This window comes from Mycolicibacterium sp. HS_4_1 (assembly GCF_054515875.1).
In genome coordinates this window covers 4,389,432-4,445,426 of record NZ_CM137261.1, presented here as the reverse complement: position 1 = coordinate 4,445,426, position 55,995 = coordinate 4,389,432, and the positions used below count along the sequence as shown (strand labels likewise).

Sequence of the window (55,995 nt, the reverse complement as noted above, 5' to 3'; positions counted from 1 at the left end):
CCAATCCGGATTCGAGCGCCTTCGAGATGCCCGCGCCCGAAACAGGTTTGGCGGCACCGAGTGCGTCGCCGGTGAAGACCACGCCCGGACGCCACGGCGGCCACGCGGTGAAACCCATCGGCAGTCGCCACGCCCGCACGCTCTTGCTCTTCTTCAGGTCCGCAATCGGCGGCAGGTTCCACTCGCGCGGCAGCGACCCCAGGAATTCGCTGAGTAACTGCGTGGCGTTGATCGCCTGCCAGTTCCGGTAGCAGTTGACATAGCCGACACCGACGTTGAACCTGCCGTTGCCCATCGGGAACACCCAGCCGTAGCCGGGCAACTGATCGCCCTGGAACTGCAGCTTGAGGTAGATGTCGAACGAATCGGTGTCCGGCCGGTTCACGTGCATCTCCGAACGGATCGCGATGGCCGAGTAGCCGTTGTACTCCGAACGGATGTTCAGTGCACGCTTGACGGGTGAGTACGCGCCGTCAGCCGCGATGACTGCGTCCGCCGAGATCTTTTCCCCGGTCTTGAGGCCCACACCGACCACCCGACCCTCTCGGTCAAGTTCCGGTCCTGCCACTTCGGCGCCCTCGCGAACTTCCGCCCCGGCCTTCTCGGCGTGCCTGAGCAACACGGTGTCCAAATGGGTACGGCTGACGGTGTGTCCGTGGTCGGGCATGCCGGGCCGCCTCGGAAAGGACATCTCCCACCGACTCGGGCTGAACACCGTGACGCGATTGATCCGGTGGAACGTGGCCACTTCGTCTGCCAGGCCCATCCTCTGCAGGTAGCTCACGGCCCGCGCGGTCAGTCCGTCACCACACGGTTTGTCCCGGGGGAACTCTGCCTTGTCCACGACCAGCACCTTGGCGCCTGCCTGCGCCGCCTGCCATGCCGCGGCGGAACCCGACGGGCCACCACCGGCAACGACGACGTCATAACGTTCTGTCACGTATCCGCCACTCCGTCCCGAATTTGGTCCAGTTCATCAGCTTTCAGGCGATGCCGCCAGGCGACGACGGCGGGGTCGACGTTCAGTCCGGCCGCATCCCAGTGATCCCGGCGTTGCGGGGTTACGGTGGAAACCGTGGCTTCGATCTTCGGCGACTCCCACCTGAAAAATGTCCGCCTGGTCACCCCGCAGACCACTAAGGGCTGCCAGGACTGCATCGCGGCCGGTACCCGCTGGGTCCATCTACGACTGTGCCTGATGTGTGGGCACGTCGGCTGCTGCGATTCGTCACCGATGAAACACGCCAGTGCGCACGCGCAGACGCCGGGACACGAGATCGTGCAGTCCTTCGAGCCGGGTGAGAACTGGCGGTGGTGCTACGTGCACGAGAAGTACGTCTGAGTCATGTCCCAATTTGTGGACTGCGTGGCAGCTTGCGCCCTGTAGGTGCGGTGCGTCCGCGGGCAAAATGGAATGTATCCAATCAAGTCCGACGGAAGGTTGTCGACCATGACCGAAGTTATTGCAGGAGTGACGATTCCGGATACCGAGCTGGCCCGAGAGGCCACCTCGATCGTTCGGAAGGCGACCGACGACACCTTGTTCAACCACTCCCGCCGGGTGTTCCTGTGGGGGTCGTTGAAGGCGGCCGCGCGGGGCCTCGATGTCGACCCGGAACTCGCCTACGTGGGCGGGATGTTCCACGATCTGGGGCTGACCACGGAGCACGGCACCAAGTATCAGCGGTTCGAGATCGACGGTGCCGACATGGCTCGAAAGCTGTTGCTGGACTTCGGCCGTAGCGAGCAGGAAGTGACGGATGTGTGGCTGGCGATCGCGCTGCACACCACACCGGAGGTCCCGCACCACCTGGCGCCCGAGGTCGCGGTGGTGACTCTGGGCGTCGAAACCGACGTCATCGGCCTGGGTCTCGACGAGATCAGCGACCAACAGCGTGCCGAGGTGATCGCCGCCCATCCGCGTCCCGACTTCAAGAACCGCATTCTGCGGGCGTTCCACGACGGCATGGTCGATCGTCCGGACACGACGTTCGGGACCATGAACGACGACGTGCTGGCGCACTTCGATTCGTCGTTCAAACGGACGAATTTCGTCGACCTCATTCAGAACAACGCCTGGCCGGAGTGAATGCGTGAACCCGGCCCGGCGTCGTTCCTGGATCAGGCTTGCTTGACGGCTTCGATGTCCAGGGTGATGGTGACCTTGTCGCCGACGACGGCGCCACCGGTCTCCATCGGCAGGTCGAGGTCGACGCCGAAGTCCTTGCGGTTGATGACAACTGACGCTTCGTAACCGGAGACCTCGCCTTGGCCCATGCCGGGGCTCACGCCGTTGAATTCGAGGCCAAGGGTGACCGGTCGCGTGTTGCCCTTGATGGTCAGGTCGCCGTCCAGCAGGTAGGACGCACCGTTGGGGCGCACGGCGGTCGAGGCGAAGGTCGCCACCGGGTGGTTCTCGGCGTCGAAGAAGTCGGCCGACTTGACGTGGCCGTCGCGCTGCTCGTTGCCGGTGTTGAGGGATGTCACGTCGATCTCGGCGGTGACTGACGGCGTGCCGTCTTCGGCAACGGTGATGACGCCACTGAAGTTCTCGAACTTGCCGCGGACCTTGCTGACCATCAGATGGCGTACCGAGAATTCGACGGTCGAGTGGGCGGTGTCGATTGCCCAGGTGCCGGCGCTGATGGGAGTGGTTGCGGTGGTCATATGCCTGTCCTTCGTTGGTGGGAGTGCCGGCTCGTCCGGACTCTGAATGGCCAACCGGACTGCGGTCCGAATTATTCCGGCGCTCGACTCGCGCTCCTTAATGAAAATGATTATCGTTAGTGAATGCCTACGACGACCGCTGATCTCATCCCGGTGACCGTGCTTTCGGGTTTTCTGGGGGCCGGTAAGACCACGCTGCTCAATCACATCCTGGCCAACCGGGACGGTCGCCGGGTGGCGGTGATCGTCAACGACATGAGCGAGGTGAACATCGACGCGGCGCTCGTCGCCGGCCAAGGGCACCTCGACCGGACCGAAGAAAAGCTGGTCGAACTCACCAACGGATGTATCTGCTGCACCCTGCGTGAAGACCTCATCACCGCGGTGGCCGAGCTGGCTCGCCAGAAACGATTCGATCAGATCGTGATCGAATCGACGGGCATCTCCGAGCCCATGCCGGTGGCGGCCACCTTCAGCTGGGAATTCGAGGACGGGTTCGTTCTCTCCGAGCTCGCCCGCCTGGACACGATGGTCACCGTCATCGATGCGTGCACGTTCCTGCCGGAGTTGGCGCGCGGGGAGGCGCTCACTGACCGCAAGCTCGCGGTGTCCGACGGCGACGGCCGCAACATCGCCGAATTGTTGGTCGACCAGGTCGAGTTCGCCGACGTGATCCTGATCAACAAGACCGATCTGGTCAGTGCCAAAACGGTTGCGACCGTGGAGGCGCTCGCCCGGCGCCTCAATCCCAGGGCGCGGATCGAGCGCACCGAGCGCGGGATCGTACCGCTGGCAACCGTTTTGGACACGGGGCTGTTCGACCCGGAACTCGCCGCGGAGGCACCCGGATGGGATGAGGAGATCGCGAACGGACACGCTCCGGAAACGGAGGAATACGGCATCAGCAGCATGACATTCCGCGCCGATCGCCCGTTCCATCCCCAGCGCCTTGCCGATGTCCTCGACCAGGTCCGGGGCCTGCTGCGCAGTAAAGGCTTCTGCTGGATCGCCACCCGGCCGAACATCGCCGCCATCTGGTCACAGGCCGGGCCCAACCTCACCATCGAACCCGCCCAGTACTGGACGAGTACCGACCTCGAGCCCAGTCAGGAGATCGTCTTCATCGGCATCAGGCTCGAAACCGACAAGGTACGAGCGCTTCTCGACTCGGCGCTCCTCACGAACGACGAAATGGCTGCCGGCACCAACGCCTGGCTGCGTTATGCAGATCCCCTGCCGGCCTGGACCGCGGCGCACAGCCACGTCTGACGGGGTCTACTGCGCGCTGGGTGCGAGATCGCCGAGTAGGTAGCGCTGCAGCGTGACCCCGAGATCGGCGGCGAGTTGTTCGTTCGAGCGCTTGGCCAGTGGCTCGAGTCCGATGACGTACCGCGCCAACGCGAAACCGTTGACCTGTGACATGACCAGGGCGGCGCGGTAGTCGGCATCGGCGGAGCCCAGTCCTTCCGCGATGGGTGCAATGATCTTGCGCGCCAGGAAGTCCCGCACCAGTCTCGCCGCCTCGGGTTCGGCGGTGGCCGCGCGCACCATGCCGATCATGGGCCGCCGCCGAACCTCGTCATCGAGCACCTCGAGGATGAGCGTTGCCAGGCGTAGGCCGGCAGAGTCTTTGTCGCCGTCGAGCACCCGGCCGATGACCGAGGCGGGCTCGACCGGAAGTTCCACCACGGCAAGGAACAGATCCCGCTTCTTGCCGTAGAAGTGGCTGACCAACGCGGGGTCGACACCGGCTTGCAACGCGATCTGGCGTAGAGACGTTCGCTCGTACCCCAACTCCGCGAACAGCTTCCGTGCAGTCTCCTCGATGGCCTCGCGGGTGCCGTTGGGTCCCGGACGGCGTCCACCGCGGGCGGGTCGCTGGGCCATTCGACTCCCTGGTTCGAAGAATTCTTTACGTGTTGAATTATAGCCCCGGCGGGTTTAATGTCATACCGTCAACCTTCTTGATTAGCCACGCTAGAGAGACGTTCCGCGCAGTCCACGCATGCCGGTGCGAAAGGGTAACGGATGCAGCGGTTTCCGATCAGGCGCCAGCTGGGCCGCCACTGGATGTATGTGGTGGCGGTGGTGGTGGTTGTGATCGCCGGGTTCGCGGTGTTCCGGCTGCACGGCGTTTTCGCCTCGCATGACGTCACGTCCACCCCGAGCGGAGCGGTGAATGACATCGTGCCGTTCAACCCCAAGCATGTGGTGATGGAGGTCTTCGGACCGCCGGGTGCCGTCGCCACCGTCACCTACCTGGACGTCAACGCTCAACCGCAGCGCGCCGACGCCGTCAGGTTGCCGTGGGCCTACGACGCGACCACCACTCAGCCGGCGGTGTTCGTCAACGTCCAGGCCCAGGGTGACAGTGACTCGATCGGCTGCCGCATCACGATCGACGACGCCGTCAAAGACGAGAGAACGGTCAATACCGTGCACGCCTTCACCTACTGTCTGGACAAATCCGGATGAGCACCAACCGCGTTCCGGACTTCATCCGCCGATACTCGGTGCTCATCGCCTTCTTCTGGCTGGCGCTGGCCGTGGTGACGAATGTCTTTGTGCCGCAGTTGGAGACGGTGGCCGAATCGCATAACGTCTCGCTGAGCCCGACAGACGCGCCGTCGCTACAGGCGGCGAAGCAGATCGGCAAGGTGTTCCACGAGTTCGATTCCGACAGTTCGGCGATGATTGTCCTCGAGGGCGACCAGCCGCTGGGGGCTGCCCCGCACCACTACTACGACGGCCTGATCGACAAACTCACCGCCGACACCAAACACGTCCAGCACGTGCAGAACTTCTGGGGCGACCCGCTGACGGCAGCCGGATCGCAGAGCGCCGATGGCAAGGCCGCACTGGTGCAGGTCTACCTCGCCGGCAACCAGGGGGAGTCGCTGGCCAACGAGTCCGTCGACTCTGTCCGCAGGATCATCGAGAACACGCCGCCGCCACCGGGTCTCAAGGTGTACCTCACGGGCGCCGCGCCCCTGATCACCGACCAGTTCGAGGTCGGCCGCCACGGCACCCTCAAGACCACGCTGATCACCATCGGCGTGATCATGGTGATGCTGTTCTCGCTCTACCGCAGATTCACCACGGTGATCATGGTGATCTTCACGGTGATGATGGAATTGACGGCATCGCGCGGCGTCGTCGCCTCGCTGGCCAACGCCGGCATCATCGAGTTGTCGACGTACTCGACAAACCTGTTGACGCTCTTGGTCATTGCCGCCGGCACCGATTATGCGATCTTCATCCTCGGCCGGTTCCACGAAGCCCGCTACGCCGGGCAGGACCGGGTCACCGCGTACAACACGATGTATCACGGGACGTCGCACATCATCCTGGGATCGGGGCTGACCATCGCCGGTGCGGTGTTCTGTCTGACGTTCACCCGGCTCCCGTACTTCCAGAGCCTCGGAATCCCCGCCGGGACCGGCGTTCTCGTCGCCGTGGTCGCCGCGTTGACGCTCGCACCCGCGCTGCTGGGTATCGGCAGGCACTTCGGCCTCTTCGAACCCGTGCGTCAGCTGCAGACCCAAGGCTGGCGGCGCATCGGCACCGCCATCGTGCGGTGGCCCGGCCCCATCCTGGTCGTCACCGTCGCGGTGGCCCTGATTGGCCTGATCGCCCTGCCTGGATACAAGACCAGCTACGACACCCGTCCCTACATGCCGGCTGGCGCTCCGGCCAACATCGGTTACGCTGCCGCCGAACGCCACTTCTCGCAGGCCCGGCTCAATCCCGAACTGCTGATGATCCAAGCCGACCATGATCTGCGTAACTCCACAGACATGATCCTGCTGGAGCGCGTCGCGAAGGCGGTTTTCCACACCGACGGCATCGCGCAGGTGCAGTCGATCACCCGACCGCTGGGCACACCTCTGGACCACTCGTCCATACCATTCTTGATCAGTGCCGGAAATTCCGGGCAGATCAACAACCTGCCCTTCCAGCAGGCGCGTAGCGCTGACCTGCTCAAGCAGGTGGATGTGATCAACAAGTCGATCGACATTCTGCGGCAACAGTATTCGCTGCAACAGCAATCCGGCGCCCTCACCCATGAGCAGGCCAAGGCGTTTCAGGACACCGTCGCCACCGCCAAGGACCTGCGGGACAAGATCGCCAATTTCGACGATTTCTTCCGGCCGTTGCGCAATTACTTCTATTGGGAGCCGCATTGTTTCGATATCCCGATCTGTGCCGCGCTGAGGTCGGTCTTCGACGCACTCGACGGCATCGATGATCTGACCGATCAGCTGGGTGATGTCGCCAGCAGTATCGGGAAACTCGATGCGCTGCAGCCGAAACTGCTCGCGCTGATCCCGCCGCAGATCGCCAGTCAGCAGACGAACCGCGAGCTGACGATGACGAATTACGCCACCAACTCGGGCCTCAACGATCAGGCCGCCGCGTCGCTGCAGAACGCCACCGCATTGGGGCAGGCGTACGACGCGTCGAAAACCGACGACTCGTTCTATCTGCCGCCGGAAGCGTTCACCAACCCCGAGTTCCAGCGCGGCATGAAGCTGTTCATGTCACCGGATGGCAAGGCCGCGCGGATGATCATCACGCACGACGGCGATCCCGCTACGCCGGAAGGTATTTCGCACATCGCCGCCATCAGGCACGCGGCGCAGCAGGCCGTCAAGGGCACTCCGCTGGGTGGATCGAGGATCTATCTTGCCGGCACGGCCGCCACCTACAAGGACATCCAGGAGGGCGCCAAGTACGACCTCATGATCGCCGGTATCGCCGCGCTGAGCCTGATTCTGCTGGTGATGATGTTCATCACCCGAAGTATTGTCGCGGCCTTGGTCATCGTCGGCACCGTGGCACTGTCGCTGGGCGCCTCATTCGGTCTGTCCGTCCTGATCTGGCAGGACATCTTCGGCATCGACCTGTACTGGATCGTGTTGGCGCTGGCCGTGATCCTGTTGCTGGCGGTGGGGTCGGACTACAACCTGCTGCTCATCTCGCGGTTCAAAGAAGAGATCCACGCCGGCATCAATACCGGCATCATCCGCGCGATGGCCGGCTCCGGCGCGGTGGTGACCTCGGCCGGGCTGGTGTTCGCCGCGACCATGGCGTCCTTCGTGTTCGCCGACCTGAGGGTGCTCGGCCAGATCGGGACGACAATCGCCCTCGGTCTGCTGTTCGACACATTGATCGTCCGGTCGTTCATGACGCCGGCCATCGCCGTGCTGCTCGGGCGGTGGTTCTGGTGGCCGCTCAAGGTGCGGCCGCGCCCGGCCAGCCAGATGCTGCAGCCCTACGGATCCCGGCAGTCGGTGCGTCAGCTGCTGCTGTGGGAGGACGGCGATCCCGCGGTCAGTGGATCGGGTGCAGGTGCGCGAAGCCACGGCGGAGACGCATGACGGGCATGGAGCTGTGGGGCGGCCTGACAATCGTCGCCGGGCTGATGGCACTGACCTTCCTCGCGTGCGTCTTCGTGTACGTGCGGGGGCTGGAGCGGCGCCCACCCGCTGTATTGGGCGAACAGGTTGGTGCCCACAAAGCGGTACTGGCCAAAGTACGTAAAGGCCAGCCGATGTCGCAGGACGAGATCGACTACGCCAACGAACTGGTCTCCGACGCCGGCTCACCGCTCGCCTATGCGATACCCGCCGTCCTTTTCACCATGGGCTTCTTCTACGTCGTCGGCTGCCTCTACGAGCTGCAGGTGCACGGCGGCCATCCCTCGTTTCGCACTTTCATCGGCGGCATCCCGATGCTCACGTCGATGAACATCTTCGGCCAGCTGCACCGGGTGGCACGACTGAAGAAGCGGGTGCCCGCGGACCCGGTGCTCGTGGCGTAATCCGGGGCGCTCCGCGCCTGACGTCAGCTGCTGTGCCACCCGGCCACACCGACCGCGATCATGCGGAGCTGCTTACGTGCGGTTCGCTTGACGTCGTCCAGTGCCTTGGCGTCGTTCGCATCATCGATGGATTCGGCGGTGGTCATCATCGTGTTGACGAACAGGCCGGCCACGATGTTCAGGTCTTCGGCGCTCCAGGTGGTGAGCCCGGGCAGTCGGCCCAGGTCGATCGCGAGCTCCGAGGTGATCAGCCGGATTTCCGTGCGGATCGCATAGCGCAGCGCGGTGACGCCGCTGTTGCGCTCGCGGCTGATGAAGCGCCAGTGCTCGGGGCGTTCGGCGACGCTGTTGAACAGGATGTCGACGGAGGACTCGATGATGCGTTTGGGGTCGAGTTGGCCGGCGCGGGCACCGCGGAGCATCTCGCGCAGGGCGCGGAACGACTCATCGATCAGCACCAGGCCGAGGGCGTCCATGCTTTCGAAGTGCCGATAGAAGGCAGCAGGCACGATGCCGGCCTCGCGGGTGACCTCACGCAGGCTGAGCGCGCTGAAACTGTCCTCGTCGAGCAGCTTGAGGGCGGCCGCGATGATCGCGCGGCGGGTGGCTTCCTTGCGCTCTTCGCGCGAGAGGTTGTCCTGGACGCGGGAGCTTGATGAGCGGCTGGACCTCCGGTCGCGTGAACCAGGGGTACGACTGTTCACCGAACAAAGTTTACACAGGGTGACGAAACCGCAGATCGGTACGAATGTGTATGAGTTATGGGTACGTATGTTCACCGTGTGATCCCAGCAACAACCAGCGATTTAAGTCTTGACGCGAACGGTTGAAGTCCGTCACTGTGTACACATGTTCACCGAAACTTTGAGCCGCCGGGTACGGCGCTCCGCCCTGGTTGGAATCCTCACCGGCCCGCACGGCGTGGACCGGTACACCGAGGTTTTCGATCGCACCTGGACTGTCAACGACGCGCGCGCCAAAGTCGTCGCCGTCCGTCGACAGACGCCGCGCAGCGTCACCCTGACCCTGCAGCCCAATGCGGCATGGCTGGCAGGCCGGGGCGAGCGCAGCGACGGGAAGTGTTTCCGCGCCGGCCAGCACATCAACCTGACCGTCGAGATCGACGGCCGTCGCCGTACGCGGTGCTACTCGCCGGCCAACTCCGAGGGCAGCCCGGTCATCGAGCTGACCGTCGGCCTGCACGACGGCGGCCAGGTCTCCACCCACCTGTTCGAGCACGCGGAGCCCGGCATGGTCGTCCACCTCGACTCCGTCGGCGGCGACTTCGTCCTCCCGGCGGTTCGTCCGCGCCGCATCCTGCTGGTGTCCGGCGGCAGCGGCATCACCCCGGTGCTGTCGATGCTGCGCACCTTGCGCGAGGAGAACTTCGACGGCGAGGTCGCGTTCCTCCACTACGCCCGCAACCCAGAAGAGGCTGCCTACGCCACCGAGCTGGCCGCCACCCCGGGCGTCAAGGTGCTGCACAGCTACACCCGCTCCAACCGCGGCGACCTGAGCGGCCACTTCGGTCCCGACCACCTGGCCGCCGCCATGCCCAACCCCGACGCGGTGTTCGTCTGCGGGCCGCCCGCACTGGTCGACGCGGTCAAGGACCTGCTTCCGGGCGCCCAATCGGAGAGCTTCGTGCCCCCGGTTATCGCCGTCCCGACCGAGGCCTCCGGCGGCAACGTCGCCTTCACCGAGAGCAAGGTCGACGTGGTCGACGACGGCCGCTCCATCCTCGAGCAGGCCGAGGCCGCCGGGCTCAACCCGACCAACGGCTGCCGCATGGGCATCTGCCACACCTGCACCCGCAAGAAGATCAGCGGCCCGGTGAAGAACCTGATCACCGGCGCGGTCTCGTCCGCCCCTGACGAAAACGTCCAAATCTGCGTGACCGCGCCCTGCGGCGACGTCCAGATCGACCTCTAGACCCCCACCACCAGCCCACACACAAAGGAGACGAATCATGGCTCAACGTCCCGCCCCCCTGACCCCCGAGCAGTTCGACGAGTTCGGCCGCGCGCTCGACACCATTCGTGAACGCCACCTCGCCGACCTGGGCGACCGCGACTCCGACTACATCCGCAACATCATCGCCATGCAGCGCAAGCTGGAGATCGGTGGCCGCGCCCTCCTGTTCCTGCCCCCGGCCTGGCCCGTCGGCACCGTGATGCTCGGCCTGTCGAAAATCCTGGACAACATGGAGATCGGCCACAACGTCATGCACGGCCAGTACGACTGGATGGGCGACCCGGCGCTGCGCGGCCAGAACTTCGAATGGGATTCGGCCTGCCCGTCCAACCAGTGGCGGCACTCGCACAACTACATGCACCACACCTACACCAACATCGTCGACATGGACCGCGACATCGGCTACGGCGTCCTGCGGATGAGCGAGGATCAGAAGTGGAGCCCGTACTACCTGGGCAACCCGGTGTACGCCTTCCTGCTGATGGTGTTCTTCCAGTACGGCGTCGCACTGCATGAGCTCGAGGCCGAGCGCATCCGCATCGGTGAAATCCGCCTGCGGGACAAGAAGGACATGCTGCGCGAGATGTGGGCCAAGGTCCGCAAGCAGACCGTCAAGGACTACGTGGCGTTCCCGCTGCTGGCCGGGCCCTTCCTGCCGTTCGTGTTCGCCGGCAACATGACCGCCAACCTGATGCGCAACGTCTGGTCCTACACCATCATCTTCTGCGGACACTTCCCCGAGGGCACCCACGAATTCACCGTCGAAGAGACCAAGAGCGAGACCCGCGGGCAGTGGTACTACCGCCAGCTCCTGGGTTCGGCAAACCTGACCGGCGGCAAGTGGTTCCACATCTTCAGCGGCAACCTGTCGTTCCAGATCGAGCACCACCTGTTCCCCGACATCCCGGCGCACCGCTACGCGGAAATCTCGCCGGAGGTCAAGGCGCTATGCGAGAAGTACGACCTGCCCTACAACTCCGGGCCGATCCACAAGCAGTTCTACTCGGTGGTCAAGAAGATCTGCCGGCTGGCTCTGCCGGACTCATGGCTGACAAAGCCGGCACCAGAAGGTGATCCGGTCAGTGAGGTTGTCGAGGTCGCCGACGACGTCGAGGTCCTCGTGCCGGTGTCGGCCGGCTGATTCGATCAGCGTCCCGCACCTGCGACACGCCTGCCCGGCCCGGCCGTACACCCAGAGCCCGCGGCCGGGTCGGGTGTCGCCCGTGGTAGTCCTGCTCCACCTGTTTCTGTTCAGCCACAACATGTCCCGGGCCCGCTGCGCCAGCCGCAGCGGGTCTTTCACTGTGCTGACCGGGGCAGTCGGACGGCGGCCGACGATGAAGCACAACTCGTTGGCATAGACGTTGCCGACGCCGGCGAGGTTGCGTTGGTCGAGCAGTGCCTCGTGCAGCGGCCTGTCGGGGTCCTGGGTGAGATTGGCTGCTGCTCTTTGTGGATCCCAGTCCGGGCCAAGGAGATCGGGGCCGAGGTGTTTGACGGGCTCCTCGTCGTGGTCTCGTCGGAGGATCTCCAGCGTGCCGAGCTCGGTGCCCACCGCTTGAATGTCCTTGGTTTCCAGGATGATTCTGGTTCGGTGATCGGGCCGTCTCGGTTTGGTGCTGACTTGCCACTTGCCCTCCATCTTGAGGTGCGAGTGGATGCTGGCCTCGGCGGTGCGGATGAACAGGTGCTTGCCGCGGCTGATCACCTCATCGACCGTCTGGCCGGTGAGGTCGACGGTCGCGAACTTCGGAACGCGAATATCGCAGCGCGTCAGCGTCTTTCCCTGCAGCGCCTCGCGGAGGATCGCTGCCGTGTGCCAGACGGTGTCGCCTTCGGGCATCAGCGGATGTATCTGTGGGCGCGAGTGAGGGCCTGCTCGGCGTCGTGCGCGACCTTCTGGACCAGGGGCGCGGCCAGTTCGAGCTCGTCGATCAGGTCCAGGGCCTCGCCGGCCCAGATCGGCACGTAGTCCATGTCCAGCTCGGCGACCTTGGTGCGGAACTCCTGTTGCGCCTTTGGATCCGCGTCCAGCTCGGCATCGCGGTCCTGCCACTCTTCGGTGAAGACGCTGCGCAATGTCCGCGCGGGATACTGTGCCGGCCAGCGCGTTTCGAGCGGCCGGGCGGCGATGTCGATGGCGCGGCCGGTAGTGGTGTCTGCCGCCTTCGCCTTGAGCATGACCTTCGACTCGGCGGCGCTGAGCCGGGATTCGTGGGTGGCTTCGAAACGGGTGCCGATCATGGCGCCCGCGGCGCCGAGGGTCAGGGCCGCGGCGAGACCGCGGCCGTCACCGATACCGCCTGCCGCGAGTACTGGCGTGCCATGCGCCACGTCGACGACTGCAGGAACGAACGGCAGTGTCGACCGGCCGCCATGGTGACCGCCGGCCTCTCGGCCCTGCGCAACCAGCGCCTGCACCCCGGCATCGAGCGCCTGCCTGGCCTCATCGAGGTTGTGGACCTGGCACAGCAGCGGGATGTTGGCGTCATGGATGGCCTTGGCGAACGGAGCCGGGTCGCCAAAAGACAAGATGATGGCGGCCGGCTGCTGGGCGATGACCCAGTCGACGATCTCCTGATTCACCGCCCAGGTGAGCAGGCCGACGCCCCAGGGCTTTTCGGTGCCTTGCCTGGCCAACTGGCATTCGGTGGCCAGCATCGTCAGGTCACCGCGGCCGCCGCCGATCAGGCCAAGCCCACCGCCCTCAGACACCGCGGCCGCCAGCCGGCCACCGGATACGTCACCCATCGGCGCCAAAACGATCGGGTGGTCGATGCCGAACAACTCGGTGAGCGGGGTGTGCAGGGCCATGACTTCACTCTATGACTCGGTCGGGGCCGCTCTGGTTTGCATGTGTCCCGGCGGCCCCTACGGCGAGTGTGCAGCTTCCGGAGCCACATCGTCGCCGACGCGTAAGAATGCTGCACACTCGACATAGGGCCGGAAAAGTTGACCTTGCCCCTGGCGGCAGTGTTTACCCTCTGGCTGAGGACATTGACCATGCAGATTTCTGAGCTGGCCCGGCGAACGGGCGCGTCGACCAAGGCCGTGCGGTACTACGAGGACCTCGGCCTGCTGGAGCCGCTGCGCCTGCCCAACGGGTACCGGGACTACTCCGAAGACGATGTGCAGATTGTGAGCGAAGTGCGTGCGCTGGCCGCCGTCGGCATCTCCCCGTCGAAGGCCCGGCCGTTCATCGATTGCCTGCGCCACGGCCACGAGCACAGTGACGAGTGTCCCGAGTCGCTGGCGGCCTATCGGGACGGCATCGCGGTTCTCGACGAGACCATCGCGGCGCTGACGCAGCGACGACAGGCCCTCACGGCGCGGCTCAACGCTGCCGCGTGCCGCGAGTTCGATAAGGATTATGAGCAGGTGACGGACTACACGACACTTCCCGCGGGCCTTCCGGTCCCCGAAAACGACGGCGCGGCAGACCATCTGGTGGGACTGCGGGTCCCCGACATCACGCTGAAGTCGAGCGGCGGTGGCCCCGTCCGGCTAGGGAGCCTGCCGGCGGGACGGACGATTCTGTATCTGTACCCGCTCACCGGTCGTCCCGGCGCCGACATCCCCGAGGGGTGGGACGCGATTCCAGGAGCGCGTGGCTGCTCGACCGAGGCATGCGATTTCCGTGACCACTTCTCCGAGTTGAAAGACGCGGGCGTCGAGGAGGTCTGGGGCTTGTCGAGCCAGGACGTCGACTATCAGGCGGAAGTGGTGCGGCGGCTGCGATTGCCATTCCACATGCTGTCGGATGAATCGTTCGCCCTGGCAGAGGCTTTGCAGCTACCGACGTTCGCTGCCGGCGGCTACCCGCGGCTCTACACACGGCTCACGCTGGTCGTCCGGGACGGCCGCATCGAGCACGTCTTCTATCCGATTTTCCCGCCGAACACGCACGCGCAGCAGGTCCTCGACTGGCTGCGCCGCGGGTAGGTCACGGCGCCGGGATCATCAGCGGCTGGCCCTTTTCGACGACGTACGTGGCCAGTTCCGGCAGGCACGAACAGGGCCACGGAGCCGCTTGAGTCGTTGACGCGCCGCCGGCGGCGAAGACGGCCAGGGCTGTGCACGTGGTGGTGACGATGTTGCGATCGGCTTTCATGAGCACCTCGGAAGTAGTTGGAGCACTTGACCGCTCACGTTCCAGTCTAGAAGTCAGGGGAGCAGTGGCAGCCGCCACAAGGGTGCGCCGGGTTCGAGGAACCACAGCCGCGTCGCGGTCAGACGGAGAATCCGAACTGCACCGGAGATCATGAGTACAGCCAGGGGCAGCTCGATCAACGCCGCAGTCATCAATGGCACGGTCGCGTCGTGCCCGAAGTCTGAGGTCATGACGTCGAACCAGGCATCGCACACCAGCAGCACCCCGGTCGTGAACGCGGTGAGTAGAACCAGTTGTCGACGCAACCAGCCCAACACGGCCGTCGCTGTCATGAATGCGACCAGCAGAACGTCGAAGCCGATCCACGTCGCCGGCCAGTTGTGCGCCGTGTAGTTATCGGGAAGCGCGAAACCGAGGTAGATGACCCACGGGATCAACACGATGCTGCTGCCGGTCATCAACGTCAGCCGGATGCGCCGCATCCTCGTGGCCATCGCCGGTGGGAACACTTCATCCCGCGGCCGTTGCAGTCGCGTGATGAGATCCTGCCGCTCGGCCGGCGTCATCGCTGCGATGTCGGCGTCGGACAAACCGATATCCATGGTCTCGATACTGCCGAACGTGAAGCCAGACGCCTAGCGGAGCCGCAGCCCCCGTGGCGTCCGCGAGAACCCGGCGTCGGTCAGCGCGGTGTGGACCTGTGCCTGCTCGGCGTCGGGTGCCGGCGCCAGCACGGGCTCCCCGTTGACCTTTTCGATCAACAGCGAATGCAAGCGCCCCGCACTCACCAGGTCCGCCAGCGCGCCGGCGGCCGCACGTTGTTGTTCCGGGGTGGCGTCGAAAGACAACAGCGACTTGCCGCCGCGCTCCAGGAACCACACCAACTCGCCGTCGACCAACGCCACCAGCGCGCCCGCCTTGCGGCCGGGCCGGTGGCCCGCGACCTCGGGCCACGGCAGCGCGGCGCCGTAGGGATTGCCGGGGTCGGTAGCGGCCAAGACGATGGCGTTGTAGTCGGGGTTGCTCTGGTCGACGCCGTCGAGATAATTGCGCAGCCGGTCCACCGTCGAGGCCACCGCGAACTGTGCGCCACCAAGTGATTCGATGAAATACCCGCGCTGGCAGCGGCCGGCTTCCTCGAACGCGGTCAGGACTTTGTACAACGAGGCGAATCCGCCGGGTAGGCCGTCGGCCGCGCCGCGGGTGACGACACCATAGCGGTTCAGCAGCAGCTCGGCCTGGAAGTGGGCGCGCACAGTCGATTCGGGTTCGGCCGTCGGCAGCGCTGACCAGCGCCCGGCGACGGTCGGGTCCACGGTGCGGGCCTGAGGCCGGGCCACGCTGTAGCGGCTGAGCCGGGGCGGGCGCTGCCGCTGCCGGTGGGCACCCCCCGGCTTTCGCCCGGCATTGCCGAGCATCGCCCGTACCGGGGCAAAGGTGTCGCCCGTAACCCAGCCGGCCCAGATCAATTCCCACAGCGCCTGTTTGGCGTCGGGGGTGTCGCTGGCTGCCAGCTGCCGGAAGAAGTAAGCGCCGCCGTTGGCCAAGGTATCCAGCAGCTCGCGGTGCGTGTCGGTGAACTCGATCTCAGTCCCAGCGGCAAGTGACAGCGGCGCGGTGTCGGCCCGGTGGAACACGATCCAGCCGTCGTTTCCGCCGATCTGGCCGGCCCCCGACCAGGTGACTTCACCCGAGGCCAGCAGTTCGTCGAGCATGGCTGGTTGGTAGTCCGACACCCGTTGGCCGAAGACGAGCGGTTCGACCGCAGACGCCGGAATCGGCACGCCGGCAAGCTGTTCGATGACCGACGCCAGCCCGTCAATGCCGCGGGCATCGCCGAACTGCTGCCACGCGGGCAGGAAGCGGGCGTATGCGGTGGTGCTGACGGGTTCGATCTGGGCCCGCAGCGCGGCCAGTGACCGGCGGCGCAGAATCTTCAGAACCGTTGCATCACACCACTGTTGGTCGACGCTGTCGGGAATGTCGGTGAACTCGCCGCGGATGAGCTTGCCGTCCAACACCATCCGGCTCAGGACATCGGCGGTCACGCGATGTCCCAGGCCGAATCGGGCGGCCGCCTGGGTGGTCGTGAACGGCCCGTTGGTCCTGGCGTAACGGCCGAGCAGTTCGCCCAGCGGGTCGGACACCGTCGCGGTGAAACTGGCCGGCACGCCGACGGGTACTGCGACGCCGAGACCGTCGCGCAGCAGCCCCATATCTTCGACTGCGGCCCACCAGCTTTGCCCTGCGAACGTCACCGATACCGCGCGTTTGGCGGCTTGCAGGGTGGCGCACCACGCCTCGACATCGCTTGCGGTGCACCGCTGCCGCAGTTCCTCGGTGCTCAGGGGTCCGAGTAGTCGCAGGAGGTCGGCGATGCCCTCGGCGTCGCGGGCGGCCCGGTCCTCGGTCAGGTGCTGCAGCTGCCGACTGGTCGACGCCACCACGTCGGGATCGAGTAGTTCGCGCAGTTCGACCCGGCCCAGCAGCTCGGCGAGCAGGGTGGCGTCCAACGACAGTGCGGCAGCGCGCCGTTCCGCCAGCGGGCTGTCACCCTCGTACATGAACGCGCCGACGTAACCGAACAGCAGCGATGCGGCGAACGGGGACGGCGTGGCGGTCTGCACGTCGAGAACCCGGATCCGTCGTTGCGCGACGCGCCGCATCAACTCGGTGAGCATCGGGACGTCGTAGACGTCCTGCAGGCACTCCCGCACGGTCTCCAGCACGATCGGGAAATCCGGGTACTTACGGGCGATGTCCAGCAGCTGGGCGGCTCGCTGCCGCTGGTGCCACAACGGCGACCGTTTACCGGGGTGGCGCCGCGGCAACAGCAGCGCCCGTGCCGCACATTCGCGGAATCGCGACGCGAACAGCGCCGACCCGCCGACCTCGGCCGTCACGATGGTCTCGATCTCGTCGGCGTCGAAGACGAAAATGTCTGCGCCGGGCGGGTTTTCACCGGTGTCGGGCAGCCGCAGCACGATACCGTCGTCAGATGCCGTCGGCTTCTCGTCGATGCCGTACCGCTCCATGATCCGCCGGCCCACAGCCAGCGCCAGCGGTCCGTGTACCCGCAGCCCGTAGGGGGAGTGCAAGATGATTCGCCAGTCGCCGAGCTCGTCGCGGAACCGTTCCACCACGAAGGTGGTGTCGGTGGGCACCGTGCCGGTGGCCTGCCGCTGCTCGTCCAGCAGCTGCCACAGGTTGTCGGTGGCGTAAGCGTTGAAACCCATTGTGCTGCAATACTCGTCGAACTCGGCACGAGGCAGTCCGGCGAGCTTTCCGGTGAAGGCGCCGATGGCCGCACCCAGTTCGGCCGGACGGCCGACCGCGTCGCCCCGCCAGAACGGCAACCGGGCGGGCTGGCCCGGAGCGGGCAGGACCAACACGCGATCATGGGTGATCTCGGTGATCCGCCAGCTGGTGGCGCCCAGGGAGATGACGTCGCCGGGACGCGACTCGTACACCATCTCCTCGTCGAGTTCGCCTACCCGCGAGGGCTTTTCGTCACCAGTGGCCAGATAGACGGTGAACATGCCGCGGTCCGGGATGGCACCGCCGGAGGTCACGGCCAGTCGTTGCGCGCCGGGCCGGGCGGTCAGAGATCCGGTGTCGCGGTCGTAGACCAGCCGCGGCCGCAACTCGGCGAATTCGGTGGACGGGTACTTGCCGGCCAGCAGGTCCAGCGTCGCTTCGAACGCACTGCGCGGTAGCGCGGCGAACGGCGCGCTGCGCCGGACGGCGTCGAACCAACGGTCGGCATCGAGCGGCTCGAGAGCGGCGGCGGCGACGGTGTGCTGGGCCAGCACGTCGAGCGGGTTGGCCGGCACCTGCAGGGTTTCGATCTCGCCGGCGCGCATGCGCTGCACCGTGACGGCGCAGTCGATGAGGTCGGTGCGGTGTTTGGGCAGCAGCACACCCTCGGAGATCTCGCCGACCTGGTGGCCGGCCCGGCCGATGCGCTGCAGGCCGCTGGCGACCGACGGCGGCGCCTCGACCTGGATGACCAGATCGACGGCGCCCATGTCGATGCCGAGTTCGAGGCTGGACGTGGCGACCACGGCTTTGAGCCGTCCGCTCTTGAGGTCGTCTTCGACCTGGGCGCGGGCCTCTTTGCTGACCGAACCGTGATGGGCCTTGGCGAGCAGGCTCGGCGCGCCGAAGGTCTGGCCGCTGGCCATGATCGTGGCCGGAGCGCCGCCACCGATCTGTGCGTTGCGCTCGTTGGGTAGCTCGATGCCCGAGCGGGCGGCGTGAATCTCGTTGAGCCGGGCCGTGAGTCGTTCGGCGAGCCGCCGGGAATTGGCGAACACCAGCGACGAATTGTGCGATTCGATCAGGTCGACGATGCGTTCCTCGACATCGGGCCAGATGGTGCCGCCGTCGAGATTGGCCATGTCCGGCACCGGTACCTCGACGCTCAGGTCGAAGGTTTTGGCGGCGGGTGGTTTGACGATAGTGGTGGGGGCGGCCCCGGACAGGAAGCGGGCCACCTCTTCGGGTGGTTTGACGGTCGCGGACAGGCCGATGCGTTGCGCCGGCTTGTCGAGCAACTGATCGAGCCGTTCCAGCGAAAGCGCCAGGTGCGCACCGCGTTTGGTGGCCGCTACCGCGTGCACCTCGTCGACGATCACGGTCCGTACCGTCGCGAGCGTCTCCCGGGCGGCCGATGTCAACATGAGGAACAGCGACTCGGGTGTGGTGATCAGGATGTCCGGCGGCGTGGCGATCAATTGACGGCGCTGTGCCGGTGACGTGTCACCCGACCGCACCCCGACGGTGATCTTGGGCGCCGCCTCACCCCGGCGTTCGGCCACCCGCGTGATGCCGGTCAGTGGCGTGGACAGGTTGCGCTCGACGTCGACCGCGAGGGCCTTCAACGGCGAGACGTAGAGGACTTTTGTGCCCTTGGCGCCGTTGGCGTTGGCGGGCTCCTGGGCCAACTGATCGATGGCCCACAGGAACGCCGCCAGCGTCTTGCCGGACCCCGTGGGGGCGATGACCAGTGTGTTGTGCCCGTCGGCAATAGCCTGCCAGGCCTGCGCCTGAGCCGGGGTGGGGGTGCTGAAGGCAGCCGCGAACCACTCCCGGGTCAGGTCACTGAACCTGTCGAGTGAATTCACGTGTCCATACTGCCCGGTGGGTCCGACATTGACGCGCCGCGCCGGCTGCCTGTGGCTCGCGTCGAGTCACAGGAGCCACTGTGGTCACCGGGCTGGGTGCGAGCGTAACGCCAGGGCGGCGTCGGGGCAGTTTTTCCGCCGTGACGTTACGTTGGCGGCGGGTCCGCTGACCGACCCGAAGTTGTCCCACGGTTGGGGGTTTGGGGAGCGGGCTGAGCCGGTGGGCGCCACATCACTGGTTGAGGGTGCGTTGATACCGCCGCATGCCGGCGATCCAGCGGTCGTAGTCGGCGCCTTTGTGCCGGTACATCTCCAGAACCTCGGGATGGGGCAGTACCAGGAACGTGCCGTCCTCGATGGCCTGGACCACGAGCGCGGCGACCTCGTCCGGCCCGACCACGTTGCCCGCGTGCGTCACGGCGTTGCCTGCTACTCGGATCGCGGCGTCGGGGGAGTCGGTCATGCCGCGGAGCAGGGGTGTGTCCACGCCCATCGGGCAGACACAGCTGACGCCGATGCCGTTGTCGCCGTAGGTGATGGTGAGCCACTCCGCGAAGCCGACGGCGGCGTGCTTGGTGACGCTGTACCCGGCCGCACCGAGTTGGGTGAGCAGGCCGGCCGCCGAGGCGACGGCGACGAAGTGCCCGGCACCGCGCCCTAGCCATTCGGGCACAAGAGCTTTGGTGGCACGGATGTGCGCGCGCAGGTTGATGTCGATGATGCGATCCCACGCGGCTTCGTCGTCGCCGAGTCCGGGCTCCCCGGTGATGCCGGCGTTCGCCACGTAGATGTCCACCGGCCCGTACACCTCCCGGGCAGCGTCGAGCAGCGTCGCGATGCCGTCGACCGACGAGGCGTCGGCACCGACGCCGACTCCGCCGAAGCCCGCGGCCGTCTCCGCGGCGGCTTCAGCGTTGATGTCACCGGCGACGACCGATGCACCGCCGGCGGCCAGCGCCGTCGCAATGGATCTGCCGATACCCGAACCCGCTCCGGTGACGACCGCCACCGCACCTTCGATCTTCACGGGCTCATGTCTACCGCATCACGGGCTCAACCGAACTGGACTCCTTGCGCCAACGGCAGATCGGACGAGTAGTTGACGGTGTTGGTGGCTCGCCGCATGTAAGCCTTCCAGGAATCGGAGCCCGATTCGCGCCCGCCACCGGTCTGCTTCTCGCCGCCGAACGCCCCGCCGATCTCCGCGCCGGAGGTACCGATGTTGACGTTGGCGATGCCGCAGTCCGACCCGTCGGCGGCCATGAAGCGCTCGGCCTCCCGGATGTCGGTGGTGAAGATCGCCGACGAAAGTCCCTGTGGCACGGCATTGTTGAGGGCGATGGCCTCGTCGAGGGTGTCGTAGGTGAGCACGTACAGAATCGGCGCGAACGTCTCCTGGTGCACGATGGCCGTCTGTCCGGGCATCCGGACCACCGCCGGCGTGACGTAGTACGAGCTGGGGTGCAGTTGGACGCGCTCGCCGCCGGTGACCTCGCCGCCTTCGGCGCGGGCCTGTTCCAGCGCGCCCACCATGTCGCGGTAGGACCGCTCGTGGATCAGCGGCCCGATCAAGGTCCCTTCGGCGGCGGGATCGCCCACCGGCAGGCTCTGGTAGGCGGTGACGATGCGCTGCACCAACGTATCGACCACGCTGCGGTGCGCGATGACGCGGCGCAGCGTCGTGCAGCGCTGCCCGGCGGTGCCGGCGGCGGCGAACACGATGCCGCGCACCGCGAGATCGAGATCGGCCGACGGGGTGACGATGGTCGCGTTGTTGCCGCCGAGTTCCAGCAGTACCTTGCCGAACCGCTGGGCCACGCGCGGGCCGATCTGCCGGCCCATCCGCACCGATCCCGTCGCGCTCAGCAGCGCCACGCGGGGATCGTCGACCAGCTGCTCGCCGATCTCGCGGCCGCCCAACACCAGGCGACCGACATGCTCGGACGCACCGACTTCTAAGGCGGCGCGCTCCAGCAGCGCCTGGCAGGCGACGGCGGTCAGCGGGGTGAGCTCGGAGGGCTTCCACACCACGGTGTCGCCACACACCAACGCGATGGCGGTGTTCCAGGCCCAGACGGCGACGGGGAAGTTGAACGCCGTGATGACGCCGACCACCCCGAGCGGATGCCAGGTCTCCATGAGCCGGTGCCCGGGCCGTTCGGACGCGATGGTGCGTCCGTACAGCTGCCGCGAGAGGCCGACGGCGAACTGGCAGATGTCGATCATCTCCTGCACCTCGCCGAGTGCCTCGGAGGTGATCTTGCCGGCCTCGATGGTCACCAGCGTGCCGAGATCGGCCTTGTGCTCGACGAGCAGCTCACCCAGCCGGGCCACGAGCGCACCGCGCACAGGGGCCGGGGTGGTGCGCCAGGTGGAAAACGCCTGCGCCGCCTCGGCGATCGCGACAGCTGTCTCGTCGGCAGTGGTCTCGGGAAGCGTGAAGAGGACCTCGCCGGTGATGGGTGTGCTGGCGTGCAGGCCGTGAGCGCCGGGCTCGCCCAGCGTGACGTGGGCACCGACGGCCTGCAGCGCGGTACGCACGCGGTCGCGGAGCTGGTCGGCGGTGGGCAAGAGATGATTCTGCACAGAGGTCATGATGCCGCTTTCTCGTAGAGGTCGTAAGGGTCATGGATGTGATGGCCGATGACACCGGCCATCCAGTCGAGGCTGTAGTCGGAGCGGTCGTCGGTGGCTTCGAGTCGTGCATCCCGGTCCAGGTTCGACCGGAAGATGCCGGCCGCGGACGCTGGGAGGAAATCCTCGTAGACAACGGGTTTCGTGGGGTCGCCGCCGCGGTAGTAGGCCAGGCCCTGTGCGGCCATCTCGGTGTCGGTGGCGGGGAAGTACCGATCCCAGTGCCGCTGGTCGGCCATCGCGGCGTCGTAGCGTTCCCGGCCCGTCGGGGTCAACGCCACTCCGCGCGCCTCGACCTCGCCGAAGCGCACCCGCAGGCTCCCCTCGGACACATTGCCGTCCGGGTTGCGGAAGGTACGTGGTTCGGCCAGGGCCCGGAACGAGGTCTGCCGTAACAGGACCGGCGGTCCGTCGGTACGGGGCGGGCCTTGGATGGCATCGATCATGGTGATGCCGCGGGCCGTCATCCGCCGGTACAGCTCGTCGATGTCGAGCACGCGAGGGGTCAGGTGATTGATGTGGGTGGTGCTGACACCGGCGATATCCGCGGCGACGGCGGAGACGGCGCTGAGCTCGTCGTACCAGGCCTTGTCGATCGGGCTGCGCGACAACGCGAACGCCGCGACGGCGCGCCGCACGAACTCGTCGGCATCGGCTGCCGGGCAGCCGTCGGCGGCGATCCGGCGGGCCTGGGCGATCAATGCCGGGTCGAACAGTTGGCGCCGCCCGACGAAGCGTTGCACTCGGGTGCGCAGGTCGGGGGAGAAGAAGCGGGCGTCCTCGGTGGCCAGCATCGAGGTGAAAACGCGAAACGGGTTGCGGTCCAGCTCTTCTGCCTCGATCGGGCGGAAGGCGGTGGAGACCACGGGGACTGGTGAGCCGGCTTCGCGCAGGTCATAGAACCCGACCGGGTGCATGCCGAAGGCCGCGAAAAGGCTTGCGACGTGTGCGAGTTCGGCTGGGCTGCCGACCCTGATGGCGCCGTGCCGCTCGGCGGTCACCCGGTCGATGGATCCGAGCCGGCCGTCGGTGGCGCAGTCGCGGTTCACGGCCGTGCTGACGTCCACGAGTGTGGTGTAGGCCGGTACCTCGGCGCCGTACATCTGGGACAGGGCGGCGGCGAACGCGGCGCGCAGCTCCCACGTCGGGACCGTCACTGTGCTGATCCCCGAGTCGCTCCGCTCCTGCCCGCCGATAAGGCCTGGGGGTAGTCTCCGGCCATGGCCGAAGTGCTTGACGATGTCGATCGAATCCTGGTGCGGGAGCTCATAGCCGACGGCCGGGCGACGCTGGCGCACCTGGCGACGGCGGCAGGGTTGTCGGTGTCGGCAGTGCAATCGCGGGTGCGCCGACTGGAATCCCGCGGCGTCATCACCGGATACACCGCACGGATCAGCCCCGAGGCCGTTGGCCACATGCTGTCGGCGTTCGTTGCGATCACCCCGCTCGATCCTTCCCAACCTGATGATGCCCCGGCGCGGCTGCAGCACTTCCCCGAAATCGAGTCCTGCCACTCGGTGGCCGGCGATGAAAGCTACGTCCTGCTGGTGCGCGTTGCCTCGGCGCGGGCGCTGGAAGGCCTGCTGCAGCGGATCCGGACCGTTGCCAACGTACGCACGCGAAGCACCATCATCTTACAGACTTTTTACGATGATCAGGTCTCGCTACCGGAATAGTTCCTGCCTTAGATCGTGCGAGATGTAAATATTACGTTAGGATGGCGGTATGACCGCTGTTCTGACTTCTGGCGACGGCCTCTCGGCGGGTAATGCGCGCGACGTCCGTGACGTATTGGGGCGCAGCATCCTGACCGACGGATTGGATCTGGTTCTCGATCTGGACCGGTCCGCGGGGTCGTATCTCATCGACGCGCGCGACGGCAGCCGGTACCTGGACATGTTCACGTTCTTCGCGTCGTCGGCGTTGGGGATGAACCACCCGGCGCTGACCGAGCCGGCATTCCGCGCCGAACTCGCGCAGGCGGCGGTGAACAAACCGAGCAACTCCGACGTCTACACCGTGCCGATGGCGCGCTTCGTCCAGACGTTCGCGCGCGTGCTGGGTGACCCGGCGCTGCCGCACCTGTTCTTCGTCGACGGCGGCGCGCTGGCCGTGGAGAACGCGCTGAAGGTGGCATTCGACTGGAAGAGCCGCCTGAACGAGTCCCGTGGCATCGACCCGGCGCTGGGCACCCGGGTGCTGCATCTGCGCGGTGCCTTCCATGGCCGCAGCGGCTACACCATGTCGCTGACCAACACCGACCCGAACAAGGTGGCCCGATTCCCGAAATTCGACTGGCCACGGATCGACGCCCCGGTGGTGGCGCCCGGTGTGGATATCGTTGCGCTGGAACGTGAATCGCTACGCCAAGCGCGGGCGGCCTTCGACGCGCATCCGCGCGACATCGCCTGTTTCATCGCCGAGCCGATCCAGGGTGAGGGCGGGGACCGGCACATGCGGCCCGAGTTCTTCGCCGCGATGCGGGATTTGTGCCTCGAGTACGACGCGCTGCTGATCTTCGACGAGGTGCAGACCGGCGTCGGCATGACCGGGACCCCATGGGCCTACCAGCAATTGGGGGTGACGCCCGACGTGGTGGCCTTCGGGAAGAAAGCCCAGGTGTGCGGGGTGATGGCGGGTGGCCGCGCACGCGAGGAGCGATTCGGGACCAGAGTTGACGAAGTCCCCGACAACGTCTTCCATGTCAGCTCACGGATCAACTCCACCTGGGGTGGCAACCTCACCGACATGGTGCGGTCCCGGCGCATCCTCGAGGTCATCGAAGCTGATGGGCTGATCGACAACGCCGGGCGGATGGGCTGGTATCTGGTGGGCCAGTTGCGTTGCCTGGCAAGCGAATTTCCGGCGCTGGTACTCGACCCGCGCGGGCGCGGACTGATGTGTGCGTTCAGCATGCCGTCGGGTGCGCAGCGGGACGAGGTGCTCCGGCGACTCTGGCAGCGCCGCGTCATCCTCCTGGCCAGCGGCATGGACTCCGTGCGGTTCCGGCCGGCGCTGACGGTGTCGCGGACCGAGATCGACGAAGCCGTGCAGGCGGTACGGGACGTGCTAACGACGCTCTAGTACGTGCTGGCGGATCAGTCCGCGCAGTCGGGTCAGCTCGCTGCCGCTGACCAGCGTGCAGTCGTGCAGCTCGGCCAATTTCCGTGCGGCCGCGGTGAAGTCGTTGTTGGTGACCACCATGGTGTGGGTGCAGTCCTGCATGGGAGCGCCGGCGACCACTTCCTGCACGGCGCCCGGGCCGACGGGCCGGGACAGCCTTTTGCATTGAATGGCAAGCCGATTCGGCCGGGTACCGACGATCAGGTCGACACCCCAGTCCCCGGACAGTTCGGTCATGATGACCGGGACGCCACAGGACCGGGCGATCCGGGCGACGTAGTCCTCGAATTCCGTGCCGGACATGTCGTGGACGGGATCCTCGCGGCGGCTGGGCGTACGCATCCCGGTGACCACGTGCGGGACGGCCGCGAGCAGTAAGGGCACGCCGACGGCCACGGCGAGCGCTGATTGCCACGTCCAGCCGTGCAGATATGCGGTGCCGCCGGCGAGCAGCCCTGCCGCGGCCAGGAGTTTCATCTGCACGCCAGGCATCGTAGAGCCAGCCTCTGACAGCTCTTTACAGGATGCCGACGAGCTACTACCTTCCGTAGTAGAGGTGATTCGGATGACTGGTGAATCCAGGAATTGGCAACGAAACTTCGATTGGGCCGCAGGCTTTTTGGCGGTGGCGCTCCTCTTACACGGCGCTGACCACATGCGGCGGGGAATGAACGTCATCCCGCCGGCAGTGATGATCGGTGGCACGCTGCAGCTGATCCTCGCGGCTGTGACCATCACGCTGGTGGTCAGGCGGAACAGGTGGGCGCCGCTCGCGGCCGTCGGGATCGGCTTCGCGGGCGCGGTGGGATTCACTGCGGCGCATCTGCTTCCGACATGGGGATTCTTCAGCGACAGCTTCATCAATGCGCCGCCGTGGGCGCGGGTGACGGCGTTCTCGTGGGTGACCGCGATATTGGAGATCGCCGCCAATCTGATATTCGGTGCGATCGGGCTGATGATCCTGAAGGAGGGCGGCGCCGCACACGGTGCAATCTGAGTGTTGCCGGGCTGGCTGCGGCCTGGTTGGCTGGAAATCATTGGCCGACAATGGGATCGGCGACTGGCCGCGATCAAGCGGATCGCCGAGGGAGAAGTGGCGCCCTAGCGTCGATCAGGCGCATACTGGGGTTTGGCGGTGATAACGATGCTCAGCCCCACAACTGATCGATTCCGTGACGACGATCCCGGCGTGCATCAGGCCGCGCGATTCGGTCTGGTGATGGGAAGCCTCGGCGTCGGATTCATGGTGTTGGCCGCGGTGTGGGTCCGGCACTGTCACGGGTTCGACACCGCGGCGTGCAGCATGCCGTACCGCACCGTGCTGGCCTTGGCCGGCCCGCTGTTCCTGTTCGGCAGCGGCGTGTGGGCGTTTGTGCGGACCTATCGCGCCTGGCGGAATGACCAGGTGTGGTGGGCCTGGCAGGGCGCCGGCTGGTTCCTGCTGCTGCTGATGTCCGTCGTGCTGACGATGAGCCTGCCGGTGCTGTTGTTCTGATCGCGCCCGAATGTGAAGAAGATGGCGAAAAATCTGCCTGCGAAAACTCGCTATCAAGTTCACGTTCGGCGTGACTTGTCAGCCCAGCATCGCGGCGGCGAAGCGGCGCACGGACTCGACTCCGGTCGCGGCGGCTTCGTCGAATCCGGCCCGGGTCCGCACGAGGATCTCGCGCGTGACGGGGTCCAGCGTGATCTCGGCGAGCAGTTCACCCGTCGTCGGCTCGCACACCGCCCACGAATACAGCGTGTCGGAATCCCATTGCGCGGCACGGGTTTCCACGTGCCCGGGGGAGCGCTCACCCAATTCGGCGAGCGACGGCCGGTCGTCCATCCGGTCGTCGGCACGCAGGGCACGCAGATACCAGGCGCCGGCGTTGATCTCGATGGGTTCCATGGCGCTCCTCCTCGAAGACAACTCAGGGCTGCGATCCGTGGTGGATCGCAGCCCTGAGTCAAAACAGCAGACTAGAACTAGTCCTTCAGCTCGGCGATGACGGTGCCCTGCGTGATGGCGGCGCCGGCCTCGACCGACAGGCCCGTCACGGTGCCATCCTTGTGCGCGGTCACCGGGTTCTCCATCTTCATGGCCTCGAGCACCACGATCAGGTCACCCGCGGAGACCTGCTGGCCCTCCTCGACGGCGACCTTCACGACGGTGCCCTGCATCGGCGCGGTGACGGAGTCACCCGAGGCGGCCTTGCCGCCAGCGGCGCCACGCTTGCGCGGCTTCGGCTTCTTCTTGATGACACCGGTGGCTGCGCCACCGCCGCCACCGCCGATGGCCAGATCGCCGGGCAGCGACACCTCGACGCGACGGCCACCGACCTCGACGACGACCTTCTGACGCGGCGCGGCCTCTTCGTCGTCCAGCGCCTCACCACCGGTGAACGGCTCGACCGTGTTGTTCCACTCGGTCTCGATCCAGCGGGTGTGCACGTCGAACTTCTCGCCGTCACCGATGAAGGCGGGGTCGGAGACCACGGCGCGGTGGAACGGGATGACCGTGGCCAGGCCCTCGACGTTGAACTCCGCCAGCGCGCGGCGCGAGCGGGCCAGGGCCTCGTCGCGGGTTGCACCGGTGACGATCAGCTTGGCCAGCATCGAGTCGAACTGACCGCCGATGACCGAACCGGTCTCGACACCCGAGTCCATGCGGACGCCGGGGCCGGTCGGGGCCTCGAACTTCGAGACAGGGCCCGGGGCCGGCAGGAAGCCGCGACCGGCGTCCTCGCCGTTGATCCGGAACTCGAACGAGTGGCCGCGCGGGGTGGGGTCCTCGGTGATGTCCAAGGCCTCGCCGTTGGCGATCTTGAACTGCTGCAGCACGAGGTCGACGCCCGCGGTCTCCTCGGTGACCGGGTGTTCCACCTGCAGACGGGTGTTGACCTCAAGGAAGCTGATCAGGCCGTCCTGGCCGACCAGGTACTCGACGGTGCCCGCGCCGTAGTAGCCGGCTTCCTTGCAGATGCGCTTGGCGGACTCGTGGATTTCCTTGCGCTGCGCGTCGGTCAGGAAGGGGGCCGGGGCCTCCTCGACCAGCTTCTGGAAGCGGCGCTGCAGCGAGCAGTCGCGGGTACCGGCGACGACGACGTTGCCGTGGGTGTCGGCGATGACCTGAGCCTCGACGTGGCGCGGCTTGTCCAGGTAGCGCTCGACGAAGCACTCGCCGCGGCCGAAGGCGGCGACGGCCTCACGGGTGGCCGAGTCGAACAGCTCGGGGATCTCTTCGATGGTGCGGGCGACCTTCATGCCACGGCCGCCACCGCCGAAGGCGGCCTTGATGGCGATCGGCAGGCCGAACTCCTTGGCGAAGGCCAGGATTTCGTCGGCATCCTTGACCGGGTCCGGGGTACCCGGCACCAGCGGAGCGTTGGCCTTCGCGGCGATGTGGCGCGCGGTGACCTTGTCGCCGAGGTCGCGGATGGACTGCGGGCTGGGCCCGATCCAGATCAGGCCTGCGTCGATGACGGCCTGGGCGAAGTCCGCGTTCTCGGACAGGAAGCCGTAACCCGGGTGGATCGCGTTGGCGCCCGACTTGGCAGCGGCGTCCAGGATCTTGTCGAAGACGAGGTAGGACTCGGCCGAGGTCTGGCCGCCCAGGGCGAAGGCCTCGTCGGCAAGCCGCACGTGCGGCGCATCGGCGTCCGGCTCGGCGTAGACGGCGACGCTGGCCAGTCCGGCGTCCTTGGCAGCCCGGATGACCCGGACGGCAATCTCTCCACGGTTGGCGACTAGCACCTTGGAGATCTTGGAACTGGCGTGGTTGGCCACAGTGCCTCCTGACGGCGGTTCTCTAAGAAATGTCTTTAAGAATGTATCGGGTGCAGTGTAAGGCCAATACAGGTGGATCCCCGATTCGGGTAGCGGGTCGTTGGGAGATTTTCTTAGAAATCGCCGAATCTGCCGGTTTCACCGGCACTTTCTCCCTTGTCCATCGGCTTGAGCGATACTGATGCGGCACCGGTCCCGCCAGGGATCCGCGAGTTAGGGGACACCGTTGTTCGTCGAGCCGCAGGCATCAGACCCGGAATTGATCGCACGCAAGCGGGCGGTCAACCCGAACGTGCGCATCCCACCGAAGATGCAGTGGGTGACCGACGAGGACGGCAACATCCTCAAGCACGAGCTGCCGGGGGAGACCCTGTGGCACCGGATCCGGGACACCTACGCCGCGCTGTTCTACAGCTCGGTCGTCACCCACATCCCGTTTCACTTCATCCGGCTCGGCTACCTCCGGCTGTTCGGCGCCAAGATCGGCAAGGGCACCGCGATCAACCGCGGCACCAGCGTCTGGTCCATTCCCTACCTGGTGATCGGTGACCGCGTCTCGATCGGCTTCAGGTGTGTTCTGGACGCGCGAGCGGGCATCGCGATCGGCAACGACGTCGTCATCGCCAGCGACACGCACATCATCGCCGGCGGGCACGACATCAACCACCCGAACTTCGTGCCGGCGCCCAACCCGCCGGACCCCATCGTGATCGACGACCACGTGTGGATCGCGACCCGCGCGATCGTCCTGCCATCGCTGCTCGGTCGCGGCGCCGTCGTCGCCGCGCACACCGTCGTCAATAAGGAAGTGCCGCCGTTCGGCATCGTCGGCGGTGTACCCGGCAAGATCATCGGTCAGCGCAACCCGGACGCCCTGCACTACAGCGGCAAGTTCAAACTGCCGTTCTTCTGAGCCGTAACCCGATCAAGCGTCACGCAGGCGGTATCTAATTTGCCGCGTTCCTCAACGCGGCTCGTACCTCGCCGCTTGATCGTCACGCAGGCGGCGCTTGATGCGCGTCAGCATCGCCGACATGCCCCGCAGGCGCAGCGGGCTGATCAGCTTCGCCAGCCCCAGGTCCGCGTAGAAATCGTCGGGGACGGCCAGGATGTCGGACGCCGGCAGGCCGTCCAGGCCGGCCGCGAGGATCGCCGCGAAGCCCCTGGTGGTCGGTGCCTCGGCCGGCGCACTGAAGTACAGCCGTACGTGCTCGCGGTCCTGCGCGTCGACGTGGAGGAACAGTGGCGACTGGCACTCCGGCACCGGCTCCATCGACGCCTCTTCGAGGAACGCCGGGAGTGCCGGCAATTCACCGGCGAACTCCAGCAGCAGTGCCAGCTTGTCCTGCCCCTGGACGTCGGCGAAATCCGACACCACCTCGGCCAGGGCAGCGGGGAGGGTCACGAAGGTGCTTGGGCCGGAGCTGGGCCCGGCTCTTCACCAACGGCCACGGGCACCCGCACCGCGTTGCCCCACTCGGTCCAGGAACCGTCGTAGTTCCGGACGGCCGGCAGGCCCAGCAGGTGGGTCAGCACGAACCAGGTGTGGCTGGAGCGCTCGCCGATGCGGCAGTAGGCGATGGCCTTGTCTTCGGGTGAGATGAAGCCGTAGAGCTCGTCGAGCTCGGCACGGCTGCGGAACCGGCCGCTGTCGTCGACGGCCTTTGCCCACGGGATGGACCGCGCGGTGGGGATGTGGCCGCCGCGCAGCGCACCCTCCTCCGGGTAGTCGGGCATGTGGGTGCGCTCGCCGGTGTACTCCTGCGGCGAGCGGACGTCGATCAGCGGCTCTTTGCCAAGGATGGCGAGGACGTCGTCCTTGTAGGCACGGATCGGAGCGTCGTTGCGCTCCACGACCGGGTACCCCGTGGTCTGCTTGCTCGGGACGTCCAGGGTGGTGTCGCGGCCGTTGGTGATCCACAGATCGCGACCACCGTCGAGCAGCCGGACATCCGGATGGCCGAACAGGGTGAAGACCCACAGCGCGTAGGCCGCCCACCAGTTGCTCTTGTCGCCGTAGATCACCACGGTGTCGTCCCGGCTGATGCCCTTGCGATCCATCAGCGCGGCGAACTGGGCACCGTCGATGTAATCCCGGACATGCGGGTCATTGAGGTCGGTATGCCAATCGATCTTCACCGCGCCGGGGATGTGGCCGGTGTCGTAAAGCAGGACGTCTTCGTCGGATTCGACGATGGCCAGACCGGCGCGTCCGATGTTGCCTGACAGCCAGTCGGCGGTCACCAAACGATCGGGATGCGCATAGGTGGCGAAAGCGGGATGTGGGTCTGCGGGCAGCGGCACACTGTGAGCCTACCTAGGCCCGAAATGCGCCGACGACCCGTAAGGTCGAAACTTGTTTGCGCGATAACCGCTGCGGTATGACATCAGGCGTCTCCCACAGGGCTGACCGGAGGGATTGAGGATTTGCCAGAGAAATACGACGTCGGAATCATCGGCCTGGGATATGTGGGGCTGACGCTGGCCACCGTGCTGGCCGAAGCCGGAAACTCCGTCATCGGAATAGAGACCCGCCAGGAATTGGTCGATATGACCAATCAGGGTTTGCCGCACTTCACCGAGACCGGCCTGCCCGACGCCCTCGAGGGCGTCACCCGATTCGGAAAACTGAAGGCCGTCACCGCGTTTGACGACAGCTTCTCCTGCGACACCTACATCATCACCGTCGGCACGCCATTGTCGGCCGACGGCGTGGCCCGCGTCGACATGATCGAGGCCGCGGCCCGCGACATCGCCGGAAACATGGAGGACGGCGCGCTGGTCATCCTGCGTTCGACGGTGAAGGTCGGCACCACGCGCGACGTGGTGGCGCCGATGCTGGCCGCCAGCGGCAAGACCTTCGACATCGCGATGTGCCCCGAGCGCACGCTGGAAGGCAAGGCGCTGCAGGAACTGCGCGAATTGCCGCAGATCGTCGGCGCCGACGATCCGGCGGTCGCCGACCGCGCCGCCGCGGTCTTCCGCAAGCTCACCAGCTCGATCGTGCTGGTCTCCGATATCGAGACCGCGGAGATCATCAAATTGGTGAGCAACACGTTCCGCGACGTTCAGTTCGCCTTCGCCAACGAAGTCGCCCGGATTTGCGACGCCTTCGGCGTCAGCGCCTACGAGGTGATCTCGGCGGGCAAGCTCGGCTACAACCGCACCAATATCCCGCTGCCGGGTCTGGTGGGCGGGCCGTGCCTGGAGAAGGACCCGCACATCCTGATGGAGAGCGTGCGCGAACGCGGCGTCACCCTCGACATCACCGCCGCCGGCCGCCTGGTCAACGAACGCCAGCCCGCCGAGACGGTGCGCTTCATCAGCAGCGAGATCGCTCGCCGGAAGCTGGGCGCCGACGGCCCGCTGCGGATCAACCTGCTGGGCATGGCATTCAAGGGCCAGCCAGAGACCAGCGACCTGCGCGGGTCGATGTCCATCAAGGTCTTCAATGAGTTGAAGGCCGCGCACCCGGACGCCGAGATCGGGGTCTACGACCCCGTCACGCCGAATGACGTGCTGGCCGAAGCGTTCCCGGGACACAAGGTCTACAACCGGTTCGGTGACGCGGTGAGCGGCGCGGACGTCGTGGTCCTCGGTAACAACCACCCGTCGCTGGGCACCATCTCGCCGCGCACCATCAGCGAGTTCATCAGCCCCGGCGGTTTCGTCTTCGACTACTGGAACCACTACAGCCATCTGCCTTCCACCGAACTGGGCGACAGCTACTTCGCCGTGGGCCGCAGCGGAAAGGTCGCCGAGCGTGTCTAAGCGGGTTGTTGTCACCGGAGGCGGCGGATTCATCGGCGCCTACCTGGTCAAGCGACTGGTCCGGGAGGGCTGGCAGGTCGCGGTCGTGGACTCCATGGTCCGCGGCGATGCCAGCCGGTTCGCCGAAGTCGCCTCGGACGTCGAACTCTTCACGTGCGACGTCCGCGATCAGGACGCCCTCGAGAAGGCATTCGCCGGCGCCGAGGTCGTCATGCATCTGGCGGCCATCAACGGCACCGAGAACTTCTACAAGCAACCGGAACTGGTGCTCGACGTCGGTCTGCGCGGTGCCCTCGCGGTGACCAACGCCGGCCGCGCCGCGGGGGTGCCCGACCTGATCGTCGCCTCGACCGCCGAGGTCTACCAGACGCCCGCGATCATCCCCACACCAGAGACCATCCCGTTGATGCTGCCCGACAGCCTCAACCCGCGGTACTCCTACGGCGGCGGCAAGATCGTCAGCGAGCTGATCGCCTTCAACTACGGGCAGGACCACTACCGGCAGGTGCAGGTCTTCCGGCCGCACAACGTCTTCGGGCCCAACATGGGGTGGAAGCACGTCGAGCCGCAGTTCATCCTGCGGGCGCTGGGCTGTCAGGAGGCCGGTGACCCGGTGTTCCCGATCCAGGGCGACGGCAGCGAGACGCGCTCGTTCTGCTACGTCGACGACATCGTCCAGGGCATCCTGACGATGTACGAAAAGGGCGGGCACCGCGAGGTTTACCACATCGGCAGCGACGAGGAACTGAGCGTCCGGGAGCTGGCGCTGCGGATCGGCCGTGCCGTCGGGGTCGAGCTCGAGATCAAGCCCGGCGAGTTGCAGGCCGGTGGCACGCCGCGCCGGTGCCCGGACATCTCGAAGATGCGGGCACTGGGCTGGTCGCCGCAGGTGGGGCTGGACGAGGGGCTGGCGCGCACCGTCGCGTGGTACCGCGAGCACCGAAATGACGTGCCCGCAAATGACTTGATGTAGCCAGGCACAATAGCGGCTATGAGGGCGCGCATCCTGGCACTGGTCGTCATCGCTGGACTGCTGGTGACCGGGCTCGCGGCGCTGGTCTACAGCCTCACCCGCCCGGACTCCGGGCCCGCCTCGGCCAAGTCGTCGGCGCAGCTGCCGATGGTGGACAAGGCATCTCTGGAGCGCACCATCCACGATGCCTTCACCAGCCAGCCGCCGCAGGCGGTGATCTGCGAGCGCGGCCTCATCGCCCGGGTCGGGCAGAGCACGCGCTGCGACGTCACCATGTCACCCGCCTACGGGATCCAGCCGACCATCACCGTGTCGGCGGTCGACGGCGGCAAGGTCAGTTATTCGATGACGCCGGCCGTCTCCAAGACCCAGCTGGAGGTGGCGGTGGCGGACATGGTGACCCGGGCACGCAAGTCCGCTCCCGACTCCGTGGTGTGCCTGTCGGGGCTCGAGGGCAAGCAGGGTGCGGTGGCACTGTGCGACATCACCGACGACGGGTTCACCAGCCGCCGAACCGCTCTGGTGAGCGAAGTGTCCGGGCTCGCAATGAATTACGGCCTGACACCCGTACTGGAGAAGTCTGTTGCCGAGAGCTCACTCGCGGCGCAACTGGGCCAGAGCGCGGGCGCCGTCAAGTGCGCCGGAGACGTGGACAGCAAGGTCGGGGCGACCCAGAAGTGCACTGCGGTTGTCGGCGGTCGCAGCCGCGACTACACGCTGACGGTCACGGCCGTCGCCGACGGCAAGGTGTCGTTCAGCTACAAGCCGGTGACCTGACCCATCCGCCGGCCGGTTGGCTCCGAATCCCACCTGAGGCCGATTCGACTCGGAGGTTGCATGGGAATCGAATACAGCAGTGTGGTCGACGCGCCGCGCGACGACGTGTTCGCCTGGCATGCGCGGCCGGGGGCCATCCACCGGTTGCTGCCGCCATGGCAGCCGATGACCGTGGTCGCCGAAGCGGCATCGCTGGCTGACGGGCGCGCGATCCTCGGGCTGCCCGGCGGGTTGCGCTGGAGCGCGCAACACAATCCCGCCGACTACGCGCCGCCCGCCCGCTTCGTCGACGAACTGGGCCGGGACGGGTTGCGTTCGCTGCCAACAGCTTTGGTCGGCCATTGGCGGCACGAACACTGCTTCGACGCCGTCGGCGACGGGCGCACCCGAGTCACCGATCGCGTCGATACGCCGGTGCCCGGGCAGCTGCTGGAGCCGACCTTCCGGTACCGGCATCGTCAGCTGAGCGACGATCTGGCCGCTCATCGGTGGGCGCGCGAACACGGCGGGGGACCCGGCTCTGTGGCGGTGAGCGGGGCATCGGGACTGATCGGCACCGCCCTCACCGCCTTCCTGTCCACCGGCGGCTACCGGGTGATCCGGCTGGTGCGCCGCGAACCACGCGACGGCACCGAACGCCGTTGGGACCCCGAGTCACCCGCCGACGACCTGCTCGACGGGATCGACGCCGTGGTGCACCTGGCAGGGGCGTCGATCGCGGGGCGGTTCACCGACGCGCACAAGAAAGCGGTGCGCGACAGCAGGATCGAGCCGACCCGACGGCTGGCCGAGTGCGCCGTACGAGCGGCGGGCGGACCGTCGGTCTTCGTCAGCGCCTCGGCGATCGGCTGGTACGGAGATGACCGGGCCGACGAGCACCTCGACGAATCGGCGCAACCGGGCGACGGGTTCCTCGCCGATGTCGTCGCCGATTGGGAGGCGGCGACGGCGCCGGCAGCCGCCGCCGGACTGCGAGTGGTCAACGTACGCACCGGGATCGTGCAGACCCCGGGCGGCGGCACGCTACAACTGATGCGGCCGCTGTTCGCCGCCGGTCTGGGTGGTCCCCTGGGCAGCGGGCAGCAGTGGCTATCCTGGATCGACATCGACGATCTGGTCGATGTGTATCACCGCGCGCTGGTCGACACGGCGCTGTCCGGTCCTGTCAATGCGGTTGCGCCACACCCGGTCCGCAACGCCGACTACACGCGAACCCTGGCCGCAGTGCTGCACCGTCCGACCGTGCTCCCCGTGCCCGCAGCGGGCCCCGCACTGCTGCTCGGCCGGCAGGGCGCCCGCGAACTGGCCATGGCCAGCCAGCGGGTGGTGCCCGGCCGGCTCATCGCGGCCGGCCATCGGTTCCGGCGACCGGATCTCGAACAGTGCCTGCGCCATCAGTTGGGGAAGACAGTCCGATGATCGATGCGCAGCGACAGGTGGTGGTCGACGCGCCGGCGGCCGCCGCGTTCGCGTACCTGGCGGACTTCACCACCACGACGCAGTGGGACCCCGGCACAGTGCGCACCGAACGCATCGCCGGTGACGGCGGCGTGGGCACCCGCTACCTGAACACGTCCCGATTCGCCGGCCGCACGTCGGAGATCACCTACGAAGTGACCAGCGTGACGCCCGGACAGTCGATCGAACTGTGCGGGGTCAATCAGTATCTGGTGGCGCGCGACACCATCACCGTGGCTCCACACGCAGACGGCACCCAGGTCACCTATCGCATCCGGTTCGCGTTCCAGGGCTGGCTACGGTGGATCGAACCGCTGCTGCAACTCGCGGTGGCGCACCTTCTCGACAACGGGGCGCGCGGACTTCGCCGCGAACTCTCACGAATCTGATTCGGCGACAGGTCCGCCCAACCCGATAGCGGCAGCGCAGTACTGCCATACCCGCTGTACGTCGGCGTCGTCGTCATGGGCGGTGGGCAGATAATGCGTGGGACGGATCCGGCGGTCGTGCCAGAACTGTCCTGACTTCGGCGGAGGCTCCGTCGCCGTCAGCCAGACCGCGGTGTCCGCGGCCTGCTCGGATGTCCGCAGGATCGGGCGCGTCACGCGACGGAACCCGGGCAGCGACTGAGCGACGCCGGGGGTGTCGGCCCAGCCGGGATGCATGGCGGCCACCATCAGAGCGGGCCAGCGCTGCGCCAGCACCGGGGTCAACGCGACCTGGATGCGCTTGCTGCGCGCGTAGGCCGTGGCACCGCGGTACTGCCCGTGCCGGTATTCGATGTCATCGACCGGAAGCGCCTGGGTGTACATGCCGCCGGAGGACATCAGAACGACCCGAGGGTGCGACGCGGCGGTGAGCGCCGGCAGCAGGAGCTCGGTCAGCAACACCGGCCCCAGGACGTGCGTGGCCAGCGAAAGCTCGTGTCCTTCAGCGCTTTCCGTACGGTGCTCGGGCATGACTCCGGCGTTGTGGATGACGGCGTCCAGCCGCGGACGCCGGGTCAGCAGATCCGCGGCGAACGACCGGACCGCGGCCAGGTGCGACACGTCGCACACCTCCACCGCGACGTCGGCGGCCGGCGCGACGGTGAGCACATGGTGCCGGGCGGCCTCGCCGCGGGCACGGTCGCGCACGGTCATCAGCACCGTCGCGCCGAGCACCGCCAGTTCGGTGGCAATGGCCTTGCCGATACCCGAATTCGCCCCGGTGACCATGACCGTCTGCCCGGCGAGCGCGCCGGCCGGCAGCTCGGGCACCCGCCAGAACCGTTGCCGCACAGCCAGGCCCAGGCGGGAGTACCCGAGTACCACGGTGCGGTCGAGGAGTTCGTCGAAGAAGTCGTCGATCATCATCGTCAGGTCAGGGAGACGACCACGACGGGCGTGCTGGTCGGCTGGGCGGATCCGGATCCCGGCTCGATCGTCACGGCCACCTTGGCGGCCGAGTTCAGCGCCGGCACCACCTCGCCGCCGGGCGGTGGCATGGTGTCCGCGCTCATCGTGCCGGCGGACCGCGGTGCTCCCGATGCCGGGATGAACCACATCTGGTAGACGTGGCCTGCCGGTGGTGCCGGCACATTCGCCATCGCGACCACTACGGCGTTCGCTTGTTGTGACGCGCTGAGGGTGATGGTGCCGCCGGCGACGTCCGCGGAGAAGGTCCGGGTGTCGGGTTTGGCCAGCACCTGCGAGACCGTCGGCTGCGCCGGCTGATTCGTGAAGCGCTCGACGACCACGGTCGAGCCGATGACGATCGCGCAGACCGCCGCGGCGGCCCCTGCGATCCGGACGATCATCCGGCGTCGCCGGCTGCGCCTGAGCGCCAGTTCATCTGAACCGCGCTCCGGCGACGGGATGCCGATGCCCTGCAGGATGCGCGCGCGCAGTTCGGTCGGCGGCGTCATGGCGTCACCCGCGGTGAGCAACGCCATGGTCTCCTGGGTGTCGCCGACGATCCGCGCGAACGCCTGCGCGGTGTGCGGCGCGGCGACGCCCAGGCGGCCGGCGATGTCCGAGCGTTCGGCTTCGGACACCGCGTCGAGCGCATATACATACGCCAGATCGAGCAATTGCTGTTCGTCCTCGGTGTAGCTGTCAGGCATCGGTGCCCACCCCCAAGCAGTTCTTCAGGCGGATCAGGCCGTCCCGGATACGGGCCTTGATGGTGGGGAGCGTGACGTCGAGGTGCTCGGCGACCTCCCGGTAGGTGTGGCCGCTGTAGTACGCCAGGCCGATGGCTTCACGCTGGACGGCGGTCAAGCCGCCGAGGCAGTCGGTGACCTCTTGTTCGTCGAGTCGCTGCCCCACCTCGTCGGCGACGGTGTCGTGTTCGCGGCCCAGGCTCGAGGCGCCGTAGGCATGGTTGCGGTCGGCGGCCGACTGTTCGGAGCGGACCCGATCGATGCTGCGGCGATGCGTCAAGGTCATCAGCCAGCCGACCGGACTGGCCAGCGCCGGGTCGTATTGCCGCGCCGCCGAGGACCACACCTGGAGGAACACCTCCTGCACCACGTCCTCGGCCAGGGTCTTGTTACGCACGACGCGATAGGCCAGCCCGAACACCCGTGCCGACGTCAGGTCGTAGAACTCAGCGAAGGCCGTGCGGTCGCCATCGGCGATCGCCGTCAGCAGCGCTGCGCGGTCCGGCTCCCCCTCCATCCGGGAATCGTCGCATGACTGCGCGGGAATCGGGTCCATCTGACGCAACCCGTCGGATCCGGACGGCGTGCTCAAGATTGTGCCTTCGGCTGCAGGACGAGCTGGTGCAGGTCCAGATAACCCGAGGCGAAACCGGCCTCGGAGTAGGCGAGGTAGAAGCGCCACATCCGACGGAAGATGCGGTCGAAGCCCAGTGCGTCGGCGCCCGCGCTGTTCGCGGTGAATCGCTGCAGCCACAGTCTCAGGGTGTGGGCGTAATGCGGTCCGAACGAATGGCGGTCGGTGATGTGCAGTGTGGTGTGCGCCGCGACCGAGCGTTCGATGAGCTTGACCGACGGCAGGAACCCGCCCGGGAAGATGTATTTGTGCACCCAGGTGTAGGTGTCGCGGGAAGCCAGCATGCGCTTGTGCGGCATGGTGATCAGCTGCAGGCCGACCCGCCCGTCGGCCTCGAGGAGCCGGTCGAGCGTTTGCAGATAGGCGGGTAGGTAGCGATACCCGACGGCCTCGATCATCTCGACGGAGATGATCGCGTCGTACCGGCCGGTGATGTCGCGGTAATCGCACAGCTCGACGGTGACCCGGTCCGACAGCCCGGCCGCGGCGATCCGCTCCCGAGCCAGCAGCTGCTGCTCGCGCGACAGGGTGACGGTGTGTACGTGCGCGCCGCGCCGCGCGGCGCGGATCGCCAATTCGCCCCAGCCGGTACCGATTTCGAGCAGGCGCGTGCCGACGCCGACGCCGGTGGCATCGAGCAGCCGGTCGATCTTGCGGTGCTGGGCGGCCGCGAGGTCACGCCAGGACGGTGGGTCGAGCGTGTCGAACAGCGCGCACGAGTAGGTCATTGTGGGGTCGAGGAACATGCTGAAGAACTCGTTGGACAGGTCGTAGTGATGCGCGATGTTCGCGCGGGTATCCGCGCGTGCCCCGCGGTGGTTGCGTGGCGTCTTTGGCAGCAGAACCGAGCGCAGTCCCTGGAACATGGCCGGCACGACGGTGTCGATGCGGGACGCCAGCGCGGTGAGTACGGCGGTGAGTTCTGGTGCGGACCAGTCACCCACCATGTACGCCTCGCCGAAGCCGATCAGGCCACTGTTCGCGATCCGGCCGAAGAAATCATCGGGTCGGTGCAACAACATTCGCGGTGCGGCCGGGTCGGCCGCACCGGCGGCGCCCTGCACGGTGCCGTCCGGGTATTCCACCCGCACCGGTAGGTCCCGTACGGCGGCCCGGAACAGCGCCCGGGTAATGGGTGCGCCCAGCCTGGTGCGCAATCCGCTTGGCACGTGGGCGATATCGGTCCACCGGGCCGGCAGGAACGGATCGTACGCGGCACCGTCGTGCAGTTGATTCGTCATAGCGCGGCCTCCTGGGGGCGGGGGTGCAGTGGCAGTCCGCGCGCCCACAGGCGCACGCCTTGCCAGCGGATGCGTGCTGAGACCAGCAACGGCGCCAGCGGCGCTGCCAGTGCGGTGGTCAGAACGGTTGCGGGGCGCGCCGGGTGGATCGACCCGGTCCAGGTGGCGGTCAGCACGACCGCACCAGACGCGTCGAGCAGGGTGACCGCCACGCCGAGCCGGTCCCGCGTCGGCTCGGGAACACGCAGGACGTATCGGCCACCTACCGGGTTGAAGGGGGAAACGTAGAACGCCTTCGGGACCGTCACCTCGCCGCGACGATCGGCGCGCAGCAGGTAGCGGTGCCGCCCACCGTAGGTGTTGTGTACCTCGGCGATGGCACAGACCAGCGCGCCGCCGGCGTCGTGGCACCAATAGAGGGTCAGCGGATTGAACACGAAGCCGAAGACTCTGGCATTGGCCAACATTCGGATGCGGCCGCCGCCGAGGTCGATGCCATGTTCGTCGAGATAGGAGTCGACGTTCTCGCGCAGCGTGCGGCGCGGATCGCCGACATGGTCGGCGGCGTGAAACCCGGCCAACGGCCGCAGTAGGCGGGGCAGCCGGGGCACGTCGTCGAGGTCGACCAGCCAGCTGTAGCTGCGATAGGTGAACGCGTGCCGCACCGGAACCGTCCGGGCGTGGTGGATGGAGGTTCGCACGATCTGTGGTGGGCTCATGCCACATGCCCCGCCGGGTGGACCAATGGCGGCACCGCACCGCTCCAACCGCCGCCGAGTCGTTCCGCCGCGGCTACACCGGACACGGCGCCGTCCTCGTGAAAACCCCATCCGTGAAACGCGCCGGCGAACGCCAGGCGGTGATCACCCAGCGTGTGCAGGCGCTGTTGCGCCGCGCGGAACTCGGGCGAGTACTGCGGGTGGTCATAGAGCATGGTGGCGATGACCTGGCTCGGGTCCACCCGGCCCGCGCCGCCCAGCGTCACCACGAACTGCCGATCGGTGATCCCGTCGAGTCGCTGTAGCCGGTTGAGGTCATAACTCACCAGAACCTCGTCCGCCCGCACGGCGCAGGACGGCATCCGATAGTTCCACGACGCACGGGCGCCATGACGCCGCGGCAGCAGCGACGTATCGCTGTGCAGCACAGTGTGGTTGATCGAGTACCGCAGTGCGCCGAGTACCTCGATCTCGTCGGCCGTCGGCTGATCCAGGATCGAAAGGGCCTGATTCGGATGGGTGGCGATGACTGCCGCGTCGAACTGCTCCACCCGGTCCGCGTCGTCACGTACCGTCACCCCGTCCGTGGTTCGGGTGACGCTCCGCACCGGCACCCCGAGGCGTACCGACGGCAACCGCGCGGTGATCGCTTCGACGTACCGCGCCGAGCCCCCCGTCACCGTCCGCCAGATCGGTGAACCGAACACCGTCAACATCCCGTGGTGGTCGAGGAACGCCAGCAGATAACCGACCGGATAGTCGAGTGCGACATCCGGGGGACACGACCAGACCGCGGCGACCAACGGCACCATGAAGTGCGTGACGAAGTAGTCGGAAAACCGTGCCGTAGTGAGGAATTCGCCGAGGGTTTGACTCTCCGCCACGCCGCGCGCGAGTTCGGCGCGAGCGAGCCGGTGAAAGCGCGTCACCTCGGCGAGCAGCCGCAGATAGCGCGGGGACAGCACCGAGCCCGGCGTGGCGAAGAGGCCGGCCAGCCCTTTCGCGCCGGCGTACTCCAGACCGCACCCTTCGCAGCAGACCGACATCGACATGTCGGATTCCTGGGTGCGGACACCGAGTTCGGCGAACAGCCGGAGCAGCGTGGGGTACGTCCGGTCGTTGTGCACGATGAAGCCGGAGTCGACGCCGACGACGTCGGTGCTGCCGCGCCGGGCCGCCAGCTCATGTGTGTGGGCGTGACCACCACATCGCCGTTGCGCCTCGAACAGGGTGACTTCCGAGTCCCGCGCGAGCACCCAGGCTGCGGTGAGCCCCGATATGCCACTTCCGACCACTGCGATTCGCCGCACCGTGCCGTCCTTCCTGGTTGGTCACCAGGAGTTCGGCGCGGTCAGTCGTGCGGATAGGTGGATTCGGCGAAAAATCGATCAGCGCGCGGGAGCGCCGGGTGTGGGCCGGTTCGCGGCCCACAGCTCGGCGACGGACACCCCGAGCTGGGCCAGCATCCGGCGCAGCAGCGGCAGGCTCAGCCCGATCACGTTGGACGGGTCACCATCGATGCCGTCGATGAACCAGCTGCCCAGGCCGTCGAGAGTGAACGCGCCGGCCACCCACAGGGGTTCGCCGGTAGCGAGGTAGGCGTCCAGGTCTGCCAGGCTGGGCTCGCCGAAATGCACTGTGGTGGAACCGAGCTCGGTGGCCGCGGCGGTGACGCCGCCGTCGCTCAGGCGCAACACACAGTGGCCGGTGTGCAGGACGGCGCTGCGGCCGGCCATCGAATGCCATTGCCGCCGGGCGACATCGGGGGAGCCCGGCTTGCCGGTCAGCCGGCCGTCGAACTCGAGCATCGAATCACAGCCGATCACAAGGCAGTCCGATGACAGGCTCGGATCGAGTGCTTCGGCGACCCGCTGGGCCTTGGCCGTCGCCAAGGCGCGCACGACATCACCGGGGCCGGCGTCGCCGAGCGACGCGATGATCGCGTCCTCGTCGACATCGGATACCAGCACGACCGGTTCGACCCCGGCCTTGCGCAGCACGCTGAGCCGGCCCGCAGAGGCCGAGCCGAGGACGAGCCTCATCGACGGATGTTCTTCGCGCAAGCGCTCATCGGTGCTGAATGTTCTTCGCGCAAGCGCTCATCAGCGACGGATGAAGGTGCGCTCCACCAACGTCACCAGCTGCCAGCTGGTGTACGCGTACCGCAGCTTGGAGACCGGGTGGCCCCAGTCGTTGCGGTCGCCGCTGGCGGCGCCGGCACCGCCGCCCGAGGCGCTGGCCAGCACCGTCACCAGCGCTGCGAGCTCCTCGTCGGACGGGTTGCCCTTGACGACCTCGAACAGCGGCGCGACGGGCGCTGCCACGGTCTCTTCCGGGGTCTGCACGTCGGCGCTCACCACAGTCGAATCGTTCGCGCCGCTCACAGCGGGATGTTCCCGTGCTTCTTCGGCGGCGTCTGGACGACCTTGCGCTCCAGCAGACGCAGCGAGTTGGCGATGTAGCCGCGGGTGTGCGACGGCGGGATGACGGCGTCGACGTAGCCGCGTTCGGCCGCGACGTACGGGTTCACCAGGGTGTCCTCGTACTCCTGCTGCAGCTGCAGGCGCAGGGCGTCGACATCCTCGCCGCTGGCTGCGGCGGCCTTGAGCTCGGAGCGGTAGACGAACCCGACGGCGCCGGAGGCACCCATGACGGCGATCTGGGCCGTCGGCCAGGCCAGGTTGACGTCGCAACCCATGTCCTTGGAGCCCATGACGCAGTACGCGCCGCCGTAGGCCTTACGGGTGATGACGGTGATCTTGGCGACGGTGGCCTCACCGTAGGCGTACAGCAGCTTGGCGCCGCGGCGGATGATGCCGTTGTACTCCTGCTCGGTGCCCGGCAGGAAGCCCGGGACGTCCACCAGCATGATGATCGGGATGTTGAAGGCGTCGCAGGTGCGGATGAAGCGCGCGGCCTTCTCCGAGGCGTCGATGTCCAGGCAGCCGGCGAACTGCGTCGGCTGGTTGGCCACGACGCCGACGGGACGGCCGTCGATGCGGCCGAAGCCGATGACGATGTTCTGCGCGTAGCCCTGCTGGATCTCGAGGAACTCGTCGTCGTCGAGGATGCGCGAGATGACCTCGTGCATGTCGTACGGCTGGTTCGGCGAATCCGGGATCAGCGTGTCGAGCTCGAGGTCCTCGTCGGTGAGGTTGTCCTCGATGGCGCCCGGGTGCGGCGGCCCGGGGAAGCGCGGCGGCTCGGCGTAGTTGTTCGGGGGCAGGTAGCTCAGCAGGTCACGGACGTAGTCCAGGGCGTCCTGCTCGCCGGAGGCGACGTAGTGCACGGTGCCGGATTTGGCCTCATGGGTGTGGGCGCCGCCCAGCTCCTCCATGGTGACCTCTTCACCGGTGACGGTCTTGATGACATCGGGTCCGGTGATGAACATCTGGCTGGTCTGGTCGACCATGACGATGAAATCGGTGAGCGCGGGGGAGTAGACGTGGCCACCGGCGGCAGCACCCATGATGAGCGAAATCTGCGGGATGACACCCGACGCCAGGATGTTGTTGCGGAAGATGCGGCTGTACAGGCCGAGCGAGACCACGCCCTCCTGGATGCGGGCGCCGGCGCCGTCGTTGATGCCGATCAGCGGGCGGCCAGTCTTGATGGCCAGTTCCTGGACCTTGACGATCTTCTCGCCGTAGACCTCGCCGAGGCTGCCGCCGAAGACGGTCGCGTCCTGGCTGAAGATGCAGACCTCGCGGCCGTCGATGGTGCCGTAGCCGGTCACCACACCGTCGCCGAGCGGGTGCTTGTCACCCAGGCCGAAGTTGGTGCTGCGGTGCTTGGCCAGCGCGTCGAGTTCGACGAACGAACCCTCGTCCAGCAGCGCCAGGATGCGCTCGCGGGCGGTGAGCTTGCCCTTCTGGTGGACCTTCTCCACGGCGGCCTCGCCGACGGGGTGCAGGGTCTCTTCGGTCCGCCTACGCAGGTCTTCCAGCTTGCCCGCGGTGGTGTGGATGTCGATCGCCTTGTCCACCGGTGGCTCGGTCACGCTCGTCATGGCGACGATGTTAACGGTTCTCTAAGAAAGTTGTGAAGGTGGGGTGCCCACTCGGCGGGTCACGCCGGTTTGCGCAGGACGACTGCCGCGAAACTGGTGAGTGCCGGGACCGGGTGCTTGATAAGGAAGCGGCTCTTGGCGTGTTCGAGTGCGTCGAGCGGTGGCAGCATGCGGTAGTACCCGTGGCCGTAGGCGCCGGACCAGGATTCGACCTGGAAACCCACGCTTTCGTAACGCTTGATGGCCTTCCGGGTGGGGCCGGTGGTCCAGCGGTAGTAGGCCGGGAACTTCTCGTGGTGCGGGTTCTGCAACCGCCCGGGCTGCAGCTTGCTGATCACGGTGCGCGCCGCCTGCTCGGGGATGAGCAGGTTGACCACGAACGGGAACGCGAACAGTGTCGGGAAGAAATGCACCGAAAGTCCGCCGGGGCGAAGGAGTTTGAAGCAGTTCTCGTGGAACGTGCGGGCGTCGGGCAGGTGCTCGCAGAGCATCTTGGAGAACACCAGGTCGTACGCGTTCAGTTCGTCGTCGATCGGTTTGCAGAGATCGGCGACGCGGGTGTGCACGCGGCTGTTGGCCTTGGCCAGTTCAGTGGCCGAGATGTCGATGACCACGCGCTCGTCGGCGAAGCTCCAGTCGTCGCCGCCGATGATCGGGTTGGCGCCGCCGCCGAGCTCGGCGACGGCCTTGACGCCTTCGCGCTCGGCCAACGAGCGGACGGACTCGTCGTAGCCCTGCCACAGGGTGTCCAGGTCCGTGTAGTCGACGTCCACGTGTGTACCGGTCATCTGCGCACCGTTCATAGATTTTCCGCCCCCGCGACTTGCGCGTCCTGCGTCAGCAGTTTGCTGGTAGGTCAATATACACTTCGTGCGCAGGTCCCGCCCGTAACACGTGTTGAACACCGTTCAGGCGGTGGCATTTGCTGAGCGCGCCTTGAGCGCGGCCCCGCCGCTGCGTTCCGTGTGTCAGGGGTAATGCCTGGTCGAAGCCACGAGGCCCAGGTCGTACCGCCGGAGCGCCAGCTGGCAGAGACGGACCCATGGTAGCGGATCGCGCTTAGCTGCGGCGCCGCGTGCGCACCGTCGGCAGTAGTTCGTGCGCAGGCGCGATGCATTTAGCTTGTCAATTGCGTAAGTTTGCGGTTCGATATGCGTGCCCGTTGTTTGCGGGCAGCTGACTTCACGACCGCGAGACGATCGACAGATCGGCGCAAGGGGATATTCAACAGTGCATTCGACGCGCAAGTACGACGGAACGGACGGGCCCAAGGTGGCCATCGCCCACGACTATCTGACCCAGTTCGGCGGCGCGGAAAAAGTTGTCCTTTCCATGACCAAGGCGTTCCCGGACGCCCCGCTCTACACCATGCTCTACGACCCTGAGCTGACCTATCCGGAGTTTGCCGACCTCGACATCCGGGTTTCTGCGCTGAACAAGGTGGGCCTGGCCCGCAAGTACCACCGGGCCGCGCTGCCGATCTACCCACGGGTCGCCGAGTCGATGTACATCGACGCCGACATCGTGCTGGCCAGCTGCAGTGGGTGGTCGCACGGTTTCCGGACCAACGGCAAGAAGCTCATCTACTGCTACAACCCGGCGCGCTGGCTGTACCAGACCGAGGCCTACCTCGGGGACCACGCGAACCCGATCAAGCGCCTCGGCCTCAAGCTCACCAAGAAGCGCTTGCTGGACTGGGACCGCCGGCAGGCCCTCGCGGCCGACAAGTACCTCGCGATCTCGACGATGATCAGCGGCTACGTCAAGAAGGCCTACGACATCGACGCCGAGGTCATGTTCGCGCCCGTGGCGATGTCACGGTCGTATGCGGTCGAACCCGTCGACGAGCTCGAGGACAAGGTCGACCTGACCGATCCCGACGGCAGCTTCTACCTGGTTGTGTGCCGGCTGCTGCCGTACAAGAACGTCGACGTCATCGTGCGGGCGTTCGCGGGGAGTGACCGGCAACTGGTGGTCGTCGGCAACGGACCCGAGGCCGAGCGCCTGCGGTCGATGAAGACCGACAACGTGACCATGCTCCACAACCTCACCGACGGTCAGATGGCCTGGCTCTACAAGAACTGCCGGGCGCTGATGTCGTCGAGTTTCGAGGACTACGGCCTGACCCCGATCGAGGCGGGCGTGTGGGGCCGGCCGAGTGTCGCGTTGCGCTTCGGCGGCTTCCTCGACACCATCGACGAGGGCACCACCGGCCTGTACTTCGATGAACCGCAACCGGATTCGGTGCGCGAAGCGCTGGACCGATTCGAGTCGGCGGCATGGGACCAGGAGAAGATCAAGCACCACGTCTCCCAATTCACCGAGGACACATTCAGCGCTCGACTGCATGAAGCGGTCGACAAGCTGGCCGGGTACTGATGGCGCCAGAAGCGACCCCGGTCACCACGCTGAAGGACTACCGCCTGGTGTATGTCGGTCCGGCGGACCACGAGACCGCGGTGGGGGACTATGCCGAGAACCTGACCCGCGCGCTGCGCCCGCACGTCGGCGAGTTGGTCGAGCACCGCACGTTGGGCCCGGGTTCGGACACCGCGCTGGAGGTCCTGCGGCATCGCCGGGCGGTGGCCGAGCTGGTTGCCGCCGGCCCGCCGGGCCGGGTGTTGGTGCATGCGGAGTTGGCGGCGGGTGCGGTGTCGGCGTTCTGGTCCATCGCGGGGTTGCGCGGGGTGCCGGTGACCGCGACGGTTCATGATCCGCCGCAGGGCATCTGGTGGCCGGGGCGCACGCGGTTCGTGGCACGGCACAAGCTGGTGATGCACGGGTTGCACTATCCGTTGCGTCCGGTGTCGCGGATGCTCGAGGGCATGGTCAACGGCGATCGGACGCTGTTCGCGCTGAGCCAGATCGGCGCGCAGTCCATTCGCGACACGTATCCCAACACCGATGTGGCGTACGCCCCGTATCTCGTCTGTGAGCGGCCGAGGATCCGCCCCGTGGTCGAGCGGCCGAAGGCGGTCGGTTTCTTCGGGCACGTGTATCGCGGCAAGGGTTTTGAACAGATCGCGCGCATTCGCCGGGAGTTGCCCGAGGACATCGTGATTCGCGTGGCGGGCCGGGGGACCGAGGCGTTGCCGGGCGGTCCGGGCGTGGAGATCGTCGGCGCGGTCGACGGCGCGGCCGAGGATGCGTTCTTCGATTCGGTGCGGGCCGTGGTGATTCCATATGGCAAGCGGCATTTCTACGCCGAGACCTACCCCGCGTCGTCGGTCGCGGCGCATGCCATGGCCTACCGCACACCGGTGGTGTGCACGGACTACGGCTCGCTCGCCGAATTCGGCACCGAGACCGGCGCGGTCGTCGTCCCCATGGACACCGACGACCCGAAGGCGCTGCCCGCCGGATTCTCCGCGGCCATCAAAGCACTGCTTGGCGACGAGGCCCGGCTCAAGGAACTCGAGGCGAACGCCGACCGGACGCGTCAGGAACGTTCTCCGGAGAACGTCGCCGCTGCCTACGCGGCAAAGTGGTCCGAGATGCTGACGCGCCAGGGCCGGCTGCGCTGACGGGGCCGAAACACTGTGGTTAACTCGGAATCCGGGACGACGGGAGCGAACAACGTGATTGGCGAGCCGGCAACGGCAGACCCGGAAGACGTGGCACGTAAGAAGGCGGCCGCACCGACATTGAAATTGCCGCCGGAGCCGGAATGGGAGCTCGGCGAGGACGGCCGCGTCACCTATTACAAGATGCAGAAGATGGGTGTTCGTCGGAAGGCGCGCAACCGCATTGGTGAGCTGCTGTTCAACATGTTCATCACGCACATCCCGTCGCACACCATCCGCCAGGGCTTCCTGCGGCTGTTCGGCGCCACCATCGGTGAGTGGTCGACCATCATGCGCGGCACCACGATCCTGGACATCGAGTTCCTGACCATCGGCAACGGCACGACCATCGGCTTCCGCTGCCTGCTCGACGCGCGGGCCGGCCTGTGGATCGGCGACAACGTCACCATCGCCAGCGATGTGCACCTGCTCGGCGGTGGCCACGACATCAACCACCCCGACTTCCTGCCCATCCCGATCCCGACGGTCGTCGAGGACTACGTCTGGATCGCCAGCCGGGCGATGGTGCTGCCGGCCCTCATCGGCCGCGGCGCCGTGGTCGCCGCGCAGGCACTGGTGGTCAAAGACGTGGCCCCGCTCGATGTCGTCGGCGGCAATCCCGCCAAGGTGTTCGCCAAGAGAAATCCGGATGCATTGGGCTACAGCGCAAAATACCGGCCCTTGTTCTGCTGATGCCGGTCGATCTACGCGAGTATCGGTTGGTCTACATCGGGCCGGCCGAAGGCCAGACGGCGGTTGGCGACTACGCGGAGAACTTTGCCAAGGCCGTGCAGCCCCTGTTCGGTGAGGTCGTGCAACGTCGCACCCTGGGCCCGGGCGCCGAAACGGTCGCCCAGGTGCGGGAGCATCGCCGGGCGGTGGCCGAGCTGGTTGCCGGCGGGGAGCCGGGCCGGGTGTTGGTGCATGCGGAGTTGGCGGCGGGTGCGGTGTCGGCGTTCTGGTCCATCGCGGGGTTGCGCGGGGTACCGGTGGCGGCGACGGTTCATGATCCGCCGCAGGGGATTTGGTGGCCGGCGCGGACGCGGTTCGTGGCACGACATCGACTGGTGATGCATGGGTTGCACTATCCGTTGCGTCCGGTGTCGAGGATGATCGAGGGCATGGTCAACGGCGACCGGACCATGGTCGCGCTGAGCCAGATCGGCGCGGACTCCATCAAAGCCACCTATCCCGACACCAACGTCGCCTACGTGCCGCACATCGTCTCCGAGCGGCCGCAACTGCGTCCGCTGATCGAGCGACCGAAGGCGGTCGGTTTCTTCGGGCACGTGTATCGCGGCAAGGGTTTTGAACAGATCGCCCGGATTCGCCGGGAGTTGCCCGCCGACATCGTGATCCGGGTGGCGGGCCGGGGGACCGAGGCGCTGACGGGCGGCCCAGGGGTCGAGATCGTCGGCCCGGTCGACGGGGCGGCCGAGGATGCGTTCTTCGACTCGGTGCGGGCCGTGGTGATTCCGTACGGCAAGCGGCATTTCTACGCCGAGACCTACCCCGCGTCGGGCTCGGTGGCCCACTCGATGGCGTACCGGACGCCGGTGGTGTGCACCGACTACGGCGCGTTGGCCGAATTGGACGAGCGCGCCGGCGCGCTCGTGGTCCGCATCGGTGACAAGAACGCCGAACAGGTGGCGGCCTCGTTGGCCAAGGCCATCGTCTCTCTTGTCGACGACGACCAGCGGCTGGCCGAGTTCGGCCGGCACGTCGAGGCCTACCGCGAGGCCTGCTCCGGGCCGCGCACCGCCGAGGCATTCGGCCGGGTGTGGACCGACATGTTGTCCCGATCAGCTGTGAGCGTGTGACCTGACTGCACCCGAAGCGCCCACCCGCAATGTGGCGAAGACGCTCATCTCCCTGATCTGGATCTACGGCGGTCGCGGGGTCGGCCTGCTGTGGACGCTGATCCTCGTCCAGCGCCTGGGTGTCTCCGAGTACGGGCTGTACGCCATGGCAACGGTGCTCAACGGCATCGTCGGGAACACCGTCGACAACGCCTTCGCGGTGCGGGCCATCCGGGAATCCGAGGAGCACTTCCTGCGCGAGCGCACCATGCGCTACCTCGTCGCGCTCGGCTTGGTCACCGCCGGCGCAGCCACGTTCAACCTCAACTACGTCATCGGCTTCGGTCTGATGGTCGCCGGCGGCGAGATCGCTCTCAATGTGGTGAAGAGCCAGTCGGCGCGAGATGGCCACCCGGACAAGGTGTATCGGCTCGACACCGCCCGGCAGTTCTCCAGCGCCGGCGTCGGCGCGGTGTACCTGTACACGTCGGCGCACCCGACGCTCACCCATGCGTCGCTGCTGTACTGCACGCCCTATGTGCTGATCCTGCTGGTCGGCGCCAAACTGGCCGTCGGCCACCGGCCGGCACCGCCCGGTCCGCCCCGGTTGATCGCGGCGCTCACCGGCGAAATGCTCGGCACCACCCTGTATCTGGGCGGCGACGTGCTGCTGCTCGGCACCCTGGTGGACACCAAGGCCGCGGGCTACTACCAGCTGGCGTGGGTGGTGGCGGCGGCGGTCGCCGCTGCCGGGCAGTCGTTCGGCATGACCTACCACGAGCCCCTGCGCGAGAGCGGTGGTGATCTGTCCGCGGCGCCACCGCCGCGCAACATCCTGCGCATGGCGGCGCTCGGCGGCTCGTTGCTGGTGGTCATCGGCGTCTGCCTGTTCGCGTTCGGGGCGCCCGCTCAGCTGGCCACGACCATGATCATCATGGGTGGCTTCGCCGCGCTGCGCATCTGCATCTTCGTGTTGCAGGTGATCCTGTACACCCAGCGCCGCGACTTCTTCCGGCTCACCATCGCGGTCGGACTGGTGCCGGTGAAGCTCGGCATGGTCGCGGCGCTCGCGACGCTGACGCCGCTGGGCGCGGTCGGTGCCGCGATGGCCGCCACTGTCGCCGACGCGATCATGCTGGCCGGGTTCACGTGGGCGGTGTACCGGCCGCGTGAAGTAAAGCCGGCCGAACCTGCGACGGCGTCCGACACCGAGTCGTCCGACCAGTCCCAGGAATCATGACCACCCCGAAGACCGCGTTCATCCTGTCGAAAGACCCGGTGCTGGAACACACCGGCGACGTCGCGCTGGCCCGGATGCTCATGCAGTTGGCCGCAGACTCCTTCGAGGTGTCGGCCATCGCACTGTCGCCCGAGCCCGGCAGCGTCACCGCCGACCTGATCCCAGGCGGCCTGCCGCTGGAGCGGGTGCACAAGCCGGCCGTGCGCCCGCACCGCCTGCTCATCGATTCGGTGCGGCGGCGTCGCAGCCTGGTGCACGTCCGGTTCGACACCGATGAGCTGGTGCGTGCCATCGACCGCAGCGACGCCGACGTGTTCGTCGCCGAACACAGCTACATGGCCGAATCCTTCTTCCGCAGCAAGCATTTCGGAAAAAAGCGGCTCGTCGTCAACACCAACGTGAGTGAGTCGCTGGTCTGGCGCGCCTCGCGCGGGGCGCTCGGGCGCATCGAGGAACCACGGCTGATCCGCGACGAGCTGCGCGTCGCGCGGGCCGCCGATGGCGTCGGTACATACGACGCCGAGGAAGCCGAGTACTACCGCGCCAACGGGGTCCGCGATGCCCGGTTCATGGACATCACCATGCCGCCCGGCACGCAGGTCGACGTCGCGGCCTCACCGCCACGGCTGGTGTTCATGGGCACCCGGGACTGGCCGCCCAACCAGGAGGGGTTCCTGCGCGCCCTCGAACTGTGGCCGCGGATTTCGGCCGGGATCGCCGGCGCCGAACTCTGCATCATCGGGGCGAAGAAGCCCGGTGCGGCCGACCCGGTGTACCCCGACGGGGTCCGGGACCTGGGATTCGTCGACGACCTCGGAGCGTTCCTCGGTACCTGCCGAGCGCTGGTCGCGCCCATCAACACCGGCGGGGGAGTCCGGGTCAAACTGCTCGACACCATCCGGATCGGGCTGCCCGCGGTGGCGACGACCGCCGCCATCGGATCCCTCGGGCCGATCTTCGGATTGCGCGCACTGGATGACGAGGCCGCGTTCGTCGCCGAGTGCCGCCGCCTGCTCACCGACGTGGCGGCCGCGGTCGACCTCGGGAATCAGCTGTACGAGATCAACCGTCAGCGGTGGCAGGACCGGTTGCCGCACCGGGCGGTGGCCGACCTGCTGCGCGGCACCACGCAGCGTCAGGCCGGGTAGACCTTCACGCCGACCCACGGAATCCACACCATGTAGCCGTGCTGGAAGTCGACCCGGTTGGTGCCGTTGACGTAGTGCTCGTCAGTCGTGGCCAGGCCCAGTTGCGGTGTCCAGGCCTGGGCGAAAGCCTGTGAGGCCCAGTGGGCACCGGTCTCTGGCGACCACCAGGCCCGGAACTGCTGACCACCGGAAAAGTCCTGGTAGCCGTTGGCGAATACGCTTGCCGGCACCGAATTGCGCTGCATCGCGAGGTCGGCCACCGCGCGCGGCGAGGACACGTATCCGCCCGGCATCTCGTAGATGGTGTTGATCGTGCGAACCTGCGCCCACACCGTCTTCGTGGCTCGGAAAACCGGGCTCAGGACCGAACCGTGTGCGGGATCGGTGATCTGGGAAAAGCGCTGGAACTCCGGTGATTTCGGCACTCCGGCGGCGATGGTCGCCGCCAGGTCGGCCGCCGCCGGCTTCGGGGTCCAGTCGCTGCGGTAGAGCCCGACGGTGGCGTCGGCCTGGTTGCTTCCGGTCTGCCGGTCGCGCGTGGTGTAGACCATCAGCGGACCGGTGTACGGCATCTCCTGCCACTTGGTGTAGATGTCCCGCAGGTATGCGGCCTGGGTGGTCTCGTTGACCACCGAGGTGGGCTCGCCGTACTCGGTGGCCCAGATGCGCTTCTCCTCGTCGCCATTGTCGATCATTACCTGCCGCATCTGAACCAGTTGCAGGACAGGCGAATTCGCGATCAGCATGCCGTCGGAGAACTTCAGGTTGTAGTTGTACGGGTGGAACGACAGCGCATCGAAGTTGCCCTTGGCGCCCGCGGCGTACATGCCGGCGATGAACCGCACCGGGTTGATCGACCACGAGCCGAAGTCCACCACGGCGCCGACGACTCCGCCGATCACCGTCGCGTCCGGGTCGACGGCCTTGATGCGCGGATAGGCCGCCTTCAGCAGATCGGTGTAACCGGCGGGATCCGGTGCGGGGCTGTAGAAGAACACCGCGTTCGGTTCATTCCAGATCTCGTATGCGGAGATCTTGCCCTTGTACCGGGTGGCCACCTTGGCGGTGAACGCAGCGTAGGCGTCCGGGTTGGACGGCCGGCTGCTCAGCGGTAGGCCGCCTTGCGACATGGCCCAGGGTGGGGTGGCGTTGATGAACGCGATGATCGACATGTTCATGGCGGCGGCGGCATTCACCGTCTTGTCGACCAGGCTCCAGTCGAGCTGGCCGAGGATCGGCTCGACCCCGGCCCACGGGATCATCAATCGGATGGTGTTCACCCGGTTGTTGGCCATCAACGCCAAGGTCCGGTTCACGTCGTCCGGCGACATGCCGTAGATGTCGGAGTCGGCGAAGCCGATGGTGGTCGGCAGCGTGACGACGTTGGCGCGCTCGGCCACACTCCATCGTTTCGGGGCGTCCCCGGTGATGCCGGCGAGGGCGATGAGGGCACAGACCATGCTGCCGGCGATCGCCGACGCCACGCTGGAGAAGCGGCGCGCAGATCGCATCCGACGCTTGCCGGGCATCACGCCACCGCCCTTCGCCGATCAAGTGCGCTGCGGTGCGCAAACGCGCACTCAGTGTGCAGTAGCCAAGGGCGTTTGCTGTGAATCTGCTTGGGCGTGTCGCAGTCTCACCTGATCGCGGCGTTCTCGGTCTATATGCACGAGGAATGCCAGCAAAATGGAGAATTTGAGGGTGGCGGGCGGGATGCCGACCACCGGGTGGTCGAGTTGGAGGGCAACCACACAGAATCCGATGTAGATACCGCCATACCCGGCCCAGGCGAATGAATTGGAGCGAATCGCCCGGTAGCTCATGATGCAACCGATCAGCATGATCGCAAAGAACGCCAGACCGGGGAAAATGCCGCCGCGGTAAATCGTCAGCAATGGTGCGTTCGACACATGGTTCAGTACGAACGCGTAGTTTCCGTCCCGAAATTCGAGCCGGTTCCACCCTTTTCCGAACAACCAGTATCCGGCCATGGTGTCGGGGAATTCCCGGATGGCATCAATTCGGGAAGTGGAACCGACATCGTCACTGCTGAACGAGTGCGCGAATCTGATCCGCACTTCCGGTATCGCCGCCGCGGCTCCGACAGCGGCCACCATCGCGGCGATGGCCAAACCGCGGTCCCGCGACCGCATGTTGTGGAAGGCCAGCACCAGCACGGCCCCGCCGACGATGGTGAACATGCCGGCCCGGCTCAGGGTGAGCAGCAAGGCGACGAGGAAGATGCCGGTCACGACGATGCGTTGCCAGCCCGCCAGCACGACCAGGCCGACGGCGATGGACACCACCAGCGCAATGCCTTCGGCGTTGGGGTCCACCGAAGTGCCGCCGAGCCGCATGGATCTTTCGGCACCGCCCTCGGCGAATGCGAAGCGCGTGGCGGTGTATTCCGCCGCATAACCGAAGACCCGCAGATATTTGAAGGACGTCTGGTTCGGGTCGAACGCCACGATGTACAAGCCGAATATCGCATTGGCCAGCGTCGCGTAGACGAATATGCGGCCGAACTTCTCCAGATGTTCACTCGACAAGCTGCTCAGGGCGATCGCGACCAGGGTGACCACGGACCACCGGACGATCTGGATGACGTCGCCCATGCCCACGCCGGTCACCGCGACCGACGCGATGGAGGTGACCACCAGCGCGATAATCGACCATTCCAATGGGTGAATCGGGCGGGCCAGTCGCGGATGCACGAACAAGGCAACCACCGCACCGAATGCGAACGGCAGATATAAGGGGACGTGAACACCCGGGAAATACCCGAAAGGCAGTGCGCCGGTGACGACCGCCAATCCGTACAAGAACCACAGCGGATGCCGTAATCCGATATAGACCCCCGCCACCAGTGCGGCAATAGCAACAATGCCCAACAGCGCGGCCTGGCCGAAAGACGTCGCCAACCAGACCAAGCCCACGATCACGGCCAGAATCCCGGCCGATGATTTAAGATTGCCGAGTTGACCCAAACGGGCGTTCATGCCGACTATGTTCTCAGCTCGACCAGCTAAGCTCAAGCAGGTTGCCCGGACCCGTGGCGCGTCTGAATGGTCGGTCCGGTTCCCAGCCGTTAATCTGTGAGCCGTCGCATTGCTGAAATAAGGGGCACGACCTTGGAGATCAAAGAGTACCTGCGGATATTCGGCCGGTACTGGTGGGCAATCGTGGCGCTGGCGGTTGTCGGAGGTGTCGCGGGCTGGTCGTGGTGGGAATTCGGTGATCGCGAGTACCAGTCCAGCGCGACGCTGTTCGTCGCGACCCAGAACGGCACGTCG

Annotated in this window: 55 protein-coding genes (2 of these 55 running past the window's edge); 26 read left to right on the top strand and 29 right to left on the bottom strand. The window is 66.8% G+C overall.

From position 1 onward, the window contains the following. Window positions 1-940, bottom strand: partial view of a geranylgeranyl reductase family protein gene (locus tag ACX12F_RS21425; RefSeq protein ID WP_459366351.1) — the 5' portion only. The gene continues 242 nt to the left of window position 1, outside the view; only the first 940 of its 1,182 coding nucleotides appear in the window; its start codon is at window positions 938-940; its stop codon lies beyond the left edge, outside the window. Window positions 941-1,075: 135 nt separating this feature from the next. On the opposite strand from ACX12F_RS21425, the gene ACX12F_RS21420 reads away from it, so the two are divergent. Both ACX12F_RS21420 and ACX12F_RS21415 read left to right on the top strand, forming a co-directional pair. Then, window positions 1,076-1,342, top strand: a complete 267-nt coding sequence (locus ACX12F_RS21420) for a UBP-type zinc finger domain-containing protein (RefSeq protein WP_459366350.1) — start codon at window positions 1,076-1,078, stop codon at window positions 1,340-1,342. A 108-nt stretch (window positions 1,343-1,450) separates the two neighbouring features. Then, window positions 1,451-2,089 carry an HD domain-containing protein gene (locus ACX12F_RS21415; RefSeq protein WP_459366349.1) on the top strand — a complete coding sequence of 213 codons (639 nt, stop codon included), beginning with the start codon at window positions 1,451-1,453 and terminating at the stop codon, window positions 2,087-2,089. 32 nt (window positions 2,090-2,121) lie between these two features. On the opposite strand, the gene ACX12F_RS21410 is transcribed toward ACX12F_RS21415, so the two are convergent. Further along, window positions 2,122-2,667: a YceI family protein gene (locus ACX12F_RS21410; RefSeq protein ID WP_459366348.1), complete on the bottom strand. Its 546-nt coding sequence runs from the start codon at window positions 2,665-2,667 to the stop codon at window positions 2,122-2,124. A 123-nt stretch (window positions 2,668-2,790) separates the two neighbouring features. On the opposite strand from ACX12F_RS21410, the gene ACX12F_RS21405 reads away from it, so the two are divergent. Further along, window positions 2,791-3,936 carry a GTP-binding protein gene (locus ACX12F_RS21405; protein ID WP_459366347.1) on the top strand — a complete coding sequence of 382 codons (1,146 nt, stop codon included), beginning with the start codon at window positions 2,791-2,793 and terminating at the stop codon, window positions 3,934-3,936. 6 nt (window positions 3,937-3,942) lie between these two features. Here ACX12F_RS21405 and ACX12F_RS21400 read toward each other — a convergent pair whose 3' ends face one another. Continuing rightward, a complete protein-coding gene (locus ACX12F_RS21400; protein ID WP_459366346.1) occupies window positions 3,943-4,554 on the bottom strand; it encodes a TetR/AcrR family transcriptional regulator in 612 nt (203 codons plus the stop codon). 141 nt (window positions 4,555-4,695) lie between these two features. On the opposite strand from ACX12F_RS21400, the gene ACX12F_RS21395 reads away from it, so the two are divergent. Genes ACX12F_RS21395 through ACX12F_RS21385 form a run of 3 tightly spaced genes read left to right on the top strand, consistent with a single transcriptional unit; the run spans window position 4,696 to window position 8,491 of the window. After that, window positions 4,696-5,142, top strand: a complete 447-nt coding sequence (locus tag ACX12F_RS21395) for an MmpS family transport accessory protein (protein ID WP_459366345.1) — start codon at window positions 4,696-4,698, stop codon at window positions 5,140-5,142. After that, window positions 5,139-8,048, top strand: coding sequence for an MMPL/RND family transporter (locus ACX12F_RS21390; protein WP_459366344.1), 2,910 nt, complete (start codon window positions 5,139-5,141; stop codon window positions 8,046-8,048). Before ACX12F_RS21395 ends, ACX12F_RS21390 begins: the two co-directional genes overlap by 4 nt. After that, window positions 8,045-8,491, top strand: coding sequence for a hypothetical protein (locus ACX12F_RS21385; protein ID WP_459366343.1), 447 nt, complete (start codon window positions 8,045-8,047; stop codon window positions 8,489-8,491). The genes ACX12F_RS21390 and ACX12F_RS21385 overlap by 4 nt, the downstream gene beginning before the upstream one ends. Window positions 8,492-8,514: 23 nt before the next feature. Here ACX12F_RS21385 and ACX12F_RS21380 read toward each other — a convergent pair whose 3' ends face one another. Further along, the gene (locus ACX12F_RS21380) at window positions 8,515-9,195 is read right to left on the bottom strand and encodes a TetR family transcriptional regulator (protein ID WP_459366342.1); all 681 of its coding nucleotides are present in this window, start codon (window positions 9,193-9,195) and stop codon (window positions 8,515-8,517) included. A gap of 145 nt (window positions 9,196-9,340) precedes the next feature. On the opposite strand from ACX12F_RS21380, the gene ACX12F_RS21375 reads away from it, so the two are divergent. Both ACX12F_RS21375 and ACX12F_RS21370 read left to right on the top strand, forming a co-directional pair. Then, window positions 9,341-10,423 (top strand): ferredoxin reductase, encoded by a 1,083-nt coding sequence (locus ACX12F_RS21375; protein ID WP_459366341.1) that lies wholly within the window; start codon window positions 9,341-9,343, stop codon window positions 10,421-10,423. Window positions 10,424-10,460: 37 nt separating this feature from the next. After that, entirely contained in the window at window positions 10,461-11,606 is a 1,146-nt protein-coding gene (locus tag ACX12F_RS21370; RefSeq protein WP_459366340.1) for a fatty acid desaturase family protein, read from the top strand. Here ACX12F_RS21370 and nei2 read toward each other — a convergent pair. Both nei2 and ACX12F_RS21360 read right to left on the bottom strand, forming a co-directional pair. Next, window positions 11,508-12,308: an endonuclease VIII Nei2 gene (gene nei2, locus ACX12F_RS21365; protein WP_459366339.1), complete on the bottom strand. Its 801-nt coding sequence runs from the start codon at window positions 12,306-12,308 to the stop codon at window positions 11,508-11,510. The two genes, ACX12F_RS21370 and nei2, sit on opposite strands and share 99 nt — an antisense overlap. Continuing rightward, window positions 12,308-13,279: an NAD(P)H-dependent flavin oxidoreductase gene (locus tag ACX12F_RS21360; protein ID WP_459366338.1), complete on the bottom strand. Its 972-nt coding sequence runs from the start codon at window positions 13,277-13,279 to the stop codon at window positions 12,308-12,310. The genes nei2 and ACX12F_RS21360 overlap by 1 nt, the downstream gene beginning before the upstream one ends. A gap of 189 nt (window positions 13,280-13,468) precedes the next feature. Between ACX12F_RS21360 and ACX12F_RS21355 the strand changes: the two genes are divergently transcribed. Further along, window positions 13,469-14,407: a MerR family transcriptional regulator gene (locus ACX12F_RS21355; RefSeq protein ID WP_459366337.1), complete on the top strand. Its 939-nt coding sequence runs from the start codon at window positions 13,469-13,471 to the stop codon at window positions 14,405-14,407. Between the two features lies 1 nt (window position 14,408). Here the strand turns inward: ACX12F_RS21355 and ACX12F_RS21350 are convergent, their stop codons facing one another. From ACX12F_RS21350 to hglS, 6 genes are all read right to left on the bottom strand, one after another. Further along, a complete protein-coding gene (locus ACX12F_RS21350; RefSeq protein ID WP_459366336.1) occupies window positions 14,409-14,576 on the bottom strand; it encodes a hypothetical protein in 168 nt (55 codons plus the stop codon). Window positions 14,577-14,629: 53 nt separating this feature from the next. Continuing rightward, complete coding sequence (locus ACX12F_RS21345) at window positions 14,630-15,178, bottom strand: hypothetical protein (protein WP_459366335.1); 549 nt, start codon at window positions 15,176-15,178, stop codon at window positions 14,630-14,632. 33 nt (window positions 15,179-15,211) lie between these two features. Beyond that, window positions 15,212-19,702: an ATP-dependent helicase gene (locus ACX12F_RS21340; protein ID WP_459366334.1), complete on the bottom strand. Its 4,491-nt coding sequence runs from the start codon at window positions 19,700-19,702 to the stop codon at window positions 15,212-15,214. Between the two features lie 232 nt (window positions 19,703-19,934). Then, window positions 19,935-20,729, bottom strand: a complete 795-nt coding sequence (locus ACX12F_RS21335) for an SDR family oxidoreductase (protein ID WP_459366333.1) — start codon at window positions 20,727-20,729, stop codon at window positions 19,935-19,937. A 26-nt stretch (window positions 20,730-20,755) separates the two neighbouring features. Then, a complete protein-coding gene (amaB, locus tag ACX12F_RS21330) occupies window positions 20,756-22,297 on the bottom strand; it encodes an L-piperidine-6-carboxylate dehydrogenase (protein ID WP_459366332.1) in 1,542 nt (513 codons plus the stop codon). After that, window positions 22,294-23,439, bottom strand: coding sequence for a 2-oxoadipate dioxygenase/decarboxylase (hglS, locus tag ACX12F_RS21325; protein WP_459370449.1), 1,146 nt, complete (start codon window positions 23,437-23,439; stop codon window positions 22,294-22,296). Before hglS ends, amaB begins: the two co-directional genes overlap by 4 nt. 117 nt (window positions 23,440-23,556) lie before the next feature. Between hglS and ACX12F_RS21320 the strand changes: the two genes are divergently transcribed. Beyond that, a complete protein-coding gene (locus ACX12F_RS21320; RefSeq protein WP_459366331.1) occupies window positions 23,557-24,012 on the top strand; it encodes an Lrp/AsnC family transcriptional regulator in 456 nt (151 codons plus the stop codon). Between the two features lie 49 nt (window positions 24,013-24,061). Next, window positions 24,062-25,420: an L-lysine 6-transaminase gene (gene lat, locus ACX12F_RS21315; protein WP_459366330.1), complete on the top strand. Its 1,359-nt coding sequence runs from the start codon at window positions 24,062-24,064 to the stop codon at window positions 25,418-25,420. Here the strand turns inward: lat and ACX12F_RS21310 are convergent. After that, window positions 25,406-25,951 carry a restriction endonuclease gene (locus tag ACX12F_RS21310; RefSeq protein ID WP_459366329.1) on the bottom strand — a complete coding sequence of 182 codons (546 nt, stop codon included), beginning with the start codon at window positions 25,949-25,951 and terminating at the stop codon, window positions 25,406-25,408. The two genes, lat and ACX12F_RS21310, sit on opposite strands and share 15 nt — an antisense overlap. A 73-nt stretch (window positions 25,952-26,024) precedes the next feature. Here ACX12F_RS21310 and ACX12F_RS21305 point away from each other — a divergent pair, with 73 nt between their 5' ends. Further along, entirely contained in the window at window positions 26,025-26,456 is a 432-nt protein-coding gene (locus tag ACX12F_RS21305; protein WP_459366328.1) for a hypothetical protein, read from the top strand. Between the two features lie 147 nt (window positions 26,457-26,603). Continuing rightward, window positions 26,604-26,954, top strand: coding sequence for a hypothetical protein (locus tag ACX12F_RS21300; protein ID WP_459366327.1), 351 nt, complete (start codon window positions 26,604-26,606; stop codon window positions 26,952-26,954). Between the two features lie 78 nt (window positions 26,955-27,032). On the opposite strand, the gene ACX12F_RS21295 is transcribed toward ACX12F_RS21300, so the two are convergent. Beyond that, window positions 27,033-27,350 carry a hypothetical protein gene (locus tag ACX12F_RS21295; RefSeq protein ID WP_459366326.1) on the bottom strand — a complete coding sequence of 106 codons (318 nt, stop codon included), beginning with the start codon at window positions 27,348-27,350 and terminating at the stop codon, window positions 27,033-27,035. 77 nt (window positions 27,351-27,427) lie between these two features. Next, complete coding sequence (locus ACX12F_RS21290; protein ID WP_459366325.1) at window positions 27,428-29,227, bottom strand: acetyl/propionyl/methylcrotonyl-CoA carboxylase subunit alpha; 1,800 nt, start codon at window positions 29,225-29,227, stop codon at window positions 27,428-27,430. Window positions 29,228-29,453: 226 nt separating this feature from the next. On the opposite strand from ACX12F_RS21290, the gene ACX12F_RS21285 reads away from it, so the two are divergent. After that, window positions 29,454-30,140, top strand: coding sequence for an acyltransferase (locus tag ACX12F_RS21285; protein WP_459366324.1), 687 nt, complete (start codon window positions 29,454-29,456; stop codon window positions 30,138-30,140). Window positions 30,141-30,191: 51 nt separating this feature from the next. Here the strand turns inward: ACX12F_RS21285 and ACX12F_RS21280 are convergent, their stop codons facing one another. After that, window positions 30,192-30,632 carry a SufE family protein gene (locus tag ACX12F_RS21280; protein ID WP_459366323.1) on the bottom strand — a complete coding sequence of 147 codons (441 nt, stop codon included), beginning with the start codon at window positions 30,630-30,632 and terminating at the stop codon, window positions 30,192-30,194. Beyond that, complete coding sequence (locus tag ACX12F_RS21275; RefSeq protein WP_459366322.1) at window positions 30,629-31,531, bottom strand: sulfurtransferase; 903 nt, start codon at window positions 31,529-31,531, stop codon at window positions 30,629-30,631. The genes ACX12F_RS21280 and ACX12F_RS21275 overlap by 4 nt, the downstream gene beginning before the upstream one ends. A gap of 123 nt (window positions 31,532-31,654) precedes the next feature. Between ACX12F_RS21275 and ACX12F_RS21270 the strand changes: the two genes are divergently transcribed. From ACX12F_RS21270 to ACX12F_RS21250, 5 genes are read left to right on the top strand one after another with little or no spacing between them, the layout of a single operon-like run. Beyond that, window positions 31,655-32,998 carry a nucleotide sugar dehydrogenase gene (locus ACX12F_RS21270; protein ID WP_459366321.1) on the top strand — a complete coding sequence of 448 codons (1,344 nt, stop codon included), beginning with the start codon at window positions 31,655-31,657 and terminating at the stop codon, window positions 32,996-32,998. Next, window positions 32,991-33,971 (top strand): NAD-dependent epimerase/dehydratase family protein, encoded by a 981-nt coding sequence (locus tag ACX12F_RS21265; protein ID WP_459366320.1) that lies wholly within the window; start codon window positions 32,991-32,993, stop codon window positions 33,969-33,971. Before ACX12F_RS21270 ends, ACX12F_RS21265 begins: the two co-directional genes overlap by 8 nt. An 18-nt stretch (window positions 33,972-33,989) precedes the next feature. Beyond that, entirely contained in the window at window positions 33,990-34,748 is a 759-nt protein-coding gene (locus tag ACX12F_RS21260) for a DUF4333 domain-containing protein (protein WP_459366319.1), read from the top strand. A gap of 60 nt (window positions 34,749-34,808) precedes the next feature. Then, a complete protein-coding gene (locus tag ACX12F_RS21255; protein ID WP_459366318.1) occupies window positions 34,809-36,167 on the top strand; it encodes a TIGR01777 family oxidoreductase in 1,359 nt (452 codons plus the stop codon). After that, window positions 36,164-36,595, top strand: a complete 432-nt coding sequence (locus ACX12F_RS21250) for an SRPBCC family protein (RefSeq protein ID WP_459366317.1) — start codon at window positions 36,164-36,166, stop codon at window positions 36,593-36,595. The genes ACX12F_RS21255 and ACX12F_RS21250 overlap by 4 nt, the downstream gene beginning before the upstream one ends. On the opposite strand, the gene ACX12F_RS21245 is transcribed toward ACX12F_RS21250, so the two are convergent. The 10 genes from ACX12F_RS21245 to ACX12F_RS21200 form a co-directional block, all read right to left on the bottom strand. After that, window positions 36,584-37,558 (bottom strand): SDR family NAD(P)-dependent oxidoreductase, encoded by a 975-nt coding sequence (locus ACX12F_RS21245; RefSeq protein WP_459366316.1) that lies wholly within the window; start codon window positions 37,556-37,558, stop codon window positions 36,584-36,586. The genes ACX12F_RS21250 and ACX12F_RS21245 overlap by 12 nt on opposite strands. 5 nt (window positions 37,559-37,563) lie before the next feature. Further along, entirely contained in the window at window positions 37,564-38,310 is a 747-nt protein-coding gene (locus tag ACX12F_RS21240; RefSeq protein WP_459366315.1) for an anti-sigma factor, read from the bottom strand. Then, on the bottom strand, window positions 38,303-38,941 hold the full coding sequence (gene sigK / locus ACX12F_RS21235) for an ECF RNA polymerase sigma factor SigK (RefSeq protein ID WP_459366314.1): 639 nt from the start codon (window positions 38,939-38,941) through the stop codon (window positions 38,303-38,305). The genes ACX12F_RS21240 and sigK overlap by 8 nt, the downstream gene beginning before the upstream one ends. After that, on the bottom strand, window positions 38,938-40,224 hold the full coding sequence (locus tag ACX12F_RS21230) for a class I SAM-dependent methyltransferase (RefSeq protein ID WP_459366313.1): 1,287 nt from the start codon (window positions 40,222-40,224) through the stop codon (window positions 38,938-38,940). The genes sigK and ACX12F_RS21230 overlap by 4 nt, the downstream gene beginning before the upstream one ends. Further along, on the bottom strand, window positions 40,221-40,943 hold the full coding sequence (locus tag ACX12F_RS21225; RefSeq protein WP_459366312.1) for a DUF1365 domain-containing protein: 723 nt from the start codon (window positions 40,941-40,943) through the stop codon (window positions 40,221-40,223). The genes ACX12F_RS21230 and ACX12F_RS21225 overlap by 4 nt, the downstream gene beginning before the upstream one ends. After that, a complete protein-coding gene (locus tag ACX12F_RS21220; protein ID WP_459366311.1) occupies window positions 40,940-42,253 on the bottom strand; it encodes an NAD(P)/FAD-dependent oxidoreductase in 1,314 nt (437 codons plus the stop codon). The genes ACX12F_RS21225 and ACX12F_RS21220 overlap by 4 nt, the downstream gene beginning before the upstream one ends. A 78-nt stretch (window positions 42,254-42,331) precedes the next feature. Then, window positions 42,332-42,985, bottom strand: coding sequence for a Maf family protein (locus ACX12F_RS21215; protein ID WP_459366310.1), 654 nt, complete (start codon window positions 42,983-42,985; stop codon window positions 42,332-42,334). Between the two features lie 60 nt (window positions 42,986-43,045). Continuing rightward, a complete protein-coding gene (locus ACX12F_RS21210; RefSeq protein ID WP_459370448.1) occupies window positions 43,046-43,267 on the bottom strand; it encodes an acyl-CoA carboxylase subunit epsilon in 222 nt (73 codons plus the stop codon). A gap of 56 nt (window positions 43,268-43,323) precedes the next feature. Continuing rightward, window positions 43,324-44,952 carry an acyl-CoA carboxylase subunit beta gene (locus ACX12F_RS21205; protein WP_459366309.1) on the bottom strand — a complete coding sequence of 543 codons (1,629 nt, stop codon included), beginning with the start codon at window positions 44,950-44,952 and terminating at the stop codon, window positions 43,324-43,326. A gap of 59 nt (window positions 44,953-45,011) precedes the next feature. Beyond that, window positions 45,012-45,740, bottom strand: a complete 729-nt coding sequence (locus ACX12F_RS21200; RefSeq protein ID WP_459366308.1) for a class I SAM-dependent methyltransferase — start codon at window positions 45,738-45,740, stop codon at window positions 45,012-45,014. 442 nt (window positions 45,741-46,182) lie between these two features. On the opposite strand from ACX12F_RS21200, the gene ACX12F_RS21195 reads away from it, so the two are divergent. From ACX12F_RS21195 to ACX12F_RS21170, 6 genes are read left to right on the top strand one after another with little or no spacing between them, the layout of a single operon-like run. Beyond that, window positions 46,183-47,331, top strand: a complete 1,149-nt coding sequence (locus tag ACX12F_RS21195) for a glycosyltransferase (protein ID WP_459366307.1) — start codon at window positions 46,183-46,185, stop codon at window positions 47,329-47,331. Further along, window positions 47,331-48,476, top strand: coding sequence for a glycosyltransferase family 4 protein (locus tag ACX12F_RS21190; RefSeq protein ID WP_459366306.1), 1,146 nt, complete (start codon window positions 47,331-47,333; stop codon window positions 48,474-48,476). The genes ACX12F_RS21195 and ACX12F_RS21190 overlap by 1 nt, the downstream gene beginning before the upstream one ends. Before the next feature lie 54 nt (window positions 48,477-48,530). Continuing rightward, window positions 48,531-49,208 (top strand): acyltransferase, encoded by a 678-nt coding sequence (locus ACX12F_RS21185; RefSeq protein ID WP_170212426.1) that lies wholly within the window; start codon window positions 48,531-48,533, stop codon window positions 49,206-49,208. Then, window positions 49,208-50,335, top strand: a complete 1,128-nt coding sequence (locus ACX12F_RS21180; protein ID WP_459366305.1) for a glycosyltransferase family 4 protein — start codon at window positions 49,208-49,210, stop codon at window positions 50,333-50,335. Before ACX12F_RS21185 ends, ACX12F_RS21180 begins: the two co-directional genes overlap by 1 nt. A 31-nt stretch (window positions 50,336-50,366) precedes the next feature. After that, window positions 50,367-51,554: a polysaccharide biosynthesis protein gene (locus ACX12F_RS21175; RefSeq protein WP_459366304.1), complete on the top strand. Its 1,188-nt coding sequence runs from the start codon at window positions 50,367-50,369 to the stop codon at window positions 51,552-51,554. Beyond that, entirely contained in the window at window positions 51,551-52,702 is a 1,152-nt protein-coding gene (locus ACX12F_RS21170; protein ID WP_459366303.1) for a glycosyltransferase, read from the top strand. The genes ACX12F_RS21175 and ACX12F_RS21170 overlap by 4 nt, the downstream gene beginning before the upstream one ends. Here ACX12F_RS21170 and ACX12F_RS21165 read toward each other — a convergent pair. Both ACX12F_RS21165 and ACX12F_RS21160 read right to left on the bottom strand, forming a co-directional pair. Next, window positions 52,690-54,231: a cellulase family glycosylhydrolase gene (locus ACX12F_RS21165; protein ID WP_459366302.1), complete on the bottom strand. Its 1,542-nt coding sequence runs from the start codon at window positions 54,229-54,231 to the stop codon at window positions 52,690-52,692. The two genes, ACX12F_RS21170 and ACX12F_RS21165, sit on opposite strands and share 13 nt — an antisense overlap. A 51-nt stretch (window positions 54,232-54,282) precedes the next feature. After that, a complete protein-coding gene (locus ACX12F_RS21160) occupies window positions 54,283-55,701 on the bottom strand; it encodes an O-antigen ligase family protein (protein ID WP_459366301.1) in 1,419 nt (472 codons plus the stop codon). 132 nt (window positions 55,702-55,833) lie between these two features. On the opposite strand from ACX12F_RS21160, the gene ACX12F_RS21155 reads away from it, so the two are divergent. Further along, window positions 55,834-55,995, top strand: the start of a protein-coding gene (locus ACX12F_RS21155; RefSeq protein WP_459366300.1) for a tyrosine-protein kinase domain-containing protein. 1,347 nt of this gene lie beyond the right edge of the window; 162 of the gene's 1,509 nt are visible here — the first part of the coding sequence; the start codon lies at window positions 55,834-55,836; its stop codon lies off the right edge, out of view.

Bases quoted from the DNA above. Each gene is read 5' to 3' on its own strand.
- ACX12F_RS21320 (WP_459366331.1), top strand. From the start codon at position 23,557: ATGGCCGAAGTGCTTGACGATGTCGATCGAATCCTGGTGCGGGAGCTC.
- ACX12F_RS21300 (WP_459366327.1), top strand. From the start codon at position 26,604: ATGCTCAGCCCCACAACTGATCGATTCCGTGACGACGATCCCGGCGTG.
- hglS (WP_459370449.1), bottom strand. From the start codon at position 23,439: ATGTACGGCGCCGAGGTACCGGCCTACACCACACTCGTGGACGTCAGC.
- ACX12F_RS21165 (WP_459366302.1), bottom strand. From the start codon at position 54,231: ATGCCCGGCAAGCGTCGGATGCGATCTGCGCGCCGCTTCTCCAGCGTG.
- lat (WP_459366330.1), top strand. From the start codon at position 24,062: ATGACCGCTGTTCTGACTTCTGGCGACGGCCTCTCGGCGGGTAATGCG.
- ACX12F_RS21295 (WP_459366326.1), bottom strand. From the start codon at position 27,350: ATGGAACCCATCGAGATCAACGCCGGCGCCTGGTATCTGCGTGCCCTG.
- nei2 (WP_459366339.1), bottom strand. From the start codon at position 12,308: ATGCCCGAAGGCGACACCGTCTGGCACACGGCAGCGATCCTCCGCGAG.
- ACX12F_RS21245 (WP_459366316.1), bottom strand. From the start codon at position 37,558: ATGATCGACGACTTCTTCGACGAACTCCTCGACCGCACCGTGGTACTC.
- ACX12F_RS21200 (WP_459366308.1), bottom strand. From the start codon at position 45,740: ATGACCGGTACACACGTGGACGTCGACTACACGGACCTGGACACCCTG.
- ACX12F_RS21170 (WP_459366303.1), top strand. From the start codon at position 51,551: ATGACCACCCCGAAGACCGCGTTCATCCTGTCGAAAGACCCGGTGCTG.
- ACX12F_RS21395 (WP_459366345.1), top strand. From the start codon at position 4,696: ATGCAGCGGTTTCCGATCAGGCGCCAGCTGGGCCGCCACTGGATGTAT.
- ACX12F_RS21350 (WP_459366336.1), bottom strand. From the start codon at position 14,576: ATGAAAGCCGATCGCAACATCGTCACCACCACGTGCACAGCCCTGGCC.
- ACX12F_RS21190 (WP_459366306.1), top strand. From the start codon at position 47,331: ATGGCGCCAGAAGCGACCCCGGTCACCACGCTGAAGGACTACCGCCTG.
- ACX12F_RS21250 (WP_459366317.1), top strand. From the start codon at position 36,164: ATGATCGATGCGCAGCGACAGGTGGTGGTCGACGCGCCGGCGGCCGCC.
- ACX12F_RS21160 (WP_459366301.1), bottom strand. From the start codon at position 55,701: ATGAACGCCCGTTTGGGTCAACTCGGCAATCTTAAATCATCGGCCGGG.
- ACX12F_RS21410 (WP_459366348.1), bottom strand. From the start codon at position 2,667: ATGACCACCGCAACCACTCCCATCAGCGCCGGCACCTGGGCAATCGAC.
- ACX12F_RS21415 (WP_459366349.1), top strand. From the start codon at position 1,451: ATGACCGAAGTTATTGCAGGAGTGACGATTCCGGATACCGAGCTGGCC.
- ACX12F_RS21370 (WP_459366340.1), top strand. From the start codon at position 10,461: ATGGCTCAACGTCCCGCCCCCCTGACCCCCGAGCAGTTCGACGAGTTC.
- ACX12F_RS21355 (WP_459366337.1), top strand. From the start codon at position 13,469: ATGCAGATTTCTGAGCTGGCCCGGCGAACGGGCGCGTCGACCAAGGCC.
- ACX12F_RS21215 (WP_459366310.1), bottom strand. From the start codon at position 42,985: ATGAGGCTCGTCCTCGGCTCGGCCTCTGCGGGCCGGCTCAGCGTGCTG.
- ACX12F_RS21260 (WP_459366319.1), top strand. From the start codon at position 33,990: ATGAGGGCGCGCATCCTGGCACTGGTCGTCATCGCTGGACTGCTGGTG.
- ACX12F_RS21230 (WP_459366313.1), bottom strand. From the start codon at position 40,224: ATGACGAATCAACTGCACGACGGTGCCGCGTACGATCCGTTCCTGCCG.
- ACX12F_RS21360 (WP_459366338.1), bottom strand. From the start codon at position 13,279: ATGGCCCTGCACACCCCGCTCACCGAGTTGTTCGGCATCGACCACCCG.
- amaB (WP_459366332.1), bottom strand. From the start codon at position 22,297: ATGACCTCTGTGCAGAATCATCTCTTGCCCACCGCCGACCAGCTCCGC.
- ACX12F_RS21375 (WP_459366341.1), top strand. From the start codon at position 9,341: ATGTTCACCGAAACTTTGAGCCGCCGGGTACGGCGCTCCGCCCTGGTT.
- ACX12F_RS21305 (WP_459366328.1), top strand. From the start codon at position 26,025: ATGACTGGTGAATCCAGGAATTGGCAACGAAACTTCGATTGGGCCGCA.
- ACX12F_RS21405 (WP_459366347.1), top strand. From the start codon at position 2,791: ATGCCTACGACGACCGCTGATCTCATCCCGGTGACCGTGCTTTCGGGT.
- ACX12F_RS21400 (WP_459366346.1), bottom strand. From the start codon at position 4,554: ATGGCCCAGCGACCCGCCCGCGGTGGACGCCGTCCGGGACCCAACGGC.
- ACX12F_RS21180 (WP_459366305.1), top strand. From the start codon at position 49,208: ATGCCGGTCGATCTACGCGAGTATCGGTTGGTCTACATCGGGCCGGCC.
- ACX12F_RS21310 (WP_459366329.1), bottom strand. From the start codon at position 25,951: ATGCCTGGCGTGCAGATGAAACTCCTGGCCGCGGCAGGGCTGCTCGCC.
- ACX12F_RS21205 (WP_459366309.1), bottom strand. From the start codon at position 44,952: ATGACGAGCGTGACCGAGCCACCGGTGGACAAGGCGATCGACATCCAC.
- ACX12F_RS21255 (WP_459366318.1), top strand. From the start codon at position 34,809: ATGGGAATCGAATACAGCAGTGTGGTCGACGCGCCGCGCGACGACGTG.
- ACX12F_RS21240 (WP_459366315.1), bottom strand. From the start codon at position 38,310: ATGCCTGACAGCTACACCGAGGACGAACAGCAATTGCTCGATCTGGCG.
- ACX12F_RS21385 (WP_459366343.1), top strand. From the start codon at position 8,045: ATGACGGGCATGGAGCTGTGGGGCGGCCTGACAATCGTCGCCGGGCTG.
- ACX12F_RS21225 (WP_459366312.1), bottom strand. From the start codon at position 40,943: ATGAGCCCACCACAGATCGTGCGAACCTCCATCCACCACGCCCGGACG.
- ACX12F_RS21345 (WP_459366335.1), bottom strand. From the start codon at position 15,178: ATGGATATCGGTTTGTCCGACGCCGACATCGCAGCGATGACGCCGGCC.
- ACX12F_RS21390 (WP_459366344.1), top strand. From the start codon at position 5,139: ATGAGCACCAACCGCGTTCCGGACTTCATCCGCCGATACTCGGTGCTC.